61 protein-coding genes and 3 pseudogenes (2 of these 64 cut by a window edge) are annotated in these 57,671 nt (G+C 33.7%); 63 read left to right on the forward strand and 1 reads right to left on the reverse strand.

Translation table 11 applies throughout. The features are described from left to right. The 56 genes and pseudogenes from hemZ to EQM13_RS19005 form a co-directional block, all read left to right on the forward strand. Positions 1–624 carry the end of a coproporphyrinogen dehydrogenase HemZ gene (hemZ, locus tag EQM13_RS07395; RefSeq protein WP_128752346.1) on the forward strand. It extends 888 nt beyond the left edge of the window, so the window shows 624 of its 1,512 coding nt (coding positions 889–1,512); its start codon lies off the left edge, out of view; its stop codon occupies positions 622–624. Next, positions 599–1,120, forward strand: a complete 522-nt coding sequence (locus EQM13_RS07400; protein WP_206172923.1) for a GNAT family N-acetyltransferase — start codon at positions 599–601, stop codon at positions 1,118–1,120. The genes hemZ and EQM13_RS07400 overlap by 26 nt, the downstream gene beginning before the upstream one ends. A 31-nt stretch (positions 1,121–1,151) precedes the next feature. Next, complete coding sequence (locus EQM13_RS07405; RefSeq protein WP_406565241.1) at positions 1,152–1,427, forward strand: hypothetical protein; 276 nt, start codon at positions 1,152–1,154, stop codon at positions 1,425–1,427. A gap of 225 nt (positions 1,428–1,652) precedes the next feature. After that, positions 1,653–3,449: a BglG family transcription antiterminator gene (locus EQM13_RS07410; protein ID WP_128752349.1), complete on the forward strand. Its 1,797-nt coding sequence runs from the start codon at positions 1,653–1,655 to the stop codon at positions 3,447–3,449. A gap of 11 nt (positions 3,450–3,460) precedes the next feature. Next, on the forward strand, positions 3,461–3,922 hold the full coding sequence (locus EQM13_RS07415; RefSeq protein WP_071141188.1) for a PTS sugar transporter subunit IIA: 462 nt from the start codon (positions 3,461–3,463) through the stop codon (positions 3,920–3,922). Positions 3,923–4,009: 87 nt separating this feature from the next. Further along, positions 4,010–4,342, forward strand: a complete 333-nt coding sequence (locus EQM13_RS07420) for a PTS sugar transporter subunit IIB (protein ID WP_071141189.1) — start codon at positions 4,010–4,012, stop codon at positions 4,340–4,342. 2 nt (positions 4,343–4,344) lie between these two features. After that, on the forward strand, positions 4,345–5,682 hold the full coding sequence (locus tag EQM13_RS07425) for a PTS sugar transporter subunit IIC (protein WP_071141190.1): 1,338 nt from the start codon (positions 4,345–4,347) through the stop codon (positions 5,680–5,682). Between the two features lie 33 nt (positions 5,683–5,715). After that, a complete protein-coding gene (locus EQM13_RS07430; protein WP_128752350.1) occupies positions 5,716–6,840 on the forward strand; it encodes a Sapep family Mn(2+)-dependent dipeptidase in 1,125 nt (374 codons plus the stop codon). Between the two features lie 26 nt (positions 6,841–6,866). Then, positions 6,867–7,826, forward strand: a complete 960-nt coding sequence (locus tag EQM13_RS07435; RefSeq protein ID WP_071141192.1) for a N(4)-(beta-N-acetylglucosaminyl)-L-asparaginase — start codon at positions 6,867–6,869, stop codon at positions 7,824–7,826. 46 nt (positions 7,827–7,872) lie between these two features. Continuing rightward, complete coding sequence (locus tag EQM13_RS07440; protein ID WP_206172925.1) at positions 7,873–8,181, forward strand: PTS lactose/cellobiose transporter subunit IIA; 309 nt, start codon at positions 7,873–7,875, stop codon at positions 8,179–8,181. A 153-nt stretch (positions 8,182–8,334) separates the two neighbouring features. Beyond that, positions 8,335–10,044 (forward strand): acyl-CoA dehydrogenase family protein, encoded by a 1,710-nt coding sequence (locus EQM13_RS07445; protein WP_128752351.1) that lies wholly within the window; start codon positions 8,335–8,337, stop codon positions 10,042–10,044. A 176-nt stretch (positions 10,045–10,220) separates the two neighbouring features. Then, the gene (locus tag EQM13_RS07450; RefSeq protein WP_114219529.1) at positions 10,221–10,478 is read left to right on the forward strand and encodes a UPF0175 family protein; all 258 of its coding nucleotides are present in this window, start codon (positions 10,221–10,223) and stop codon (positions 10,476–10,478) included. Positions 10,479–10,571: 93 nt separating this feature from the next. Next, a pseudogene (locus tag EQM13_RS07460) lies at positions 10,572–11,132 on the forward strand (transposase); the annotation flags it as partial. Positions 11,133–11,362: 230 nt separating this feature from the next. Beyond that, positions 11,363–12,067, forward strand: coding sequence for a lantibiotic protection ABC transporter ATP-binding protein (locus tag EQM13_RS07465; protein WP_128752352.1), 705 nt, complete (start codon positions 11,363–11,365; stop codon positions 12,065–12,067). A 2-nt stretch (positions 12,068–12,069) separates the two neighbouring features. Further along, on the forward strand, positions 12,070–12,810 hold the full coding sequence (locus EQM13_RS07470) for a lantibiotic immunity ABC transporter MutE/EpiE family permease subunit (RefSeq protein WP_161567193.1): 741 nt from the start codon (positions 12,070–12,072) through the stop codon (positions 12,808–12,810). Then, positions 12,811–13,560, forward strand: coding sequence for a lantibiotic immunity ABC transporter MutG family permease subunit (locus EQM13_RS07475; protein ID WP_128752354.1), 750 nt, complete (start codon positions 12,811–12,813; stop codon positions 13,558–13,560). 11 nt (positions 13,561–13,571) lie between these two features. Continuing rightward, positions 13,572–14,231 carry a response regulator transcription factor gene (locus EQM13_RS07480; RefSeq protein ID WP_114219540.1) on the forward strand — a complete coding sequence of 220 codons (660 nt, stop codon included), beginning with the start codon at positions 13,572–13,574 and terminating at the stop codon, positions 14,229–14,231. Next, a complete protein-coding gene (locus tag EQM13_RS07485) occupies positions 14,222–15,595 on the forward strand; it encodes a HAMP domain-containing sensor histidine kinase (protein WP_114219533.1) in 1,374 nt (457 codons plus the stop codon). Before EQM13_RS07480 ends, EQM13_RS07485 begins: the two co-directional genes overlap by 10 nt. An 11-nt stretch (positions 15,596–15,606) precedes the next feature. Then, positions 15,607–16,122, forward strand: coding sequence for a ClbS/DfsB family four-helix bundle protein (locus EQM13_RS07490; protein WP_114219534.1), 516 nt, complete (start codon positions 15,607–15,609; stop codon positions 16,120–16,122). Between the two features lie 178 nt (positions 16,123–16,300). Continuing rightward, positions 16,301–16,723: a hypothetical protein gene (locus EQM13_RS07495; protein ID WP_128752355.1), complete on the forward strand. Its 423-nt coding sequence runs from the start codon at positions 16,301–16,303 to the stop codon at positions 16,721–16,723. Positions 16,724–16,947: 224 nt separating this feature from the next. Beyond that, positions 16,948–18,531 (forward strand): IS21 family transposase, encoded by a 1,584-nt coding sequence (gene istA, locus EQM13_RS07500; RefSeq protein ID WP_128751667.1) that lies wholly within the window; start codon positions 16,948–16,950, stop codon positions 18,529–18,531. Position 18,532: 1 nt separating this feature from the next. Next, complete coding sequence (gene istB, locus EQM13_RS07505) at positions 18,533–19,297, forward strand: IS21-like element helper ATPase IstB (RefSeq protein WP_114217624.1); 765 nt, start codon at positions 18,533–18,535, stop codon at positions 19,295–19,297. Between the two features lie 122 nt (positions 19,298–19,419). Continuing rightward, positions 19,420–19,956 carry a GNAT family N-acetyltransferase gene (locus tag EQM13_RS07510; RefSeq protein ID WP_114219536.1) on the forward strand — a complete coding sequence of 179 codons (537 nt, stop codon included), beginning with the start codon at positions 19,420–19,422 and terminating at the stop codon, positions 19,954–19,956. Between the two features lie 225 nt (positions 19,957–20,181). Continuing rightward, positions 20,182–20,619 (forward strand): annotated as a pseudogene (locus EQM13_RS07515) (GNAT family N-acetyltransferase); the annotation flags it as partial. A 144-nt stretch (positions 20,620–20,763) separates the two neighbouring features. Further along, positions 20,764–21,360, forward strand: a complete 597-nt coding sequence (locus EQM13_RS07520) for a type IV toxin-antitoxin system AbiEi family antitoxin domain-containing protein (protein ID WP_114219538.1) — start codon at positions 20,764–20,766, stop codon at positions 21,358–21,360. Further along, entirely contained in the window at positions 21,360–22,256 is an 897-nt protein-coding gene (locus EQM13_RS07525) for a nucleotidyl transferase AbiEii/AbiGii toxin family protein (protein ID WP_128752356.1), read from the forward strand. The genes EQM13_RS07520 and EQM13_RS07525 overlap by 1 nt, the downstream gene beginning before the upstream one ends. 281 nt (positions 22,257–22,537) lie before the next feature. Continuing rightward, complete coding sequence (locus EQM13_RS07530; protein ID WP_206172927.1) at positions 22,538–22,939, forward strand: BlaI/MecI/CopY family transcriptional regulator; 402 nt, start codon at positions 22,538–22,540, stop codon at positions 22,937–22,939. Then, positions 22,932–24,743, forward strand: coding sequence for a M56 family metallopeptidase (locus tag EQM13_RS07535; RefSeq protein WP_161567194.1), 1,812 nt, complete (start codon positions 22,932–22,934; stop codon positions 24,741–24,743). Before EQM13_RS07530 ends, EQM13_RS07535 begins: the two co-directional genes overlap by 8 nt. 689 nt (positions 24,744–25,432) lie before the next feature. Further along, the gene (locus EQM13_RS07540; RefSeq protein ID WP_161567195.1) at positions 25,433–27,622 is read left to right on the forward strand and encodes a radical SAM peptide maturase, CXXX-repeat target family; all 2,190 of its coding nucleotides are present in this window, start codon (positions 25,433–25,435) and stop codon (positions 27,620–27,622) included. An 18-nt stretch (positions 27,623–27,640) separates the two neighbouring features. Beyond that, entirely contained in the window at positions 27,641–27,904 is a 264-nt protein-coding gene (locus tag EQM13_RS07545; RefSeq protein ID WP_128752359.1) for a CXXX repeat peptide modification system protein, read from the forward strand. A 171-nt stretch (positions 27,905–28,075) separates the two neighbouring features. Beyond that, positions 28,076–28,261 (forward strand): hypothetical protein, encoded by a 186-nt coding sequence (locus tag EQM13_RS07550; protein ID WP_114219661.1) that lies wholly within the window; start codon positions 28,076–28,078, stop codon positions 28,259–28,261. A gap of 98 nt (positions 28,262–28,359) precedes the next feature. Next, positions 28,360–30,600 (forward strand): ABC transporter substrate-binding protein, encoded by a 2,241-nt coding sequence (locus tag EQM13_RS07555; RefSeq protein ID WP_128752360.1) that lies wholly within the window; start codon positions 28,360–28,362, stop codon positions 30,598–30,600. 83 nt (positions 30,601–30,683) lie between these two features. Further along, complete coding sequence (locus EQM13_RS07560; protein ID WP_114219658.1) at positions 30,684–30,929, forward strand: hypothetical protein; 246 nt, start codon at positions 30,684–30,686, stop codon at positions 30,927–30,929. Between the two features lie 186 nt (positions 30,930–31,115). Continuing rightward, entirely contained in the window at positions 31,116–33,347 is a 2,232-nt protein-coding gene (locus EQM13_RS07565) for an ABC transporter substrate-binding protein (protein WP_128752361.1), read from the forward strand. 85 nt (positions 33,348–33,432) lie between these two features. Further along, entirely contained in the window at positions 33,433–33,621 is a 189-nt protein-coding gene (locus EQM13_RS07570) for a hypothetical protein (protein WP_128752362.1), read from the forward strand. Between the two features lie 101 nt (positions 33,622–33,722). Beyond that, the gene (locus tag EQM13_RS07575; protein WP_128752363.1) at positions 33,723–35,459 is read left to right on the forward strand and encodes an ABC transporter ATP-binding protein; all 1,737 of its coding nucleotides are present in this window, start codon (positions 33,723–33,725) and stop codon (positions 35,457–35,459) included. 43 nt (positions 35,460–35,502) lie between these two features. Then, on the forward strand, positions 35,503–36,345 hold the full coding sequence (locus EQM13_RS07580) for a carbohydrate ABC transporter permease (RefSeq protein WP_161567196.1): 843 nt from the start codon (positions 35,503–35,505) through the stop codon (positions 36,343–36,345). 22 nt (positions 36,346–36,367) lie between these two features. Further along, positions 36,368–37,612 (forward strand): carbohydrate ABC transporter permease, encoded by a 1,245-nt coding sequence (locus EQM13_RS07585; RefSeq protein WP_128752365.1) that lies wholly within the window; start codon positions 36,368–36,370, stop codon positions 37,610–37,612. After that, a complete protein-coding gene (locus tag EQM13_RS07590) occupies positions 37,605–38,729 on the forward strand; it encodes an ABC transporter permease (RefSeq protein WP_128752366.1) in 1,125 nt (374 codons plus the stop codon). Before EQM13_RS07585 ends, EQM13_RS07590 begins: the two co-directional genes overlap by 8 nt. A 55-nt stretch (positions 38,730–38,784) precedes the next feature. Further along, positions 38,785–39,894 (forward strand): ABC transporter ATP-binding protein, encoded by a 1,110-nt coding sequence (locus EQM13_RS07595; RefSeq protein WP_114219652.1) that lies wholly within the window; start codon positions 38,785–38,787, stop codon positions 39,892–39,894. Positions 39,895–39,979: 85 nt separating this feature from the next. After that, positions 39,980–40,726, forward strand: a complete 747-nt coding sequence (locus tag EQM13_RS07600) for a copper homeostasis protein CutC (RefSeq protein WP_114219651.1) — start codon at positions 39,980–39,982, stop codon at positions 40,724–40,726. 31 nt (positions 40,727–40,757) lie between these two features. Then, positions 40,758–41,756 (forward strand): methyltransferase domain-containing protein, encoded by a 999-nt coding sequence (locus tag EQM13_RS07605; protein WP_128752367.1) that lies wholly within the window; start codon positions 40,758–40,760, stop codon positions 41,754–41,756. Positions 41,757–41,822: 66 nt separating this feature from the next. Continuing rightward, positions 41,823–42,629, forward strand: a complete 807-nt coding sequence (locus EQM13_RS07610; RefSeq protein WP_128752368.1) for a metallophosphoesterase — start codon at positions 41,823–41,825, stop codon at positions 42,627–42,629. Next, on the forward strand, positions 42,620–42,751 hold the full coding sequence (locus EQM13_RS18830) for a hypothetical protein (protein ID WP_255401445.1): 132 nt from the start codon (positions 42,620–42,622) through the stop codon (positions 42,749–42,751). Before EQM13_RS07610 ends, EQM13_RS18830 begins: the two co-directional genes overlap by 10 nt. A gap of 65 nt (positions 42,752–42,816) precedes the next feature. Further along, positions 42,817–42,978, forward strand: coding sequence for a hypothetical protein (locus tag EQM13_RS18215; protein ID WP_161567197.1), 162 nt, complete (start codon positions 42,817–42,819; stop codon positions 42,976–42,978). Continuing rightward, entirely contained in the window at positions 42,959–43,402 is a 444-nt protein-coding gene (locus EQM13_RS07615; protein ID WP_114219648.1) for a hypothetical protein, read from the forward strand. The genes EQM13_RS18215 and EQM13_RS07615 overlap by 20 nt, the downstream gene beginning before the upstream one ends. A 356-nt stretch (positions 43,403–43,758) precedes the next feature. Next, on the forward strand, positions 43,759–44,490 hold the full coding sequence (locus EQM13_RS07620; protein ID WP_128752369.1) for a Type 1 glutamine amidotransferase-like domain-containing protein: 732 nt from the start codon (positions 43,759–43,761) through the stop codon (positions 44,488–44,490). 45 nt (positions 44,491–44,535) lie between these two features. After that, positions 44,536–44,991, forward strand: a complete 456-nt coding sequence (locus EQM13_RS07625) for an NUDIX domain-containing protein (protein WP_083381738.1) — start codon at positions 44,536–44,538, stop codon at positions 44,989–44,991. Between the two features lie 72 nt (positions 44,992–45,063). Continuing rightward, positions 45,064–46,077 carry a nuclear transport factor 2 family protein gene (locus EQM13_RS07630; RefSeq protein ID WP_128752370.1) on the forward strand — a complete coding sequence of 338 codons (1,014 nt, stop codon included), beginning with the start codon at positions 45,064–45,066 and terminating at the stop codon, positions 46,075–46,077. Positions 46,078–46,115: 38 nt separating this feature from the next. Continuing rightward, positions 46,116–46,571 carry a VOC family protein gene (locus tag EQM13_RS07635; RefSeq protein WP_128752371.1) on the forward strand — a complete coding sequence of 152 codons (456 nt, stop codon included), beginning with the start codon at positions 46,116–46,118 and terminating at the stop codon, positions 46,569–46,571. After that, entirely contained in the window at positions 46,564–46,749 is a 186-nt protein-coding gene (locus EQM13_RS07640) for a DNA alkylation repair protein (RefSeq protein ID WP_071138904.1), read from the forward strand. Before EQM13_RS07635 ends, EQM13_RS07640 begins: the two co-directional genes overlap by 8 nt. Positions 46,750–46,822: 73 nt before the next feature. Further along, complete coding sequence (locus EQM13_RS18220) at positions 46,823–46,966, forward strand: hypothetical protein (protein ID WP_161567198.1); 144 nt, start codon at positions 46,823–46,825, stop codon at positions 46,964–46,966. 103 nt (positions 46,967–47,069) lie between these two features. Then, positions 47,070–47,615, forward strand: coding sequence for a GNAT family N-acetyltransferase (locus tag EQM13_RS18465; protein WP_206172929.1), 546 nt, complete (start codon positions 47,070–47,072; stop codon positions 47,613–47,615). Between the two features lie 263 nt (positions 47,616–47,878). After that, complete coding sequence (locus EQM13_RS07650) at positions 47,879–49,108, forward strand: alpha/beta hydrolase-fold protein (protein WP_114219643.1); 1,230 nt, start codon at positions 47,879–47,881, stop codon at positions 49,106–49,108. A gap of 368 nt (positions 49,109–49,476) precedes the next feature. Beyond that, entirely contained in the window at positions 49,477–50,427 is a 951-nt protein-coding gene (locus EQM13_RS07655; RefSeq protein ID WP_128752372.1) for an Rpn family recombination-promoting nuclease/putative transposase, read from the forward strand. A gap of 73 nt (positions 50,428–50,500) precedes the next feature. Beyond that, positions 50,501–50,689, forward strand: a complete 189-nt coding sequence (locus EQM13_RS19005; RefSeq protein WP_406565242.1) for a DUF1848 family protein — start codon at positions 50,501–50,503, stop codon at positions 50,687–50,689. Positions 50,690–51,003: 314 nt separating this feature from the next. On the opposite strand, the gene EQM13_RS07665 is transcribed toward EQM13_RS19005, so the two are convergent. After that, entirely contained in the window at positions 51,004–52,446 is a 1,443-nt protein-coding gene (locus tag EQM13_RS07665; protein ID WP_128752145.1) for a DDE-type integrase/transposase/recombinase, read from the reverse strand. Positions 52,447–52,647: 201 nt separating this feature from the next. Here EQM13_RS07665 and EQM13_RS07670 point away from each other — a divergent pair, with 201 nt between their 5' ends. The 7 genes and pseudogenes from EQM13_RS07670 to EQM13_RS07695 all read left to right on the forward strand — a co-directional run. After that, entirely contained in the window at positions 52,648–53,187 is a 540-nt protein-coding gene (locus EQM13_RS07670) for a hypothetical protein (protein ID WP_128752373.1), read from the forward strand. Positions 53,188–53,393: 206 nt separating this feature from the next. Beyond that, on the forward strand, positions 53,394–53,525 hold the full coding sequence (locus tag EQM13_RS18835; protein ID WP_255417549.1) for a hypothetical protein: 132 nt from the start codon (positions 53,394–53,396) through the stop codon (positions 53,523–53,525). A gap of 523 nt (positions 53,526–54,048) precedes the next feature. Next, on the forward strand, positions 54,049–54,306 hold the full coding sequence (locus EQM13_RS07675; RefSeq protein WP_128752374.1) for a helix-turn-helix domain-containing protein: 258 nt from the start codon (positions 54,049–54,051) through the stop codon (positions 54,304–54,306). An 11-nt stretch (positions 54,307–54,317) separates the two neighbouring features. Continuing rightward, complete coding sequence (locus EQM13_RS07680) at positions 54,318–54,641, forward strand: winged helix-turn-helix domain-containing protein (protein WP_161567199.1); 324 nt, start codon at positions 54,318–54,320, stop codon at positions 54,639–54,641. A 172-nt stretch (positions 54,642–54,813) separates the two neighbouring features. Then, positions 54,814–55,098 (forward strand): annotated as a pseudogene (locus EQM13_RS19010) (transposase); the annotation flags it as partial. 372 nt (positions 55,099–55,470) lie between these two features. Next, on the forward strand, positions 55,471–56,760 hold the full coding sequence (locus EQM13_RS07690) for an IS110 family RNA-guided transposase (protein ID WP_128752303.1): 1,290 nt from the start codon (positions 55,471–55,473) through the stop codon (positions 56,758–56,760). A 727-nt stretch (positions 56,761–57,487) separates the two neighbouring features. Next, on the forward strand, positions 57,488–57,671 hold the 5' portion of the coding sequence (locus EQM13_RS07695) for a histidine phosphatase family protein (protein WP_161567200.1). It continues 407 nt past the right edge of the window; 184 of the gene's 591 nt are visible here — the first part of the coding sequence; the start codon lies at positions 57,488–57,490; its stop codon lies off the right edge, out of view.

Consider the following 57,671-nt stretch of genomic DNA (forward strand, 5'->3'; position numbering starts at 1 on the left):
ATGAATGACAGAACTTTAAGGGCTTTAGGAAGAAATCACAGTTCCGAAGATATAAAGAAAGTTTATTATTTGGCAAGGGAAATTGGTTTTGACGTAATAAATATGGATTTGATTGTGGGGCTTCCCAAAGAAGAAATTAATGATGTTATTCACACCCTTGATGAAATAAAAAAACTGAATCCCGAAAATTTAACAGTTCATACTCTTGCGATAAAAAAAGGCTCTAAGTTTATAGAACACCAAGACTATTTTAAGAAGACAAATCGGGAGAAAATAGAAAAGATGATTGAAATTTCACAAGAATATGCGAAAGAAATGAATATTAAGCCTTATTATTTATACAGACAAAAACAGATGCTGGGGAATTTTGAAAATACGGGATATGCCAAGGAAGGCACGGAATGTATATATAACATAGCTATTATGGAAGAAAAAGAGACCATTATAGGTGCGGGAGCAGGGGCGGTTTCCAAGATATATTATCCCGAAGATAACAAACTTGAAAGAGTTCCCAATGTGAAGGATTTAAGAGAATATCTCACAAGAATTGATGAGATGATAGAGAGAAAATCAAAGGTATTTTTGGGAGAGAATAAAATTGAAAATACGAAAGGCATTGATTAGTGATATTAAACAGATAGCAAGAGTTCATGTGGATTCATGGAGGACTGCATATAAGGGAATTATGTCTGATGAATATTTGGATAATCTAAGCTGTGATAACAGAGAAAGAAACTGGAAGAAAAGATTATTTGAAAATAAGGAGTCAACAGAATTTATGTATGTTGCGGAAAATGAAGAAGAAAAAATTGTAGGCTTTGCATCGGCTGATATAGATAAAGAAGATAAACAATATCAAGGAACTCTCTATACTTTATATATTTTAGAACCTTATCAGAGAATAGGCATTGGAAAAGAATTGGTAAAATCTGTTGTGAAGAAATTAAAAGAAAACGGTATTAATTCGTTAAAGTTGTGGGCTTTTGAAGATAATCCCTCAAGAAAATTTTATGAAAAATTCGGAGGAAAAATAATGGGTAAAAAAGTTTCAAAAGTAGGATATGTACAACTTAACGAATTATTATACGGCTGGAAAGATATAAATGATATCAGATTTTGAATATATTCAAGGGAAGGGTGCAAAATGAAAAATACTCTTTGATATCGGTCATTACCAACTGGGAGTCAGAAAAAATTTGGAGGATTTTATTGACTTTATTATCGGAATTCATATACATGATAATGACGGGGAAAATGACCTTCATTTGGAAGTAGGGAAAGGAATTATTGAATTTAAAGAAATTTTTTCCCAGCTTTATACAAAACTTAATGATTTAATTTTTGTGTTGGAGTACAGAACCATAGATTTTGAAATGATAAATTCAAGCGTTAAGTACATAAATGCAGTCATACCGTGCCACCGATAATCATGTTCCGTTTTTTCCAATTGCTTTTATTTTACCAAGATATTTATACTTATACAAAATTTTTTGTTTAACCTCAATAAATTAATTACTGATGTACTTATAAGAACAGATACATATTTTTTTTGATTCCTGAACATAAATTACTTATCATTAAGGAAGATATATGGTATGGATTTATAAGAGATATATATGTATAATTTTAATTAAGAAAGGGTTTGTATAATTATGAATAAACGGCAGGCAGATTTATTAAAAAAATTAATAGTTCAGGATGGTTATCAGCCGTTAAAGTATTTTTCCGATGCGTTTAACATATCGGTAAAAACAATTTCAAAGGATCTTGACGAAGTTGAAAATATTATTAATCCTATCGGAGTCTACATAGAGAGGAAACAAGGTTCCGGCATAATGCTGTATTATACTCCGTCTCAGCTGGAAAGGCTGAACATTATATTGAATGATGCAAAAGCTTTTGATGGGAATAAGGATTTGGAACATAGAAGAACTGAAATTTTATTGAATTTGCTCATCAATACAAATGAATACACTACAATTCAAAAACTTTCCGATAAATATATGGTAAGCAGGACGTCTATTAATAATGATTTAAATGAGATCCGGAAAAGCTTGGATAAATATAATTTAGAACTTTCAAGGACATTAAAAGGAACAAGGATATTAGGCAGTGAAATAAATATCAGAAAAGCCTGGGTATTTACGATTCAAGAGTACGGAAAAATCAATCCTGATTATATTACGGAATATCAGAACATCCGTCATAAAGAACTTAATATTAATGAAATCAGCGGTATTTTAAATGTCAAATCCATTTCATTTTTTGAAAATTTGTTAAACGAATTGGAAAATAAATTGAAATTGGTGGTATATGAACCTTATTATACGAATTTGTTAAGCCATTTAGTGATCATGACAAAGAGAATAATTGATGGGAATTATATTGATGATAAAACAGGTAATAAGGATTCTATGCTATCAATAAGCAATGAACTATATAATAGCGCTGTTTATTTGATTAAAGAAATAGAAAAGAAATTTGATATCAAAATTAACAAGGAAGAAGTAGCCTATATCTATAAATATTTAATATCAATAGGGCTAAGTTTTGATGATAATAAAAAAGACATTAGAGGATCGGATCCGTCATACATTCATTTTACCAAAGACCTGATAGATATTATATCGCAGATGTCAGAGGTGAACTATAATTTAAGAATTGGGTTATACAATAATTTATCATTACATATAAGATCTATGTTAAATAGAATAAGATATAATATCCAGATTAAAAATCCATTGCTAAAAGATTTTTTAAAGGAATTTAAAGAAGATTTTTTTGTGGTGAAAATTGCTTGTTTCTTAATCTGTAAAAAGTATGGATTTAATATGATAAATGATGATGAAGTGGCATATATTTTATCCTATTTTATATCCGAAGATGAAAAAATTGCCGAGGCTGTGAAAATAAAAACGGTAGTAATCTGTCACAGCGGATACGGGACAAGTCAATTATTGGCTACGCGACTGAAAAATGCCTTTAACAATATTGAAATATCAGGGATAGTTTCATCCAATTCAATTAATAAGATTGATTTGAGTAAAGTAGATTTAATAGTTTCTACGGTGGATTTTGATATAAACCAGTCTTACCTAATGGTGTCTGCATTTTTAAATGAAATAGACAGAGAAAATATAAAAAATTATATAGAAAGTATATTGAGAAATAAAAGGAAATCGTTTTTGAAGGATGATATGAAGGAAATTTCAATAGAAACTATTGGTGAAAAGAATGATATAAAGAGACCTAAGAAGTTCTTCATTGAGGAAAATTTAATTCATATAGAAGACAATACTTATGTATGTCTTACAGGTGACAGAAAAAATTCAATCAGAGAATATTTACCTGAGAAAAATAGAGCGGAAAAGCACATAATCTTTATAAATTATTCTGATTATATTTATCTGTCAAAGGCTGTAAGGCTGTTGATAAGGAAACGGTTATAGGAGAGAAGATAATGGAAGATGAAAATTTAATCAGTGAAGATAATATTCTTTTAAATATTAAACTGAATTCTAAAGAAGAAGTTATCAATAAGCTATCGGATCTTTTAGTGAATTCAAAAGCGGTTTCTGAAAAGGAAGGTTTTATAAAAGATATATATGAAAGGGAAAGCAGGGGTTTTACATATGCCGGAGATTACTTGGCAATTCCTCATGGGTGGTCTGAATATGTAATAAAGCCGGCAATGGCCATTGCCAAAACAGATACTGCCTTTGCTTGGGATAAAGACGGTAATTTGGTTAAATTAGTTATCATGTTTGTTATACCTGAAAATACCGAAATGGAAAACAACCTAAAAAAGATAGGAAAAATATTTTCGGCATTGGGAGATACAAAATTAGTGAAGAAGCTCTTAAAATTAAATACAAAAAAGGAAATAATTGAATTCATTTGTAGTATCACAAAAACAAATTGAAATTAAAATATGGCAGTCAAATAAGCTTCGGGAAATCTATTAAAAGTTAGAAAGATATAAAATTTATAAATATGGAGGTTAACAATAATGAAAAAAATATATTTGTTTTGTGACCAAGGGATGAGTACAAGTATGCTTGCCCAAAAGATGCAGGATATCGGAAGCGAGCATAATTTACCCTTGGAAGTAAAAGCATACTCAATTAAAATTTTAGAAAAGATAATGGATGAAGAAAATCCCGATTGTGTATTGTTAGGTCCTCAGGTCAGGCATTTACTTGAAGATACTAAAAACAGGTTAAAGAATTATGACGTTCCCATTGGAGTTATTGATTCCGCAGATTATGGGATGATGGATGGAGAAAAGATTTTAAAGAAATCAATACTGTTAATGAGAGAATATAAGGAGAAAGGAAAATAATAATGTTTGACAAACTGGGAAAAGTTTTAATGCCTGTCGCGGACAAGTTAGGAAAAAATAAAATTTTAGTTGCCATACATAAGGGGTTTTTAATCTCAACCCCGTTAATTGTTGTCGGCTCTGTATTTTTGTTAATAGCAAACTTTCCGATACCCGGCTGGTCAGAATTTTGGGCAGGAGTTTTCGGAAAAGGATGGGAATCTCATTTTTCTGATATTGCGCGGGCAACTTTTGATATTATATCATTATTAACGGCAGTTGGTATAGGATATTCCTATGCCGGAGAAATAGGAGCGGATAAAATACAAAGTGCAATGGTTTCGCTCGTGTCATTTATAATATTAATGCCTACAACAATTTCCGATAATGGTTTGGCATCCTTAAAGGCTATAAATTTTTCTTATACAGGTCCAAAGGGAATATTTCTTGCGATGATTGTCTCAATTTTATCTGTTCGGATATTTAAATGGGCATACGATAAGGGACATACAATAAAGATGCCTCACGGAGTACCGCCTGCTGTTTTTGACTCTTTTAAAGCTTTAATACCAAGTGGTGTAGTAATATTTGTATTTTTTTTAGTGAGAATTTTATTTGAGTTTACGCCCTATGAATCCGTACATAATTTCATATACACTATATTGCAGGTTCCGCTAACAGGAGCCGTAGATAGTTTGGAAGCACAAATTATTTATATTGTGTCATGTTCTGTTTTTTGGTTATTCGGAATAAATGGTCCTTCAGTTGCAAACTCAGTTTTTTCGCCAATATTCGGGATTCTGTCGGTAGAAAATCTTGCGGCTTTCGAAGCTAAGATGACGCTGCCTCATATATATACGCAGCAATTTGTAGATTTATTTCAGACATTCGGAGGTTCAGGAAGTACTCTTTCTTTAGTTATCCTTATGATGACGGTTTGTAAATCGCAAAGAATTAAGAAGTTGGGAAGGTTATCGATTGTACCAGGAATCTTTGGCATCAATGAGCCCATTATATTTGGACTGCCGATTGTATTGAATCCTATAATGGCTATACCCTTTATAGCGGTACCCTTGATGAATACCGTTTTGTCGGGGGTAGCATTTAAAACCGGGTTTTTACCTTATACAAATGGAGTTGCATTATCATGGACGACACCTTTAGGTTTCTCGGGATACCTTTCAACCGGCAGTTTAAAAGCGGCTGTATTTCAAGTTATATTGTTAATCTTGGGATGTGCGGTATATTATCCCTTTGTAAAGATATTAGACAGGAATTATCTGAAAGAAGAACATTCTCAAACTAAAAAAGATAAAACGGAGGATATTTCCTTTGACGACATATCCTTAGATGATATGTAAGAGAATAAAGTGATTTTTAACGGAGGCTGTATAATGGAACAAATTTTGAACAATAAGATTGACGAATACAAAGAAGAATTATTGAAATCCATCATAGAAGTTATCAATATACCAAGTATTAAAGGAGAAGCAAAAACAGATGCCCCTTTTGGAGAAAATATAAGGAATGCATTGATAAGGGCATTAGAGATAGCTGAAAATTTGGGGTTCAGAACGAAGAATTTGAATAATTGTATCGGATACGCTCAATATGGTGAAGGCGAAGATTATATAGGGATTTTAGGACATTTGGATGTGGTAGATGTAGGGGAAGGATGGAAGTTTCCGCCTTTCAGCGGACATATTGAAAACGGGAAAATATACGGCAGAGGTGTTTTGGACAATAAAGGCCCGATTATATCAGCTCTTTATGCATTATATGCCATTAAAGAATCGGGATTGAAAATTAATAAACCGGTGAGGATAATATTTGGTACCGATGAGGAAAGCGGCTTTAAGGATATTCCATATTATCTGAAAAAAGAAAAGCCGCCTATAATGGGTTTTACTCCGGATTGCAAATATCCCGTTGTCTATGGAGAAAGAGGAAGAGCAAATGTTCAATTTGAGGCGGATTATAACGATGAGAATTACGAGAAGATCGTCGGGAAATTTTTTGACTTTTTAAACGGTTATATTTTATCCGGCAAGAATAATGGGGATAGGCTGGGTATTGATTTTAGTGATGGAGAATTTGGAACCATGGAGATGAGAAACTATAATATCGGAATAAAACCATCTAAGTTATTATTTAAGCTTAGTTTGAGCTATCCGGCGGGAGTCAGTATTGATGAAATATTGAAAAGGATAAAGTCAAAGTTGAATAAAAATATAAAATTAAATCTTTTGGTGAATTATAATCCCGTTAAATTTGACAAAGATTCTTTTTTGGTTAAATCCCTGCAAAAGGCCTATGAGGATATTACTGATTTAGATGGGACTCCCGTTACGACAACGGGAGGAACTTATGCAAAGATAATGCCCAATATAGTTCCTTTCGGACCTTCTTTTCCTGGACAAAAGGGAATTTCTCACAATCCCAATGAATATATGGATATAAGTGATATAGTATTAAACGGAAAGATATTTGCTCAGGCAATTTATAATTTGGCAAAATAAAAACAGATAAAAAGGGAGGGTAAAATATGAGTTGGGCAATTATAGGTACATGGAGAATGGCCTTGGAAGGCATTGAAAAGGCAGCGGAATTGCTGGTGAATAGAGGAAATTCAGGAGATGCTGTTGAAACAGCCATAAAGATGGTAGAGGATTTTCCATATTATAAATCCGTTGGATACGGCGGCCTTCCTAATGAAAATGGGGAAGTAGAATTGGATGCCGCTTTTATGAACGGTGACACTTTGTCTATTGGTGCGGTAGGCGGAATTAAGAATTTTAAAAATCCCATAAGTATAGCCAAAAAATTAAGTAAAGAAGAATTTAACTGTTTTCTGATAGGGCAAGGGGCAGAAGAGTATGCCGATAAAAATGGCTTTGAAAGAAAGAACATGCTTACTGACAGAGCTATTATTCATTATAAGAACAGATTGAAAGAAACAGCAGACAAAAGGTTAACTCCCTATAAGGGACATGATACTGTAGGAATTGTTTCTCTGGATTTAAATGATTCTATGGCCTGCGGAACATCTACAAGTGGTTTGTTCATGAAAAAAAGAGGAAGATTGGGGGATTCCCCCTTGGTAGGTTCAGGTTTTTATGTGGACAGTGAAATAGGAGGAGCAGTGGCTACAGGATTAGGAGAAGATATAATGAAAGGCTGTATTTCTTATGAAATTGTGAGGCTGATGGGGGAAGGCTGCAGTCCTCAAGAGGCTGCAGATAAGGCTGTATTTAAACTTAATAATATACTTGTCGACAGAAGAAAAAAATCTGGAGATATTTCTGTGGTATGTATTAATAATAGAGGAGAATTTGGTGCAGCGACTAATGCTGAAGGATTTTCTTTTGTGGTAGCTACCGAAAAATTGTCGCTGACTGCTTATGTATGTTCAGTTAAGGATAATAAAACAATTTATGAAGTTGCAACCGAAGAATGGATGGATAACTATATGAAAAAAAGGACAGCTCCTTTAAAATTAAAATAAAAATATAATAATAGGATATAGAAAGACGGTGGAATTTATGGAAGGTATGGAATTATTAAATTTTCAAATAATAAGTAATGTCGGAGATGCAAAATCATTTTTATTTGAGGCTTTAAAAGCAGCAAGGGAAGAAAAATTTAAAGAAGCAGAAAAATTTATTGAAAATGCAGATGAATCCTTATTAAAGGCGCACGAGATACATATAAAATTATTAAATCAGGAAACCCAGGGCAAGCCCATTGATATATCTCTCCTGCTGATGCATGCTGAAGATCAAATGATGTCAACTGAACTGTTAAGGGATATTACAAATGAAATGTTATTGGTTCATAAAAAATATTCTAATAAAATTTAAACACGAGATCACCTTGCGATTAGGTTACGTACAAGGTGATTTTTTATCTTAAAGAGCTGAATATGATAAGTACAGATTAACTTAAAAAGATAAGGGGTATAAGAGACATAACAAGAGTAGATATTATAATGATTATGTAGAGGGGATGACTTTATGGATTTTAAATTAACACCAAGACAAGAGAATTTAAAGAATAAAATTCGTAAATTTGCGGAAGAAAAAATCGAACCTATTGCTTTTCAGCTCGATACAGATAATGCTTTTCCAGAGGACATTGTTAAAGAATTAGGTAAAATGTCTGTAATGGGCCTTCCTTATCCGAAAGAATACGGAGGAGCCGGTGAAGATTTTTTGAGTTATATTTTGGCTGTAGAAGAATTGTCCCGTATAGATGCGGGTATGGGAGTAATTTTATCCGCCCATGTATCATTAGGTTCCTGGCCTATTATGGAATTTGGAACGGAAGTTCAAAAGAAAAAGTATTTGAAACCTTTAGCCTCTGGAGAAAAAATAGGTGCTTTCGGGCTGACGGAAACAAATGCAGGCAGCGATGCCGGGGAAACTGAAACAACGGCTGTCTTGAATGGCGATTATTATATATTGAACGGTTCTAAAGTATTTATTACAAATGCGGACTATGCAGACACATATATTGTCTTTGCTTCTACTGCTCCGGAAATGAAAACTAAGGGGATCAGCGCATTTATTGTAGAAAAAGGTTGGGACGGATTTACCTTTGGCGTTCATTATAATAAAATGGGTATCCGATCTTCTGCTACAGCTGAACTGATTTTCAACAATGTAAGGGTACCTAAGGAAAATTTGTTGGGCGAGGAAGGCCAGGGATTTAAAATTGCCATGAAGACTTTGGAAGGAGGACGTATAGGGATTGCTTCCCAAGCCTTGGGCATTGCTCAAGGAGCTTATGAGAAAGCTCTGAATTATTCGAAAGAAAGAGTTCAGTTTGGGAAGCCTATTTGCAGACAGCAGGCAATTGCATTTAAACTTGCGGACATGGCGACTAAAATTCGTGCAGCACGTTTTATGGTATACAGCGCTGCGGAAAGAAAGCAGAATCGTGAATCTTATGGTACGGAAGCCGCAATGGCAAAACAGTATGCATCGGATATTTGCCTTGAAGTAGTAAATGATGCGGTTCAGATTTTCGGCGGCTCCGGATATATAAAGGGCTTTGCCGTGGAGCGTATGTACAGGGATGCAAAGATTTGTACAATATATGAAGGGACTAATGAAATACAGAGGTTAATCATTTCCAATGATATTTTGGGCAAACCTAAAACTTCCGCCGAAAAAACTCCGAATAAAGATGATTCGGTTTCGGTTACCCCAAAGCCTTCTAAACCATTGACGGGAAACCGTAAGGGCATATTAATTCAAAATGGAACTGCGGAAGAAAAAGTTCACGAATTATTGAAAGCCGTCGGGAAAGACAATATGATTTCTAAAAGAGATGATGTTGATTTATACGACAGTATAGGAAGTGCGGACGTAGTGTGCAGCATAGGATTGGGACTGTCATCCGAGAAAGATTTACCTATAATAACTAATTTGACTAAAGCCATGAACGCGGTCATAGGATGTTCAAGACCTTTTGCCGAAGAAAGAAAATGGCTCCCTCTTGATAGATTCGTCGGCATATCAGGTCAGAAATTCCATGGTTCCTTATATATTGCGATAGGTATATCGGGCCAGATTCAACATCTTCGCGGGATTCAAGATGCAGGGACAATCGTCGCGATTAATATTGATCCCAACGCTCCTATTTTTAAAAACGCGGATTACGGCATTGTCGGTGATTTATACGAAATCGTTCCTGCTCTTACAGAAATGCTGAATAAATAAGTATAAAAGAATATTGCCTTCTTTCTTTTATAACCCATAGGAAAGTTAAGCTTTCCTTGATATATACTTTCAATAAATGGATTTTAAAGAAAGCTTCCTTAGAAATTTTTTATAAAATGGATATAATATGGTATAATCAATATATAGAATAAAAGAAAAAAAGGAAGTGAAAATGTATGAATATAAGTACAGTTGTAAATCTTCCGCAGGAAATAGTATTGACATTAAGGCAAAGCAGTGAAGATATTGTTGTTGAAATGAAAAGAGCATTGGCAGTGAAATATTATCAGGAACAGAGGCTGTCTTTAGGGCAATGTGCCGAACTTGCCGAAATGAACAAAGAGGATTTTATAGAGTATCTTTCAAAGCAGCATATATCAATATTCAGATTTGAATCAGAAGATGAAATTTCGGAGGATATGAAAAATGCGTAAAGTTGTAGTAAATTCTACTCCGTTGATATCCTTGTATAAGATAAACAAATTGAATCTTTTAAAGGAGATTTATGGAAGTATATATGTTCCTTAAAATCCGGAATGAAAATAGAGGAGGTTTATGGGGACAAGGCATATTTTAGGAAACCAATTTTAAATAGTATTGAGGAAATTAAAGCTAAAGCTTACATACCTGTAAGTGAATCGGTATATAGAATTGATGAAAGCGAATTTTCATACAATAAAGACTCAGACGAGTGGGAGTGTAGAGAAGGCAATATAACCGTAAAAAAGAAATATTATAAAATAAAGGGGAAATCAAGGCCGGACAGAGAAGGATATAAATATTATTTTGAACCGGAACAATGTAAAAGATGCCCAAAACATGATGAGTGTGCAAAAAAAAGTGCAAGGAAGATACTACAGATAGGATTAAATACTATAGAATTCTATGAAATATCACAATATCAAAAGACGGAAGAATACTTGGAAAAATATAAAAAAAGGGCTTCCATAGAAGGCAAAAATGCAGAACTCAAAAGATTTCACGGACTATATCGTGCAAGAGGATATGGTCTATTAAGTGTGTCCATGCAATCGAAATTAGCAGCAATAGCGGTAAATATAAAGAGGATAGCAGCAATAGCTGCCTCTAAATTTTGTATATTTACCTTAAACATTAAAATTTTTAGTCAGTATTATAAATTTTGTTTGAATTAGAATAATTATTAGTGGAAAAAGCTACTTTTTCACTGGTCCCGAAACGTCCCCATGTCTTTTCCTCTGTCTTTTTTTGGAAAATCCTAATTTCCTTATAAAATCCTTATAATTATCATTTATATTTTAATCATAAGGATATAAAAGAAGATTAGGAGGTAGTCGGTGTGACGGAATATATATTGGAAACAAAAAGATTGACTAAAAAATTTAAAGACCAAATAGCAGTGAATAATGTTTCTTTATCTATAAAAAAGAATTCGGTATTTGGGCTACTGGGACCAAACGGAGCAGGGAAGTCCACTATATTAAAGATGATTACGGGGATTATGAAACCCACATTTGGGGAAATACTATTTGAAAATCATCTGTGGACGAGGAAAGACTTAAAAGATATCGGAGCATTAATTGAAAGCCCTGCGATTTACTCAAATTTAACGGCAATGGAAAATTTAAAAATTGCTTGTACTCTTTATGGACTTCCCCCAAAAAGAGCAGAGGAAGTACTTGATATTATAGGGCTTAATCAGACCGGCAAAAAGAAAGTAAGAAATTTTTCCATGGGAATGAAACAGAGATTGGGCCTCGGTATGGCAATTATCAATAATCCCAAGCTTATTATTCTTGATGAGCCTACTAATGGATTGGACCCCATTGGAATTGAAGAACTAAGGGAATTGATTAAGTCTTTTTCATCTCAAGGAATTACAGTCATCTTATCCAGTCATATTTTATCGGAGGTGGCACAGGTGGCTGATGAAATAGGGATTATATCAAACGGTGTTATCGGATATAGCGGAGAGATAAAAGATAAGGGCAATCTTGAGAAATTATTCATGGAAATTGTAGAAAGAAACAGAGGTGAAAACTAATGATGGCCATACTCAAGGCGGAATTTCAAAAGAGCAAAAGAACGTCAGCAAATAAATTTATTATAGCAACTCCGCTTCTTACAATTTTATTAACCTCTTTGTGGGGAGGAGGTCAAAACGGAGCATATAATTGGTGGTATACTATGTTTCTTCCGGGGATGTTAACCATCATTTCTTCTCAGATAATTACAAAGGAAAAAGACATTTCCTATAAAGGGCTTTTTTTATATCCACAGGATAAAGGCACTTTATGGTTGGGGAAAATAACATATAGCGGTATTTTGCTTGTTATATCTAATTTCATATTCATGACAGGTATTGCAGTAATCGGAGCATGTGGAATCGCTACTATACCGGTATACAGTTTTGCCACTATTCCATTGAGAGCCAATATATTTGCTGCAATTATATTAGTGCTTACATCCTTGTTTCAGATTCCGATTTGTTTGTTTTTAACTGTGAAATTCAATATGTTTGTTACCATCCTTTTTAATATGGCTATGACGATAATCGGAGTAGTAAGCTTCGGAACCGGTTCGGTTTTAAAATTTTCACCTTATGTGACAATATCCAAGTTAATGTGCCCAATCCTTCATATTTTGCCGAACGGACTTCCGGTTCCTCTAAACAGTCCTTTATTAAATGGAGATACTATAATAAAAGATACATCCGTAAGTATTATTACATTTATTATATTGACTGTTTTGACAGCATTATGGTTCAGAAAAAGGGAGGCCGACTGAATGTCACAGTTTAAAAACCTATTGAAAGCTGATATAATAAAGCTAAAATCGACCCAAATGTTATGGATTCATTTGTATATTCCCATTCTGGGACTGATTGCTTTTTTAAGCTATTACTCCTATGCACCCTATAGCAGCTATAGTAAGGTTTCGGCTTATTTAGAGGTATTGTGTATGGTTTTCCCCATATTGATTGGAATAATTACCTCCATGGTGTCGGATCAGGAATATATGGCTGGGGGTTTTCAAAATATTTTAATAAGTTCGGAAACAAAAAGTCTATCATTTATAAGCAAATATACATTGTTTTTGTTATTGGGGATTTTGAGCACTATATTGTCTGTTGCCGGATTTTATTTGGGTTTTTCTTTAATGGGAAAGAATAATTTTCCAGTGAATATGTATTTGGCTGTGGTTGGCATATTAATAGGGGGTAATATGTTTGAATATGTTTTACATTTCTTTTTGAGTTTTAGGTTTTCAAAAGGAATTTCTATTGGAGTGGGAATTGTTGAATCCCTTATATCGGCATTGTTTTTAACAGGTATGGGAGACGGCAGATGGCCCTTTGCCCCATGTGCTTGGAGTATGAGGTTTATCGGTTCCTTACTGGCGAGATATCAAAACGTCAATTTTGTAGATCCGGATTTACATCTTGGTATAAATATATGTATATTCGGAACCGTTTTATCTTTTTTAATAATGCTGATATGGTTTACAAAATGGGAAGGGAAAAAGGCGGAGGAATAGGATGTGTTATTGTGTCTAATATATTGGTTGTAGATGACGACAAGGCTATTTTAGATTTAATTAATAATATATTAAATAAAAGCGGACATTATGTAAAAAGAATAAGCAGGCCGGATGAGGTCTTACAAGAAAATTTAAATTACTATGATTTAATAATTTTGGATATTATGATGCCCGGTATTGACGGATTTGAATTGTGTTCTGATATCAGGGGAAAGGTAGATTGCCCCATATTGTTTCTTACGGCAAAATCAGATGAGGGAGATATAATCAAAGGATTAGGATTGGGAGCGGATGATTACCTGATTAAACCATTTGGGGTTCAGGAGCTTCGTGCAAGGGTGGATGCCCACCTCAGAAGAGAACAGCGAAAAAAGGTGAATTCTTTTAATATAGGGAGTGTCAGATTTTTAATTTCCGGTAAGGAATGTTTCATAGGAGAAAACAAAGTACCTTTTACCAAAAGTGAATATGAAATAAGCGAATTTTTAGCTCTGCATCACGGTCAGGTATTTTCAAAGGAACAGATTTTGGAAGGAGTCTTTGGCTTTGAAAAGGAAAGCAGTTTGAGTTCAATTGTTGAGCATATAAAAAACATTCGGGCTAAATTTCTGCAACTTGGGGAAGAACCGATTAAAACAGTCTGGGGAGTAGGGTATAAATGGGACTAAAAAAAAGTCAAAAACTTCATACAATCTTTATAAAATATATTTTTACTGTTGGCATTTTTGTTATAGTTTTATTAACAGTTAATTACTATCTGTTTTTTAGAACCTCGTTTGGAGCATATCCGGCTAATTATTCGGAAAGGATAATTGAAAATAATTTGAATGAATTAAAAAATTCACCTAAAGTAACAATGGATCTGCTGACCCCAATGTGCAGTTTTGGGGTTTATTCAAATAATGGGGATTATCTGTATGGAAATTTTTCGAATAATGAAAAAAAGGCAATTTGGGATAAATACCGTAAAGGTGTAACATACGTAGGGTTATCGAGCCATATCATGAATGTTCATCGTGAAGAAGGTATTTTGCTGATTAAATATCTGTTAAGTATGCAATATAAAAATGAAAGATTAAGAAATATCTTACCGAATGCGGAAATTACAATGACATTTATGTTTTTTGCAGAACTTATTCTTATAATCATTCTGTTGTCCAATAAATTTGCCCGAAAAGTTAACAGAGAACTGGAATCCCTTTTAAAGGCAACAAAAAAAATAGAAGAACAGGATTTGAATTTTGATGTAGATGTAAGTAATATAGAAGAGATAAACATGATCCTTCAGGGAATTGATAAGATGAAAGGCTCTTTAAAATCTGCTTTGGAAAGGCAATGGACAGCGGAGCAGCAGAAAAAAGAACAGATTTCTGCCTTGGTTCACGATGTAAAAACGCCTCTTACGGTAGTCAAAGGAAATGCAGGATTGCTTGGAGAAACGGATATGACGGAGGAGCAAAAAATATATTGCCGCTATATAGAAGAAAGCAGTAATCAGATGGAGATATACATCCAAAATTTATTTTCTATTATAAAAGAGGAATCGAATCTTGATGCTCCTAAAGAAACTGTTTATATTATGGAAATGCTGAATTCTCTGAAAGAACAGGGAGATGCTTTAGCGAAGACGAAAAACATAGAACTAATCTGGAAGACGGATATTGAAAAGAGTGCGTATATAAAAGGATATAAAGATGAATTGGAACGGGCATTGATGAATATCATAGCCAATGCGGTGGATTTTTCCCCGGCTGATTCGACTATCACTGTTGAGAGCGCAGCAGACAATTTCCAGTTTATTATTCGGATAACGGACCAAGGTAAAGGATTTTCTCAAAAGATGTTAAAGCACGGACAAGAACAGTTTTCAATGGAAAGTGAGAGCAGAACAAAAAATGGACATCATGGACTGGGATTATATGTAGCAGATACCATTATTAAAAAGCATAACGGAAAACTCATATTGTCCAACAACATAAACGGCGGAGGATTGGTTACGGTCAAAATCCCCATGTCCGCTAAAGTAAAGTGAGGTGAAATGATGTGCAAGAATATGCTAATAGACAAGAACTGATAGATGAAATTAAAAAGTGTGCGATGATGTTTATTGGTGAATTTAACTCAATTGATAATACGGATAGAGATTTAATGCTTGAAGGTGTTGAGAGAACTCCATCACAAATGATAGCTTATCAATTGGGCTGGATGAATTTATTGTTATCCTGGGAAAGGGAAGAACAAGCAGGAAAAGTAGTTGTTACTCCTGCACCGGAATATAAGTGGAATAATCTCGGCGGATTATACAAAAGTTTTTATAATGAATATTCGAAATTTTCATTAGGTGAATTAATAAATAAATTTAATGACACTGCTGAGAAAATAATTGTGCTGATTGAAGGATATTCCGATGAAGAATTATTTCAAGCAGGAGGCAGAAAGTGGTCTTCTTCTATGCCATCTAACTGGCCAATATGGAAATGGATTCATATTAACACCGTTGCTCCGTTTAAAACCTTTAGGGCTAAAGTTAGAAAGTGGAAAAAGTTAAGAGCAAATTAATTAAATTTTAGCGTAACAGATAATTATAAATTTTGATATAGTTAAATCATGCAGAGAACATTTAGTATTTAAAGGTTTAATTGACGAAATAGTTTATTGGAATCCCTATTTAAAAAGAATTACATATAATAAAGACAATAAATTTGTTGCGGATGATACTCTGATGTATGCAGGATTTGTGCGAAACGATATATGGTCCCTGGACATAAATAATGCTGTTGAAGTTTTCAAAATTGCAATAGAGGAAATAATTCCGGAACAGTTAACTGTAGATGGAACAAAGATAGATAGAGTAAGTCCATGGATTGAGAAACCAGATGATGTAGTTGTTTGTTGCGTGAAAATAGGTAATAAGATAGTTTGTATAGATGGCTATTCCAGATTGATCGATGCATATAATAAGGGGTTTAACTATGTTTTTGCTTATCTTGAAACTGATAATCATAATATAGAGCTTTATAAGACTTGTATGAAATGGTGTGAAGAAGAGAATATTCTTAGAATTAAAGATTTAGCTGATAGGGTTGTAACACCGGAGGAACACGAACGATTATGGATTAGTAGGTGTCAAGCATACTTAAAGGAAAATAAAAAGAGTTAGTATCAGGCGTTAACTTATTAATATTAATCTATAGTAGAGGAATAAGATTTAAAGGTTATAAAAAAGACTTATTTGTAAACGGCTGTATGCTTTAAAGAAAGATTACATAAATTGTTGTTTATGCTAATCTAAAAATAGGTCAGCTGGCTCATTGAAAATTAGGTCACTTTCTTAAGAAAATATGGTATCCTTTCAGTATAAACTGGGAGGAGGAAGAGAAGGAAGTGATAAAATTGAATCAAAAACAAAAAATCATACTTAAACATATTGACGGTATGAGCAATCGAAGCATTGCCAGTGAGCTTCACATGAGCAAGGATACTGTAAATAAATATGTAAATGAGTATGAAAATCAAAAGCAAGAACTTTTAGCAAAAAATCCTGAAACAGATACAAAAGAATTAATTCAAGCAATTGTTGAAAAACCAAAATACAATTCTGAAAACAGAGGGCCAAACAAGGTAACATCTGAGATGATTGAAGTAATTGAAGAATGCTTAAAGGTTAATGAATGGAAGCGTGCTAACGGTATGTCAAAGCAGCAAATGAGAAAAATTGATATTCATGAATACTTGTTAAAGAAAAATTTTAATATTAGTTATTCATCAGTTAAAAGATTAGTTAAAACAATCGAGGATAGGCATCGTGAAGCTTTCATAAGACAAGAATATGTTCTTGGAGATGTATGTGAATTTGACTGGGGTACGGCAAAATTAGATATAGGGGGAGAAGGATATAAAGCTTATCAAATGGCAGTTTTTACTCCTGCTAAAAGCGGAATCAGATATTCAATGCTTTTTAAATCTCAAGATACTCCAGCATTTCAACAATCACATGCAGAATTTTTCTCATTTTGCAAAGGTAATTTTAGAACAATGGTCTATGATAATATGAGGGTTGCAGTTAAGAAATTTGTTGGATTGTTCGAAAAAGAGCCAACAAAAGCATTGACAGAATTATCAATATACTATGGATTCAACTTTAGGTTCACGAATATTGCAAAAGGCAATGAAAAGGGCCACGTTGAGAGAAGTGTAGAATATGTTAGAAGAAAAGTATTCAGTGAGCCGGGTAATGACAAATTCGACACTCTTGCAGAAGCAAACAAGTTTCTTTTTGAAGAATGTATGAAGCTTAATAATAAAGAAACATCTAACGGATTGGTGCCGATGGAAATCTTTAAAGAAGAGCAAAAACACTTGTTTCCTAACTTACCTAAGTTTGAAAGCAGTATTTATTCAGAAAACCGTGTTGACAAATATTCGACCGTAACGGTAAGTCAAAATCATTATTCTGTGCCGGATACATTAGTTGGTAAAATGGTAAAAGTGAAGATGTTTACAGATAAGATAATTATCTACTACGATAACAGCATTGTAGCTAAACATGACCGCAGTTTTAAACTGCATGACTGGAAAATTGAGATTCATCATTATCTTAGAACTCTACATAAAAAACCAGGTGCCCTCAAAGGAAGCACAGCACTGCTCCAAACGGACACCCAGATCAAATATATCTATGAACAGTATTATACCAAAGATGCCAAGACATTTCTACAAGTTTTAGAAATTATTTATGAAAAAGGAATCCATGCTGTGACAGAAGCTTTAAGGGAACTTGAAAAACTGTCACCAATGGATATGAGTGCTGATAAGGTTAAGGTGATTTGTGAAAGTAGAAAGGAAAAAGAAATTTGTGTTACTGTTCCATTAAATGATCATCTAACTGAAAAATCAAGGAGCACATTATCGATTTATGATAAACTTGCAGCACTCCAATCAAGAAAGCTTAACAAGGAGGCTGTATAGTATGAAGGTTAAATTAAATGAAGAGATTAAAGAATACTGTAATATATTGAAACTTAAAGGAATTAAAACTCACTATGAAGAAGTAATATCTGAAGCGGCTGATTATGAGGATTTTCTTCATAAGCTTTTAACTTATGAGATGGAAGAAAAGGATAAGCGTTCCATTGAATGTCGTATTCGAAATGCACATTTGCCTTACAGGCAATATATTGAAGATATTGAAATTGACTGTCTCCCAGTAGATATGCAGAAAAGACTTCCTGAGTTAGCAACACTTGATTTTATCGAAAAAGGCAAAAATATCATAATGACCGGTAACCCGGGAACCGGAAAAACTATGGTTAGTATTGCTTTAGCATTAAAGGCTTGCATGGCAGGTTATAAGGTTCTGTTCACGACAATTCCACTACTGGTTACTACATTGAAGGAAAGCAATAGCGCTAAGACCTTGAGATATTTTGAGAATAGATTTGAAAAATATGACCTTGTAGTGGCAGATGAACTTGGGTACACCTCGTTTGACCGGGAAGGGACAGATCTGCTGTTTAATAATCTTTCTTTAAGGGCAGCAAGGAAATCAACAATAATTACTTCTAACCTTTCATTTGAGCGTTGGATTGAGGTTTTCGGTGATCCGACAGTTACAAGTGCGATGATAGATAGACTTACTTACAAGGCAATTCTTGTCGACATGGAGGGTGATTCTTATCGGCTAAGAGAAACATTAAGAGAAAATGGTGCATCTATTAAATCTTTAACAGCTTAAAGTATTTGTGCCTTTGTACACAAATTTTAGAGGCACATTTATTTACAAGAAAGTGACCTAAAATTAAATGGTCTTTTGACCTAATTTTCGGTTGACAAATACAATTGTGGGAGGGGTGTTTTATGGTGAAATTAAATGGCAAAAATGTATATCTTGCAACCCTTGAAAGAAAAGACTGTAAAAAGTTATGGGATGATTTCGAATATGATTTTGAGGCAATGACTGAACCCTTGAATATTGGTCATTCTATTGAGAAAGCAGATAAGTGGTTTGACGAAATTCAAGATGTTCAAATGAATAAACATATTCGTTTGGGAGTGTTTTTATCTGACGGAACTGTAATAGGAGATGTTGCGCTGCAGGATATTGACTGGAGAAATCGCTCCTGTACCATTGGATTGGGAATCTCAAAAATTAAGGATCGCTGTAAGGGATACGGAACCGAGGCTGTAAAGTTAATTTTAGAATATGGTTTTAATAATATTGGGTTAGAACGGATTTCTGCGAATACATTAGAACAAAATAAGGCGACGCAACGTGTATTGAAAAAATTAGGTTTTACGTTAGAAGGTACGGAAAGAAAAGCTGTATATTTTGCAGGAAAGAAATGGGACAGGTTAAATTATGCTATATTGAGGGAAGAATTCAAGATTCGGTGAAAAAATGGTGTGAAGTAAAATAGAGGAAAATTTTTAGTGAAATAAGCATACTCCATTATCTAAACGAACTCAGCCAAAACCATACTTGCAAACGGCGGTATATTAGAAAATGAGGTTGTGAAGGTGATAGAAATGCTGTTCAAAATATAAAAAATATCTTTTGGACATTGACTTATTTAATGTTACTTTATATGAATAAGGTGACATTCTTACGCATCAAATGCTGATAATATTGAATATATGATCTGGGGGCCGAATGATGAAAAGGCCACCGTTGATTTTATTGACGAATGTATTGCTTGGGAATCAAAATCACCTCGTCTGCACTATGATTTTGCAATTACACTTAAAGAGAACGGAAAGCTGATCGGCGGATGCGGAATTTATCTGAAAGACAACTTAAGGCAAGGAGTATTAGGCTGGGTACTTCATATGAAATATTGGAAGCAGGGGTACATGCCTGAAGCAGCCAATGCATTATTATCCTTTGGATTTGAAAAATTAAAGCTTCATCGGATTTATGCCACGTGTGACGCCGATAACTACGGTTCCTATAGGGTGATGGAAAAATGCGGCATGCGAAGGGAAGCTCACTTTATAAAAAACAGATTCGGCCGAAACGGTGACAGAGAACATTGGTATGATGAATACCATATGAGATAGTTTAAATAAACAAAGGTTCTTGGACAGGAGTAATGTCTTACCGTTTTTCCATATCATAAAACTCTTGTATTAAAAATAACATTATGATAAGATGCACTTGAAAGACTGCATATAAAAATAAAAGCAGGCTAAGGGGTGCAAAAGATGGATAAAATTTATAAAATAAAGAATGAGTTTATTAAACATGGAGGAGTTTTGAAGACATCAGAACTTAACAATATAGGATTTTCAAGTCGTCAAATAAGAAAGTTGATAGAAGAAGGCATAATTGCTAAAATAAAGTATGGATTTTATGAATTGACAGATTATATTCCAAGAGAAGAAGTTATTATAGCAAGGTTATTTCCTAAGGCTGTAATTTTTCTTGAAAGTGCACTTTTTTATTATGAGTATACAGATAGAATACCTCAAGCTTTGCAAATAGCGGTAGATAGGTATAGCAAAACAACGCAGTATAATATTGATTATCATGTAGTAAAGCCCTATTATTTAGAGCCTAAATTTATAGAAATCGGTGTAGATACAGTAAAAATAGAGGGAATAAAAGTCAGAGTATATAACAGAGATCGTACAATATGTGACGTTCTTAGATACGAAACGAAACTTGAAAATGAAATATTTACCGGTGCAATAAGGCGTTATATTAAAGATTCAAAGAAAAATGTAAGAAATCTATTTGAATATGCTGAAATATTCAATATTAAAAACAAGGTACAAACGTATATAGGAGTGTGGTTGTAATGGTTGATATGGCAGTATCAGTCTTAGCAAAACTAAAGAATAAGGTAAGAAGGCAAGGTGTTCCATTACAACAACTGTTAAATCTATTTTGTCAAGAGGAATTTATAAGAAGACTTTCTGAGTCTTATTATAAAGACAATCTTATTCTTAAAGGCGGTTTTCTATTATATTCTATTAGTGGATTTACTGCAAGAGCAACAGTTGATGCAGACTACCTCTTAAAGAATTATTCAAATGATTTAGATTCTATAGAGAAACTTGTTAATGAAATTATTTCTTTGCCTAATAAAAATGATTTTGTTAGATTTGAAATTAGAGGTATGGAGATAATTAATGAAATTAAAAAATATCATGGTATTAGAGTTAATCTTACTGGTATTATCGGAAGGACAAAGACACCCTTTAACATAGATTTTGGAGTGGGAGATATTATTGTCCCCTCACCGGTAGAAAGAACTCTTCCTGTGCTTCTTCCGGAATTTAAGAAACCTGTAGTTTTAACATATTCTTTGGAATCTACGGTGTCGGAAAAGTTAGATTCAATAATATCTTTAATGGAAGCTACGAGCCGCATGAAAGATTTTTATGATATATATTATTTAGCAACAACGTTTGATTTTGATGGAAGGAAACTTCAAGAAGCAATTTATGAAACGTTATCTAATCGAGGGACACCTCATGAAAAAGATTCTATTGCCGTGATTGCAAGATTAGCTAAAGATGATGAAATTCGAAAAAGGTGGGATAACTTTTGTAGAAAAATATTGAAATATGAACTCGATTTTATTGATGTGGTTAATACAATTATTGAATTTACAATACCACCTTATGCTGCGATGATTAAGGAAGATGAGTTCTTTAAAAACTGGAGCTGTAAAGATGGAAAATATGTTTAATATTTAGACATGTTTTCTTTGGGTGGACGTGGGTGTGGGCGTGGGGACGTCAGGATGCGTAAAAAATCATTAATGAAAAATTCAATATACAATATATGATAGCAATTATAATATTTTATGCAGTATATAGTACATATGATTTATCATACAATAGTTTTTACGCAGTCTGACGTCCCTTTGTCCGCCTTGTAAGTAGACATATGTCTACAAAAAATAGTTGACAATTCCAAATTTTATAAATATACTATAAGTAGACATTTGATTACTATGGAGGTGATACTTTGAATAACGGAAAAAAAGCAAAGCTTACGGACAGTGAATGGAAAATAATGATGCTTTTGTGGGACAAATCCCCTTTAACCTGCCGCCAAATTGAAGATGCTCTGAAAGATGAGACCGGCTGGTCAAGGCATACGATTATTTCTTTTTTAAAACGCATGATGAAGAAAAACTGCGTTCGTATGGAGGAAGCAACTCCTGCCAGACTATACTATCCTTTATTAAATAAAAATGAAACAATATTAAAGGCAACCCGATCCTTTGCAACGAAAATATTTGACGGCAAAATGGGTCTGCTTGTTTCATCTTTGGCCGACAGTGAAGATATCACGAAAGATGAAATCAATTCCATGCTCAAATCGCTTCAGCAGGCTTTAGATGAAAAGGAGGATCAAGATGAGTAAGGTACTGAATATTTTAATGAATACCTCAATCGTATCTTCTTTGCTGATACTGATTATCTTTGTTATTCGGTCTGTTTTTAAAAATAAGATAAACCCTAAACTGCAATATGCGCTGTGGGCAATCGTTGCAGTGAGGCTTCTTATTCCCTTTAACTTTCAATGGACTGTTGAAATCAAAAGTATTTTGCCGCAAAATCACATTTTGAATCTTGCATTTCAGGACAATTCGGGCTTTTATGAAGAAAATGAAAAAGAGAAGGGAGATAAAACTGTTGACAATAAAGTAAATCTTTCCGATTTCTCCGGATCCTATGCAGGAAAGAACAATATTTCACGGCTTTCTTCAGGCGGTATTTATCGGCCTTCGTCTGATACGGATGTCAGCAACTATTCTAAACCGACGAATAATCAATCGGCGGATTATAAGTGGAATTTGTCCGATATTTTGTTCGTAATATGGATTGCCGGAATTTTTTTCATAATGTTTATTTTTGGAACACGCAATATTTCCTTTTACAAAAAGAGTATGAAAGATATGGAACCGTATGACTTCTCGGATAACGTTTATGACGAGGCCTCGAAAATAGTCGGTCTCAAAGGCAGGATTCCCGTTTATCTTTCTCATGAACTGATTTCACCATGTGTAATCGGAATAGTTAATCCGGCAATTATCCTGACGGAAGGTGTCATTCATGATTCCAAGGCAACCAAATTTGCACTTATACATGAGATGATTCATTACAAACAAAAAGACAACTTCATCCGCCTTTTGGAAAATATTCTCTGCGCCTTATATTGGTTTAATCCTCTTGTTTGGCTGTCGGCGGAAGCCGCAAGAAATGATGCCGAGTTGTCCTGTGACAGCAGGGTTCTTGACAGGATAAGCTCAAAGGATCACTTTAATTATTGTTTTACTATTCTCTCCATAAGCGATAACAGCAACCGGATAGTTGCCGCTATGTCCGACGGAGGCAAAAAAATAAAGAGGCGTATCGACATGATAATCAAACCGCCCCCAAAAAGGTCTGCTGCTATTATAGCGGCGGTGATCTGCCTTTCTTTGGGGATATCGTCTTTTGTCAATATAAATGTAAAAGCGGAAAATTTAAGTACAATTCAGACGTCGGATGTTATTTCCCTTGGTAATATATATGAAGTTTATCAGCTTCTAACCAGGCTTCCCAATCCAAACGACAATTATAAAATCAATACGATTACTATAAACACCAAGGATGAGGATGTTCATAATGGAGGACAGAGTCTATATTTGGGATATGAGTTTTCTGAAAAAAATAGTATCGGAGGCCTTAATGATGATGATGTTGAGAAGATAAACGCAAACGCTTTATGTTTGTTTTCCGGCATTTCCGATTTAAAAAATATTACAATTTCTTATATCGATAAGCCTGCCAACTCGATTATAAGAAATATAAAATCACCCGTCACCTATACTTATGACAGGGATAAAATCGAAAAACACGGGGATTCCGTAAGCATTGTACCCGAAGTTGACGTCAGCTTCTGGCAAAGCTGGGGAGGCAATAACGTTATTATCGTAAAAGGCTATTCGGATATATACTCCAAAATCGGAATCAAAGAAGAGGAATACAAAGAAAATCCGGCAATGGTAGGTAAATTGTTTTCAAAATTGGGAGATTACAGCGATTCGTGGAAGAGCCATAAAAGTACCATATATAGGTTTTCACCCAATCCCGTATATCCGGATTGGAAAGACCTTATGATTACGACTGACGAATTCGGCAATCTTGAAAGCCACGGAATTATTTTATCGGATTTAGAGTGAAAGTATCTACTCTCGTTTTGCAGGTAAATTATGTACTTTGAAAATTTAATATTTAAAATCAAATATCTTGCTATTATGCTCATAATTGAAGCTTTTTTCTTTAATCTTTTCTTAGTACGGCCGTAAAATTTTCCATTAGTTGTACTGAGAATCCCTGCACAAGCAGACAAATCATCTGCTTGTGCGGGTAAAATGAAAATTTGACATACGAATAATACTGAAATAAAAAAATATTAATTATTTTTAAAATATTTCAATAATAAATATCTTTACTTTTAAAAATACCGGTGTTATAATTTGAATTAAGTAGAAATATATGTTTTTATCAAAGTAAAAAGTAAATGTTGGTATTTGATGGCATACGGCAAGAAAGTGCCTTTGAGTCATCTCATAACTAATATAAAAAGTAACATATGGATTGTTAAAAAATAAGAAATTAAATATTAAATCTTACATAAAAGAACTTTGTCATAAGAACCCTTATAAGACATTTATAGATTCAGTCACAAGTATTTCAACAGTTTTGACTCTTCTGAAATTATCCGAAAACGAATCATAAATATTCCATAGTCCAGCTTATATTTATAAAATAAATAACAAGAACCCAAAAAAGGCATTGAGTGATTACATTGCAGTTTTTGGGTTTTATTTGTTTACAGAAAAACAATAAATTACAGGGGGTGAATCAAGTGAATAAAAAGAGTTACTCCGTAGGTACGACGGATAAAAGCTGGAAAGGTAATAACGTACAGAGCATCACATTTATTGTCACAAATGACTGCAATCTTCGCTGTAAATACTGTTATATCACTCACAAATCCTCGAATAAAAGAATGAACTTTTCCGTGGCTAAAGATTTTATAGACTATTTGCTGGCATCCGGCAACGAAAGATTTTCCGAAGCGGTAATATTGGAATTTATCGGCGGAGAACCGTTTCTTGAAGTTGAATTAATAGACAGGATATGTGATTATTTTAAACTGTCAGCATATAAGCTGGATCATCCGTGGTATTGGAATTATCGAATCAGTATTTGTACCAACGGAGTCAATTATTCAAGCGAGTCGGTTCAAAAATTTATTGCCAAGAATTTTAACAAAATATCCGTGTCGATTACTTTGGACGGGACGAAGGAGAAACATGACCTTCAGCGGGTTTTCCCCGATGGTACAGGTTCCTATGACATCATCAACAAAAATGTTGATTTATGGCTAAGCCAGTTCAGCGGTTCCACAAAAGTAACATTTGCCAGTGACGACCTTCCGTTTCTCAAGGACAGCATCATTTCCTTATGGAATAGGGGAATCAAGACGGTCAACTCCAATGTGGTATTTGAAAATGTATGGAAAGAAGGGGACGACAAAGTTTTGGAAGATCAATTGGTGGAGCTTGCAGACTATGTACTGGACAACGAATTGTACAACAAGGATTTGATTTGTTCCTTCTTTGATGACAACATAGGATATCCCTATACCGAAAAAGACTTTGATTCCACATACTGCGGTGCGGGGAAGATGATGGCATTGAGTCCCGACGGGAAAATATATCCCTGTTTGAGGTATTACGGTTATTCTTTGAACAATCATGAAGAATGGCCTGTCGGGAACATAAAAGAGGGGGTGGATATGGAAAAGGTCAGGCCATTTATGCTTGCATCCAACAGACTGCAGAGCGATGAGGAATGTCTCAACTGTGAAATTGCAACGGGCTGTGCGTTCTGTCAGGGGTTTGACTATGATGTGGCAAAGACGCCCACAAACTTTTACAGAGCAAAATATATATGCAAGATGCACAAAGCAAGGGTAAGGGCAAATGAATATTATTTTGCCAGATTGTTTAACAGATACGGCATAGAGCGTCCGGAAAGGCCGGGATACAGTAAAAAATTGTATTTCATGCTGTCCGATGATTACGTAAGCTATTGTACTTATGACAATAAAAACGGTTTCACACACCGGATGGACAAGGATTCCGTCCTCAACGGGCTGAAATTTGCCCGCCACAATTTTTACAAACCGGTGTTCGTTCATTCCAACAGCAGGTTTGATTTTGAGAACAGCAAAGATTGTGAAGGATATGATATTCTCCATATAATTCCCGCTCGGTATGTGGGAGAAGGGAAAAAACAGGGGTTGAAGAGAATCATTCCCGTATATAATAAGGAAAACTTGACTTGGGACAACTTCGGTTTTGACAATGTAATATTAAATATAGCGGAGACGGAAATAAATTCCTTATATGATTGTGTGAAATCTTTGCTTCCCAAGGTATCCCGTATAAATTTGAATATAACGGATATCAGCAAGAATTTTGATGAGAAAATGTACGCCGCTCAGATGAAACGTCTCAAGGAGCTTGTAATGGATATGGTAAAAAAGCAGGGGATATTTAAGGAAATAAGCCTGCTTACGGACATACTGTTTATAAATTCTCACGATAATTGCATGGCTGGTGATAAAACCTTCGTGTTGTCTCCGGAAGAAAATATATATACCTGCTGCGGGGTATATTCCAATGAATCGGAAAACAATATCGGGAATATAGAAGAGGGAATAACGGTAGACTATGATTTCCGCCTTTACAAGACCAAAAACAGCAATATTTGCAGATTGTGCGATGCGTATCAATGCAGAGACTGTATATATGTCAACAAATTATATACAAAAGAAGTCAATGTATCCCCGTCTTTTCAGTGCAGAAAAAGCTACATCGAAAGATCGGTTTCTTCGGCCCTGTTAAATGACTTAAAAGATTTATCGGTATTTCATAACTATATCAACGGAAAAGAAATAAAGGATTTGGGTTTTTTAGATCCTATTGCGGCATTTTTAGAGATTAACGGACAAGGCCAAAGCTATTACAGATATAAAAAAGCATAACCGGAAAGGAGGATAATTATGGATCAAAAAGTTGTTTGGGAACTTTCGGAGGAAGACAGTAATGAGATTCAGGATTTGTTTGAAAGAAAAATTGCCCTTGAGAATTTGGTAAAGATAGTTGATTTAAAGGATTCCGATATTTATGAAAAGCTCTTGAAGGACTACGGAAAAACAATAAGGGAGTTTGAGGACTGGTGGAAAACAAAAAGTTCGGAATACAAATGGGAGGGCAGTAATTGGTGGGTGGATTTCACCAAAAATCAGGTTTTAACCAAGGTTTAATTTTAAAGCGGAATACAAGCAGGCAGTTTGCTGCTTAGTATTATAGCTGCAGCTGATATTTTAAAAGAAAGGAGGGGTGTGGCATGTCGTATAAGAGCAAGATTGTTAAAAACGTTTTAGCTAATCCTATATCAGTTCAAGGGTGTACTACTTGTTCAGGAAGCTGTCAAGGTGACTGCGATACTGGATGTAAAAGAAGTTGTGGGGATGATTGTGATTACACATGTGAGGGTTCATGTAGCGGAGATTGCAGTGGAGGTTGTTCAGATACATGTGAAAATACCTGTACATTTGTGTGTGCAGCAACTTGCAGTCATCGTGCCGGTGCTGGTTCTTAAATCTTTGGTTAATTATTGACAATTATGATTTTCCCGGCAGTTTTACTGTCGGGGAAATCATAACTACATATTAAATATTTATTTTTATACAAATATAAATAAAAGGAGATGGAATAATTGAATTTATCAAAGAAGACAAAGCAGATACTCTTAGGAGTCATACTCCTTGTGGTAATTACAGTTGGAATTATTGGGTTGAAACTAAGCAATAATCGAAATAAAGATGTACAGAAGGCAGAAAAAACAGCTACGGTAAATACTGATGATAAACTATTCTATTATGTTGAAAAGAAACTCTATGAAGAACATAATATACATGAAAAATTAACACCCTACTTTGTAAATTATAAAGGAAATACTGCAAAAGCGATAGAAACAGAGAACGGTATGAAACTTGTAAACATGAAAAACATGAAGAATATAGCAGATGTGCCTCATGAAGTGATTGTGAACAGTACCGGTTATTGGATTGACGAAGATTCCAATTTTGTCACGGTAAAATATAACAAAGAAAAAAAGGCGGTTTTGGTGAGAACATTTGATAAAGACGGAAAGGAAATCGAGGAACCTGTGGCTCTTAAAGAATTCGGAGGAAGAATTAATGACGACAGCTATATAAATGTTATGGAATTTAGAATAGATACTAAATATATATATTTAGTAAGCGCAGCTGATCCACGTCCTATTTTACAAATTTTTAATAAGAACGGCAGCCTTCATAAAAATTATGCTGACATAGGCAACTTTGAAACAGATAATAATGGAAGTATTTACATTACTTTTGGAGTATCCGGCGAACATAAATACAATGGATTCGAAAAAATAAATGTTGAAAGCGGAGAAGTGGAATACTCCGTAGATACAAAAATTCTTCCAAACCATATCCGTTACAATAAGGAAAAAGATGCGGTATATGTAATGGATGATAATGGAGTCACGAGATATAATGCTTCCGACGGTAAGAATGAAAAGAATATATTTACCTTTGGAAAGGATTCCACCTATGTCCTTGATTCGCTTCAAGTTGAGGATTTTTTTGTGGGAAATGAAGAGGAGTTATATATTTCTTTGTTCTACTTTGAAGGTGATGAATATATTTGCCTATACTACGGCTATGAACCTAAGGAAGGAATAAGGCCCGAAAGAACCGTTACTTTGACTGTTACTGCTCCCTACAGGCAGGATTTCTTGTCGGATGCCATAACAAGATATGAAATGAAGTATCCGGATCAAAAAGTGAAATATGATTATAAGTACAACAGTGAAGAGGAATTTGTCGCCAACACGGAACAGTACGGCCAGCAGCTTTCCTTAAGTATTCTCGGGGGAGATGTGGGAGACGTGGTGATGACCGGAGGCTCGGGCCTTAATTATGAGGAGGTATTTAAAACAGATGCCTTTATGGATTTGTCATCTCTTATAGAGAAGGACAAAAACTATGACGTACTCAATAAAGATGTCATTGAAGGTTTGAGGATAAAGGGTGCCGTAAGGGGATTGCCTATAAGTATTACACGTTCATATTATGAGGTAAATACCAAACTTTTGGATTCAATTGGAGTTAAACTGGACTACAATAATTTGTCATGGAAAGATGTTATTTTTCTTACAAAGGTCATAGAGGAAAAAGCACCTGATGTTCATGTGTTTACGGGAAACGAATATGTGGGGGATTATCTCATTCCTATGATTGGAGCCAATATATCTCAGCTTGTGGATTTTGAAAATAAGAAGATAAATTTAAATCAGGAATGGTTTGTTGATTTGCTGAAAGATCTTAAGGAGGCAATGAAAAGCAAGAATTTTGTCAAGACGCATACCGGATCTGATGTAATAGACAAACTCCAAGGTTCTTTGTTTGTTCACCGCAGTACTGAACGTAAATATTACCGTGACATGGTATATAATTATTTGCATTATAACGAAGAAGGAAAAGAAAGTTTATATATCCCTATCTTTGTGGGAGAGAAATCAAATAAACGTGGGGTACAGGTCAATAATATGTATTCCATAAACAACAAATCAAAGAACAAGGAAGATGCATGGAAATTTTTAAGTTTCCTCTTGGGAGACAATATTCAAAAGTTAAGGACATTGAGAGCAGAACCTGTTAACACCAAGGCAAACAAGGAAATTCTTGAAGCTGCGGCCGAAGAGTTTAGCAGAACTTACGGTGATGATGCCCTTAAGGTTGTTGATATGATGATGAATATTTTTGACCGTACAGATTATGTTGATATGTATTACGATAAGCAGGATATTTATGATCCTTTAATGAGTTATATAAACGATGAAATGTCATTGGAAGATGCTCTCAAAAAAGCGGAGGAAAATGTATGGATAAGGCTCAATGAGTAGAGATAAAGGAGAATACAAGCAGTTGATTTTCTGTTTTGTATTATAAGCTGCGGCCGATATTTTTAAAAGAAAGGGGGATAAAGATGTCTTATAAGAGTAAAGTTGTTAAAAATATCTTGACTAATCCTATATCAACTCAAGGATGCGCTGATTGTTCGGGAAATTGTCAAGGAGAGTGTGGGAAACTATGTGAATCAAATTGTGGTTCAAATTGTTATACTACGTGTTCGGGATCATGTGAGGATGATTGTGTTAATAGCTGTAAAGGAGACTGTGAAAATACCTGTACGTTTGTATGTGCCGCAACTTGCAGCCATCAAGTAGGATAATCTTTTAATTAGTCACTGATGAATCGTGATTTTCTCGGTAACAAAACTATCGAGAAAATCATGATTACATATTACATATTTAAAGAGCATATTGAATCAGTACATATGAAAAGCGTGCGAAAAACGATGTTTAAGGAGAATTATTTAAATATGTATGTTTTATTCGAATAAAAGGAGATGGAATAATTGAATTTATCAAAGAAGACAAAGCAGGTAATTTTGGGAGTCGTACTCCTTGCGGTAATTACAGTTGGAATTATTGCGCTGAAAGTAAGCAATAATCGAAATAAAGATGTACAGAAGGTGGAAAAGACAGCTGCGGTAAACAGTAATGAGAAGCTCTTTTATTATGTTGAAAAGAAACTCTATGAAGAACATAACGTATTTGAAGATATAGCATGTCGGTTTGTAAATTATAAAGGAAATGTGGCAAAAGCCATATACAGTATAGAAGGTAAACCGACAAAACTTGAAAGTATGAAAAATACGAGCTATATAACAACTATACCTGATGAAGTATCTATGAGTAGTGGTTATTGGATTGATGAAAATTCCAATTTTGTTACAGTAAAATATAACAAGGAAAAGAAAGCAGTTTTGGTAAGAACACTTGACAAGGATGGAAATGAAGTCGAGAAACCTGTAGCCCTTAAAGAATTTGGGGGAATGATTAATGACGACAGCTATATAAATGTTATGGAATTTAGAATAGATACTAAATATATATATTTAGTAAGCGCAGCTAATCCACGTCCTATTTTACAAATTTTTAATAAGGACGGTAGCCTTCATAAAAATTATGCCGACATAGACAGCTTTGAAATAGATAATATGGGAAAAATATATATTCCGTTTAATGATAAATACAACGGGTTTGAGAAAATAAATGTTGAAAGCGGAGAAGTGGAATACTCAATAAGAACAAAGATTCTTCCAAATCATATCCGTTACAATAAGGGAAAAGATGCAGTATATGTAATGGATGATAATGGAGTCACGAGATATAACGCTTCCGACGGTAAAAATGAAAAGAATATATTTACCTTTGGCAAAGACTCCACCTATGTACTTGACTCGCTTCAAGTCAGGGATTTCTTTGTTGGAAATGAAGAGGATTTATATATTTCTTTGTTCTACTTTGAAGGGGAGGAATATATTTGTCTCTACTATGGATATGAACCTAAGGAAGGCACAAGGCCTGAAAGAACCGTTACCTTGACTGTTACCGCTCCCTACAGGCAGGATTTCTTGTCGGATGCCATAACAAGATATGAAATGAAGTATCCGGATCAAAAAGTGAAATATGATTATAAGTACAACAGCGAAGAGGAATTTGTCGCCAACACGGAACAGTACGGCCAGCAGCTTTCCTTAAGTATTCTCGGGGGGGATGTGGGAGATGTTGTGATGACGGGAGGTTCGGGCCTTAATTATGAGGAGGTATTTAAAACAGATGCCTTTATGGATTTGTCGTCTCTTATAGAGAAGGATAAAAACTATGACGTACTCAATAAAGATGTCATTGAAGGTTTGAGGATAAAAGGCGCCGTAAGAGGGCTTCCCATAAGTATCAAGCGTTCATATTATGAGGTGAATACCAAACTTTTGGATTCAATGGGAGTTAAACTGGACTGCAACAATTTGTCATGGAAGGATGTTATTTCTCTTACAAAGGTTATAGAGGAAAAAGCACCTGATTCTCATGTGTTTACGGGAAACGAATATGTGGGGGATTATCTCATTCCTATGATCGGAGCCAATATATCTCAGCTTGTGGATTTTGAAAATAAGAAGATAAATTTAAATCAGGAATGGTTTGTTGATTTGCTGAAAGATCTGAAGACGGCAATGAAAAGCGAGAATTTTGTCAAAACGCATACCGGATCTGATATAAAAGATATGCTCCAGGGTTCTTTGTTTGTTCACCGTAGTACTGAACGCACATATTATCGTGATATGGTAGGACGTTATTTGGGATATAACAAAGAAGTAGGAGAAAGCTTGTATATTCCTATTTTTGTGGGAGAGAAATCAAATAAACGTGGGGTACAGGTCAATAATATGTATTCCATAAACAACAAATCAAAGAACAAGGAAGATGCATGGAAATTTTTAAGTTTCCTTTTGGAAGACGATATTCAAAAATTAAGGACATTGAGAGCAGAACCTGTTAACACCAAGGCAAACAAGGAAATTCTTGAAGCTGCGGCCGAAGAGTTTAGCAGAACTTACGGTGATGATGCCCTTAAGGTTGTTGATATGATGATGAATATTTTTGACCGCATCGATTATGTTGATATGTATTACAATAAGCAGGATATTTATGATCCTTTAATGAGTTATATAAATGATGAGATGTCATTGGAAGATGCTCTCAAAAAAGCGGAGGAAAATGTATGGATAAGGCTCAATGAGTAGAGATAAAGGAGAATACAAGCAGTTGATTTTCTGTTTTGTATTTATAAACCGCATCTTATATTTTAAAAGGAAGGGAGGAATAAGAATGTCATATAAGAGTAAAGTTACTAAAAATATTTTAACTAATCCCATATTATCATCAACTATATGCAGTGATTGCACAGGAACCTGTGCAGGTTCCTGTAGCGGTTTTTGTGGTCAGTTGTGCAGTGGTAGCTGTGAAGATACCTGTACATTTGTATGTTCCGCAACATGTAGTCATCATACAGGATAATCTTTTAATTGATTACTGACAAATTATGATTTTCCCGGCAGCCTGACTGCCGGAGAAATCATGACTACATATTAAAAAAGGAAAATACTATGGAGGCATAAATGAGAAAAGATAAGGATTTTGAAAAATTCAACTGGTTCTTAAAAAAATATATTTATCCTCAGCGGGTTAAAATAGCATTTATTGTTCTTTTAATTTTGGCCGGTTCGTCCATAGGGAATCTGAGCCCTTTTCTGTACGGCAAAATGTTGGACAGCATCGTCGCTTTTGATATAAATCATTTGATGCGTCTGATAATAATTTATTTTATTGTTACCGTAGGTACTACTATTCTCAGCATTTTTGAGGGTTATATGGGAAAGATGGTGTCTTTTAAAATCGTTAAGAGCTCTCAGAGGGATTTGTTCAATAAAATCGTCAGACTGAAGGCATCGGCTTTTGAAAAGTATACAACAGGTGAACTTATTTCACGATTAAACGGTGACTCCGAAGGGGTCGTAAGTTTTTTGCTGGATGTTATAACAAGCATTTTAAACATATTCATTAACATGTCAATATCGTTGTATTTTGTATTAAAGATTTCAATAAGGCTTTCTTCCGTTTCAATATTTTATATACCCGCATCTCTTATTGTAACCATTACGGCACGGAAGAGCTTTAAAAAACTGGCGGAAAAGAGAAAAGTTTTTAACGATAAATATTTCGGATATATAAATGAAGCTTTTTCCAACAACATAGGTATAAAATGTTTCAGACTTGAAAAAAAGGCATGTAAGAAGTATGACAATTTTATATCGAAGGAACTTGATATTGAAAAACATTCCATGGTTTTGAGCGGAATAATTCAGATGCTAAATACGCTGATTTCCGTAATTTCCTCCTTATATATTATTTATTTATCGGGGATTCTGATCAAGGGCGGTTTACTGACAATCGGTACCATGGTTTCCTTTAACACGTATATAAATAAGCTTTTTGCTTCAATTTCCCAAATTTTAGGTTTAAATATAAGCAAACAGACGGTTTCGGTTTCATTGGACAGGCTTATATCTTTGATTTCGGAAAAAAGTGAGGATATGGAGGAATCTGAAAAGAAATTGAAGGATGAACCGGAGTATGTTCATGTATGTAATGTCTCTTTTAAATACAAAGAGGATAGTGATGCGGTCATAAACAACCTTTCTTTCAGTTTGGATTCTCCGGGGTTTTACAGCTTTGTAGGGAAAAACGGATGTGGCAAAAGTACTCTTGCGAAATTGCTTGTAAAGTTATATGATGTTGATAGCGGTTATATGGAAATAAACGGTATTGATTATAAAAACTGTTCTATTGACAGTTTGAGAGAGAATATCACATATATTCAGAAGGAAGACTTCTTTTTAAATGATACCGTATATAATAATTTATCTTTGGCAAACGAAAGGGCTTCTTCAGATGATATATACGGGGCATGCCGGATGGCGGGGCTTGACGGGTTCATAGATTCCCTGCCCGACAAATATGATACCATAGTGGGAGAGGGAGGTTCGACTCTCTCCAGCGGCCAAAGGCAGAAGCTGAATATAGCACGGGCACTTTTAAAAAAATCTAAAATTTTAATATTTGACGAAACAACGGCCAACTTGGACGGTAAATCAGAAAAAAATGTAATTTCCATATTAAAGGAAATAAGCAGGCATTCCATAGTCATTTTTATCAGCCATAAAGTTTCGTCAATAGTCCAAAGCGACAGGATTTTTTTGATGGAAAACGGAAGTATCGTTGACAGCGGTACTCATGAACAACTTTCGGAAGACAATTATACTTACAGGGAACTTTTCAAATATTCAAACACTTAAATATGGATAAGGCTCAATGAATGATGTACGAGGAGGGGGTTTTGTGAAAAGACGTAAATGGTACGGTTTGATGTTTGTTTTGCCGGGTTTGTTGGGAGTCGGCCTGTTTTATTTAATACCTTTTCTTTTAAGCTTTTATTATACTTTTACCCAAGGCGTTTCGGAAGTGAAATTTGTGGGATTTGATAATTTTACAGACCTTCTGCAAAATCCCGCTTTTAAACTTGCGGCAAAAAATACTCTTATTTTTATGGCAATAGGAGTACCTTTATTGACACTGGCAGCTTTGTTTTTAAGCCTGTTAATGTCGGGAAAACTTTATTCCTTTCCGAGGTGGGCCATGCTGTCTCCCATTATCGTGCCTGTTGCTTCGGCACTGATGGGATGGAGCGCAATATTCGGCGAAGGAGGTATTGCAAATACCATAATCGGTTTTTTCGGAGGCGGACATGTGGATTTTTTCGGAGAAGCCAATGGGATGGCCACATTTATTTTAATTTTTTTAATCAAGAATTTGGGGTATATGATAGTGATATTTACAAGTTCTATTTCCGCCCTTTCACGGGAATACAGGGAAGTATTCCTGCTTGATTCTAAATCGGAAATTAAATATGCTTTTAAAGTGGTTATACCGCTGATTTCACCCATAATTTTCTTTGCCGTGATTCTCGGCGTGATAAACAGTTTTCAGATTTTCAGGGAGATATACGGCCTTTACGGTGATTATCCGCCGAATACACTGTATATGCTCCAGCATTTTATGAATAATAATTTCTTTAAGCTGAATTACCAACGGCTCAGTACGGCGGCATTTATTATTGTACTCTCCCTTTCCGTACTGATTTCCGTATTTTTGAAATATCAAAACAAGTCTTTTGAAAAATAAACGTAAAGAGGTGGCAACGACTATGAAGATGCCCAAAGTGAAGAACATATTTATTTTTTTGCTGTCAATATTTTGCCTCCTTCCTTTGATTGTGATGATCATAAAATCCTTTCAGGGAATGAGCGGCGGCTTTACGATGGAACAATACGGACGGGCTTTATTTCAGACGGAGGATTTCTTTATCGGATTTTGGAATTCCGTAATCTATACGGTTGTAATAATTGCAATCAATCTTCCCTTAAGCCTTCTTGCGGCCTACGGATTCAGCCGCTTTACCTTTCCGGGCAGGGATATTCTGTTTTGGGTCTATATTGTTCTGATGCTTATGCCTTTTCAGGCAACGATTGTCCCTCAATACCTGGCTCTCAAGGCCCTCGGCATTTTGGATACGCCGGAAGCGGTGATTTTGCCTAACGCTTTTTCCACTTTCGGGACATTCCTTATAGCCCAATATATGAGAGGGCTGGATAATGAGGTTTTTGATGCGGGGCGAATAGACGGGCTCAATGAATTCAGCCTGATGATGAAAATAGTCATGCCTATTTGTAAGCCCATAGTTTCTGCTTTGACAGTACTTCTTTTTATTAACTATTGGTCTATGGTGGAACAGCCAATTATATTTATTTCTGACAAGCGGTTTATGCCTCTTTCGGTCTTGCTCAGCGGTTCAGGAAAATTTTTAAATATATCCTTTGCCTGCGGGGTGATTTTTACCGTACTCCCCCTTCTTTTATATTTGTTTTCCTATGGGGACTTGATGCAGGGGATTGCTTTGTCTGCAGCGGTGGAGACCGGCGGAGGAGGGGAGCCGGCAAATAAAAGGAATGGTAAATCCTACGGAAAGAGGATCGGAAGGCTGATGGTTTCTTTTCTGATAGCCATGATTTCATTTACCCTTATAACTCAGAAGGTGACTTATATCATGACTGCCGAGGTAGAAACGGTATCACCGTTAAGCGGAGATTTAAGGGAGGACCCTAAGAGGGAGGACAGCAAATCCTTAGGGTATTTTCGGACGATTCTTCCTGCCGCATGTGTTAAATCCCAAGGTTCCAAAGGTTACGTTTATGTTATACAGGAAGAAAAATCGAAACGGAGAAGGACTCAGGTATCTAAGGTAATGGTGGAGATAACTGCTCAGAACGGATCGGATTATGCCGTTTCGGGGCCGGTAATGGATGATGCGCAGGTCGTGCTGTATACATCAAGGCCTCTTGGGGACGGGAGTTATGTAAGAGTGCTGGATAGAGGTGATATATATGATTAAAAAGATTGGGGCGGTTTCGTGTATTGTTCTGCTTATTCTGCTGATAGTTTTTCAGATTCATGTTATAAATTCTTTTGAATCTCTTCCTGAAAGAGCGGAGATCTTTTTGATAGATGATGATGGACGGAAGTTTTCTACGGAGGATATAGAGCCTCTTAACCAAGATTTTCTAATAAGCCGGATAAAAGAAAGGAATATATCCGTTGGTAAAAATAAAATTTCCGTAATATTGACGGACGAAAATTATCCTAATTTTTGGAATTTTGATATGGCAAGGGGAAAATGGTTTTCTGAAAATAAAGATGAAGCCGTAATCAGCAATAATCTTGCGGAGAAATTATTTCATACGGAAGATGCGGTCGGAAAGGAAATTGACCTTGGGGATGTTTCCTATACGGTCAGCGGGGTATATGAAGAAAAGGATTTGTATAAAAAAGCGGCTTCCGAAAGAGAAAGGATTTATGTGCCTTTGAACAGCAACTTTGATGAGGGAAATACGGACGTAAGCGTTTTTTTTGCTACGGGTAAAAAGGGAGAATGCGAAAAATTTTTTGCGGAAAGATTTGCGGAGAAATTCTCCTTATATACGGGGGCCGAGAACTATAAAGATTACGAAATCAAAGATATGACAAGAAACAAAGATATTATATCTCAGTTTTTAACGGGATATGTTTTTATTGTTCAATTGCTGCTCTTTATATTTATATGCCGTTTGTTTATACGGGATTTCGGATTGTGTTTTGACAAATACAGAAAGGCATCTGAAAAACAGTATTTAGGAGAAATTGTATCGGAAAATACCACGGAGATTTTAATTACCGCAATAAAATGGACAGTCATGGTATTTGCAAGTATTTTTTTAGTAAGAAAGATAATCGGCTTTCAATTTTATGTGCCCGGGAAATATCTGCCCCCGGATTATGTTTTTGATTTTAAGTTCTATTCCGGTATTTTTTCACAAAAGTCTGAAATTTCTTCTATGTTCCTTTCCGACTATAAAAATCTATACATAAATGTATTTCACCTTTGTACCGTAATTTCGGCTTCGGAAATATTTTTATCTTTGGTACTGTATTTGGTTTTATGGAAAAAAATTTTCTCAAGGCGCGCTGCCTAAGAGTATAGAAATTGATAAAGTAAAATAAAGAATTTTGGTTGAAAGGGTGGTTTGTATGGGTAGTTTGGTATTTAAAAATATATCTAAAATATATCCGGGCGGAGTTACGGCGGTAAGAAATTTTAATTTGGAAATAAAGGATAAGGAATTCATCATATTGGTAGGGCCTTCGGGATGCGGTAAATCAACTATGCTCAGAATGGTGGCGGGACTGGAGGATATTTCGGAAGGAGAATTGTATATAGATGACAGGATTGTAAATGATATACCTCCGAAGGACAGGGATATTGCAATGGTGTTCCAGAGTTATGCGTTATATCCTCATATGACGGTATATGAAAATATGGCTTTCGGATTAAAGCTCAGGAAGGCTCCCAAAGATGATATTGATAAAAAGGTAAGGACCGCGGCAAAATCTTTGGGAATAGAAGGACTTTTGGACAGAAAGCCAAAGGCTATGTCGGGAGGGCAAAAGCAGAGGGTGGCTTTGGGAAGGGCGATAGTGAGAAACCCCAAGGTATTTCTTATGGACGAACCACTTTCCAATTTGGATGCAAAGCTCAGGGTACAGACGAGGGCGGAGATAATAAAGCTCCATAATGAGCTGAAGACTACTTTTATATATGTAACCCATGACCAATTGGAGGCCATGACAATGGCAGACAGGATAGTTGTAATGAAGGACGGGATCATCCAGCAGGTAGCCGTTCCCCAGGAGTTATACGAAAATCCCGTAAATTTATTTGTAGCCGGATTTATAGGAAGCCCACAGATGAATTTTATAGATGTAAAGGCAGAGGAGAACGAGAGGGAATGTATGCTGGTATTCGGAAATACGAGGATTAATCTGCCTTTCGAAAAAGCGGAGATATTAAGAAAAGGAGGGTATTTAGGGGAAAAAGTTATTATGGGAATAAGGCCGGAAGATATCCATGATGAGCCGGAATTTTTAAAAGGGTCTGAAGACAGTACGGTAGAGGCAAGAATAGATGTGGTGGAGATGGTAGGTTCGGAGGCGTATCTGCATTTTATAACGGAAGGGGTCAAAGCGGTTGCAAGGGTAGGTTCGGGAAGCAAAGCCAGGACAGGCGATATTGTAAAATTAGCCTTTGATAAGAATAAAATCTATTTATTTGATGCAAAAACGGAAGAGTCCATATTATAAAATGAAAAGTTATTACACAAAAATATTAAATGATATGATAAAATATATAGTTAGTTAAATAAAAATAGGGAGGGGAAGGAATACAATGAAGAGAATTGCTGAAATATGCTGCGGTAGTTTGGAAGATGCTCTGATTGCACAGAAAGCAGGTGCCGATAGGATAGAGCTGAATAATGCCGTCTATTTGGGAGGATTGACTCCTTCCATGGGGACTATAAAGCTGACTGCCGAAAACTGCAATATTCCTATTGTAGTAATGGTAAGACCACGCCCGGGTGGCTTTTGCTACAATGACTATGAATTTAAAACTATGATATCAGACATAGAAGCTATGGGTAATTATAATATAGAAGGTTTTGCCTTTGGTTGTTTAGATGAAAACAGAAATATAGATAAAGAAAAAAATAAAACAATAATAAGTACTATTCATAAGTACCACAAAGATGCCATATTTCACAGAGCATTTGACTGTGTTAAAGATCCGTATGAAACAATGAAGATCTTGATTGATTTAGGAGTCAAAAGAGTTTTAACAAGCGGATTAAAGCCTAAAGCAGCAGAAGGAGCAAATTTATTATCTGAACTTCAATATATGTACGGAGATAAAATTGAAATATTGGCAGGCGGTGGTGTTAATGCATCAAACTGCTCTTATTTAATCAACAAAACCGGAATTTCTCAATATCATAGCTCATGCAGAATATGGAGGGCAGATCCAACTACAGTAAGTAATGTGTCATATGCTTATACTCAATCTGCTCATGAAGAATGTTATGAAATAGTAAGTTATGATAAAGCCCTTGAATTTATAAAGGCAGTAAGGGAAGGATAGAATATTTTATTATTACGTGGAGGAATGGGAAATGCATAAACGTTATATTGACATGCTTATATGCCCATCGTGTCATAACGAATTGATATGGAATATAGAAGATGAAGATGAGGATAGAATAATTAATGGGAATGCGGTTTGCCCGTCTTGTAAATCGGTATATGAAATTAGGAATGAAATTGCAGTATTTTTGACTAACGATTTATCGAGAAATGACCTTTGGAAGCATGGTGAAAGTGAGTTGGAAAGATATTTAGGAGAAAACCCTGATATTTATGATAAGCTGATGAATATACCGGAAGGAGAAATGAATGGAGCTGATTACTGGTTTAAGGCTTCATATTTTGAATCAAAAAATGACTTCAAGACAAGCTCTGGGATGTTTAAAAATGCCTATAAAAAAATATATACCCAAGATTATATTGATGGTTGGAAAAGTCAAATTGACTTTATAGTTAACAATATTAAGTCTGATAGACCTATAATAGACATAGCAAGCGGCAAAGGCTATCTTGTTGAAAAGCTGTTAAAGGAAAGGAAGAACTATGTTGTTGCTACGGATTTTAGTCCTACGGTTCTCGAAAGAAACAAGGAATATTATAAATACAAAGGCTTATATGATAAATTGAGCTTGATATCATTTGATGCAAGAAAAACTCCTTTTAAAGATAATTCAATTGAAATATTGACCAGCAATATGGGACTTCAAAACATTGAATGTCCCGGTGAAGTAATAAAAGAGATGAACAGAATAACAAAAGGTACGTTTATGTCTGTTATGTTTTTTATAGACAAAGAAGATAAGATTCATATGGATTTATTTAATAAATATGGAAATGCAGCTTATGTTACAAGAAGTAATGCCGTTGATACATTTAAGAAAGCAGGCTGGAATGTTAATATCGCTAATTCGTTTTTAGCAAATATCATGCCTACGCCTGAAGGCAAAATTTTAAAGGGTGCAAGTATTGACGGATTTCCGATAGCCGATACAAAAATTGAGTTTTGTGTAATTCAGGCAACAAAATAATGGATTAGCAACAATTGTTAACCGGCGGCATGAAATTAAGCACATAGGATAGAAAGGAAGTAATTCATGGTTTTTATAGTTTTTCTTCTATTAGTTGTTTTTGTTTTAATTATAAAAGGTACGAATTTTGTAGATGTGAAGGAAGTGAAGATACGTGACAATAAGATAAAGGGATGTATCAGAATAGTCCATATATCGGATATCCATGGAAAAACCCGGTATTTAAACGGCAGTATCAGCAGTATTATTAATAAATACTGTGTCGATTATGTAATTTTAACAGGGGATTTATGTAATAATTCCGCCCAATTGGAAAATGTTATGGAAGAATTAAAAAAGATAAAAGTGAATAAAAGAATCCTTATAATATTAGGAAACTATGAAAGGACGGAAGTAAGCTATCTAAGGAAAAAAGAAACCGATATTATCAAAAAATTAGTTGGTTATAACAGCAATAAAATAAAAATTCTTATAAATCAATACGAAGTTATGGAAGATTCGCATAACAAAATACTTTTCTATGGTTTTGATAATTCCGTTTACGGCAATGAATCCTATAATAATGCTTTAAATGAAGAAAAATTTACATACAGAATCCTCTTTGCTCATTCCCCAAATATTATTGACTATGTTGAAAAAAGGGGCATACCTTTTGATATTATTTTGGCCGGACATACTCACGGAAACCAATGGAACATTCCTTTTGTCTGTAGGATATGGAATAAATATCCCCGATTTCCCAGCGGAGTGAATGAATATGACGGAAAGCATATAATTATATCGCGAGGTTTGGGCACTTCCAGGATACCTATACGTATAAACAGCAATCCCGATATTTCAATATATGATCTCTGCGGAAAAGAATGCAGATAGGGGGACGTTACTATAGTGATGATAAATTAAGAAAGATAATAAAAGAAAAATATAATATTGCTAACTTGACGGAAATGATTCCGGATAAAAGAAACGTAATTATTAAATATGTTACAGCGTGAAAGGTACAATGTCAGACAGTTAAGCAGGATATCGGGGTTAGGCAAGACAAAACGTCCCTGTGTCCATGGAAAATCTGAAGATTATTGAATATGATCCGTCCTACGCAAAAGAGGTTGCAAGGATAAAGATGTCATTTCAGTTAAAGCAGACCTTGGACTTGCCTCATTTGAGAGAAAGGCTTTGGTTTTTAAAATGGGGGATGCGGATTGTATTCTTTAAAATATAAAGGTCATCAATGGCTTAAATCCACGTTTCCAAATATAGAAATCAGTTCCGATTATAATCCTTGGTTTGGCGGAATACAGACTTTGCCCGAAGATTGGGATTTTAACTCAAAACCTGTATTGAAAGAGAAAATCAAAACGGATTTTATTGAAATCTCTGATAGCTGCGGTAACATATGGCATGGAATAAATTCAAGGCTTTTAATTAAAGAGTATAACGAATTCAAAGGGCTTGAAATAAATGAATACTTTTTAATGCTTCCCAAAGTTCCCGTATTATGCCACGTTATTGAGGTATCTCAAGATATGAAGATATTTATGAAAAATAGAGCATTTATCACGAAAACATTTTTTAATCTGAATAATGACCTTACCAAAAGCTATGTCGTGGCGGAGAATGAAGAACATGATTTTATAAAATATTAGAGGCGGAATGGGGGAATGCTTGGTATTGTTTAACCCATCAGCCATTTTTGAAGGAGAAAATTTAAATAATAAGCTTCAATTTTACTCAAACTCCCCATGGGATAATAAATACTGCAACATTAATAATGACGGAGTTGTACTTAAACATAGTTACAGGTTGAGTCTGGAAAACGGTTCGAAGGTTTTTCTGAACCCAAGGTTTTATATTATGATCGATGAGCATATATCGGATAAACTTCTTAGGTGTTTGGGTAATATAATGTTCTTTTGATCTAACTTTCAGTTAATAAATATTTCACGGCAACCGCACTAATAAAAAAGAACAACAGTATTTTTCTCATTGGGAGGATTCTTTTATGGGTAAATTTGTATTAATAGGAGGTGTAACCCCTCCTTTGTCTTTGGATATAATTGATGAAGAGATAATCAGATTAACAGACAATAAAAAGCCAAAGGTACTTTACGTTCCGACAGCAGGAGGGGATGACCCGGATTATTGTGATTTTTTTAGGGGGATATATGAAAAAAGGTTTGGATGTGATCTTGACATACTGTATTTGGTAAGAGAAAACCCCACAGAGTATGAGATTAAAGAAAAGATTTTTTTATCAGATGTCATTTATGTTGAGGGTGGGGAGACCCAAAGGCTCATGGGCTATTTCAAGAAATATAAAATGGATGAAATTCTTCTAAAAGCATATAAGAATGGAATAGTTTTGGCAGGGAAAAGTGCAGGTGCTCTTTGCTGGGGAAGTTATTATTTTGAAGATGAAGAAATAAATGATTTCAAGAATTATATTGACATTGAATGTCTAAAATTTTTAAATTTTATTATCTGTCCACATTATAATATGGAAGGTTACAGCGAGAAAATGGATGCCATGATAAATATGCATGGCGGCGTTGGAATCGGAATTGAAAATAATTGCGCTCTGGAAATAATTAATGACAAATATCGCATAATCGCAACAAATTGTGATTCTAACGCTTATAAGGTATACCAAAGCGGGACAAAGATATGCCTGGAAATCATTATTAAAGATAGTAATTTCAGGAATATGAAAGAGTTGATTCAGATACCGAGTTAACAGAGAATTACATCTGATGATAGAAATTTTTAAAAAGGTGATTATATGAAATTTATAATAAAATTCATTCATATCATTTCAAAGATTAAGTGGAAAATCATTAAGCCTATTACAATAGGAGTAAGAATAATATTAATTGATAATAACAAAATTCTTTTAGTCAAACATACTTATGACAACTACTGGTATTTGCCGGGAGGCGGAGTAAAAAAAGGGGAATCCTTTGAAGAAGCAATTTGTAGGGAATTAAAAGAAGAGTTAGGGATAGAAATTGATGATATGAATTTATTCGGAGTTTATAACAATTTCAGTGAAGGTAAAAATGATAATATTATTATATTTGAATCTGAAAATTTTCAAATGAATAATAAAAAGAGTATAGAAATTGAAGAGTTTAAGTTTTGTGAGATTGATGATACATTAAAAGGATTATCTCCGGGAACAAAAAGAAGATTAAAAGAATATTTGGAAGGCAATAAACCGTATTTTGGTATGTGGTAGGGATAGATTGGTAAAAACAAAGTACTTGTTCTCTTTTCAATAACAAGATTATCACTGGGGGATTAATAAATAATGAATAAATTTGGTGTTCAATATTTAAATGAAGCATTAGAAAAAGAATTAAGGAAAAAAGTTTGCATTAGTGATTTAAGAGCTGAAAATAAGGAAATCAGAAAAACCCTAAAAAAATTTCAGCAAGGCTACACTAAAAGAAATTTGGAAGAAATAGACTCTTTTATGAAAAAAATTTTTATAGATTCACACGAAACATCTATATTAGGTACCGGAACCGGTGAGTTAGCTTTAGGGATTGATGAAGTAAGAAATTTAATCGAAGATGATTGGAAATATTGGGGAGATATAAATATAGACTGTGAAAATGCAAATATATCACGTTTTGAAGATGTTGCGTGGGTTTCGACTAAGGGATCAGTTAAATATATTTTTGAAGATACATTGGAGAGATATGATAATTATCTTAGTTTTATCAAGGACAAGGTTCACGATGATACACTTACACCCAAACAGAAAGTTACTTATATTAATTGGATTCTAGCATTAACTTATCATCAGCGTTTACAAGGAAAAAGAGAATATTTATGGCCTTTAGGTTTAAGCGGAGTTCTATTAAGAGATAAAGACAGATGGAAATTTAAGCATATTAAATTTTCTATTCCAAGGGCTAATTTTCCGGATGAACGTTTTGAAAATTCTAAACAATATACAGATAGTTATAACGAACAAAATAATAAAGCTAATGAATACAAATACAATCAAATCACGCCCCAAATAAAGGAGCTTTTAAAAAGTTTTCAAGTAGATATTTTAGGAATTGAAGATATTACAAAAGAGATGATAGAAAAATATTTTGTAAAATCAAAAATACCATATATTATTGGCCATGAAAATCAATGGTATTATGGAATTGATCAGATCAATGAATTTTTTAATAAAAGCGATAAATTTAACGTAAATTTAGATATAGAACATTCAATTGCATCCACATCAGGCGAAATTACTTGGCAAGAAAACATAAAAATGGGGCCCTATCATATAACCATGCAAACGTTATTCATAGCAACATAGAGGAAATGAAATAACTATTATTATAAGGAGGTAAATATATGCACTTAGGTTCGATTTATTTAATAGTACAAGATTTTAATAAGTCAATTCAATTCTATGAAAAATTATTAGAAATGCCAGTAAGTGCTCAAAATATGCAAAGATTTGCTCAGTTTGAGTTTGAAGGAAATAATATTTCCATTATGAATGGTTATTTTGATGCCATGAATCCGAATTTAACTGTGTGTAAAGGAGAATATATAGAGGAATTCGATAATTTGGTTGCAATGGCAGAAGCTGAAAATACACATAAATTTGTATTAAATTTCTGGGCTGAAAACCTGGAAAAAGAAAGAGAAAGAATAGTGCAGTTAGGTATTAGCGATAAATTGGCCAAAATCAAATATGTTAATAATGTAAAACCATATTATTATTTTCAATTTACAGACCCAGATGGAAATATTATCGAAATAACAGGTCAATATTCTCCAAAGAAAGGAGAATTTGATGAATGATAAAAACGAATTGGTACTCAAAGGATACGGTTGGATGCTAAAGTCATTTTCACAAGTAAATAAAGGGGAAGTAATTGATTACCTAATTAAAAATCACAAGAGTATGCCGAGAATTTCTTTTAGATATGCAATAGAAAAAATGGATAAAGAAAGCCATTTATATCTTATGGAGTTATAACATTATTTTAATATATAAATTGGAAGTTATAAATGGATATCTTTTATATTTATTAAAATGGGGGATTTACAAAATGTTAATATCAAGAAAAACAGGAGAAAAATATATACAGAATAAATATGAACGTATAATAGAACGGTATAATCCAAGTATGAAAAGCGATATCATTTCATTCCATTATCAAAATCCAAGAATTATTGACGGGTTAATTGAATGACTTGAAGAAAGTCCTGAGAGTGCATTAATTTTAAGAGAAGATAATATAAATAAGGGCAGTTGCTATATATGAACAAGGGGATTGTGCAGAAAGAGATATATGGATGTTTGTAGGAGAACAATATAGGAACCATGGTATAGGTTCGGAACTATTGTTTGCAATTCTTGAAGAAATGAAATTTGCAGGAACACAAACAGCTTTTTGTGATTTTGCGAGGAATGATATAATACATAATTTTTTATTCAAAAATGGGTTTGAGCATTATTGTTATTCTGTTTATATGACTAATGAAACAATTTTAAGTAAAGAAGAATTTACTGGTATTCGTCATTATGAGGATAAGGACTATATTGAAACTTTTGAACTTGTTTCAAGAGCGTTTCATAATATGCGGTTATCAGTTGGTTTAAATTCAAAATGTGATGAATCAACTGATAAATCACGAAACCAATATGCAGATAACAGCAATGATTTATTTGTATTAGAAAGTGATGGTAAAATTGTTGCCAGCTTGCTTTTAAATAAAAATTGCATTGAAAATGTTGCAGTTAAGATAGATTGTCAGAGGCATGGTTATGGTCGGAAAATGATTAAATTTGCATTAAGTGAATTATATAGGAGAAGATATTCTAAATGTTTACTTTGGTGATTAGTAGGAAATCCTGCTGAGTACCTATATAAAACAGAAGGTTTTGTAGCAGAAGATTGTTATGAGATTATGAATATGTTATTAAGTAATTGTAATTATATATAGGCTATATATGTGATTGGAAGTATCGGGAGGCCAAAGATGAATATTACTTTTAAAAAAGTTGACAAGGAAAATTGGGAAGAGTGTGCTGACTTAAGTGTTGAGGCCGTTGGGATGGAATAATTAAGTGTATTGCCGGTAGTAGAGGAGGAAAAGTTAATATGAAAAAATCTTTATTAAAAAGTAGAACTATTCTTCAGTTAGAAGAGAGTATTAAATGTCATGGTGATAGTGCAGTAGAAGAATTTTTATGTTATCTAAAAGAGAATGGAACTCCAATAATAGAAGAATTAGAAAATGATACGGAAAACGATTTGGTTACTTTTATATACAAAGGGGACAAGAGATGCAAAAGTGTCTTGTTTGTACCTGATATAGGAGTAGACAGATATAAAGATAATTATAAGGACTTTCGGATGGAAAGGATAATGGGGACGGATTTATGGTATATTACTTATGAAATAGAAAATAATATACGGTTAATGTACTATTTTTCGCCTAACGATCCCCTTGACAATAATTGGTATGATAGGTACATTAATAGAGTTGTATATGATAAATTCTGTAAGAACATATTAATTGAATATGATGATGGAAAAGAAGTAAAATGTTCCTATATAGTAATGCCGGAGGCACCAAAGCATGTTTGGGCTAAAAAAATAGATGGGATACCGGAAGGTAATATAGATGAATATAAATTTAAAAGTAAAAATATAGAGGACAAGCGCAGGATTAGAGTTTATACACCTTATGAATATGATAAGAAAGGAAAACCATATGGATTCATAGTTTTGACCGATGGACAGGACTATATTGATACTCTTATGGCTGTAGAAACTTTGAATAACCTCATAGCTTCCAAAAAAATACCCCCAATAATTGGAGTATTTATTGATTCGATAGAACAAACAAGGGAAACAGAGCTTAATTGTAGTGATGTATTCCGCGGATTAATTGCTGATGAGATAATTCCATGGATTAAAAACAATTATGATATCTCTGGAAATCCTCGGGAAGCAATAATCGGGGGACTTAGTTCAGGAGGTTTAGCAGCATCATACATAGCTTTAAGTCATTCCGAAATTTTTGGAAATGTTCTTTCTCAATCAGGATGGTATTGCTATAAACCGGAAGGGTTTATCACCATTAATGAGGATTGTTTTATGAGTACAAAGTTTAAAGAAAGAGATAAACTTCCTATTAAATTTTATTTAGATGTAGGTATATTAGAAAATAGAGAGACAATGATTGGCACAAACATAAATCTGAGAGATACCTTAATATCTAAAGGATATCATGTTGATTTCCAATGGTTTAACAGCTCTCATGACTATTTATCATGGGGAGAAACTTTAGCACATGGTTTGATATCTCTTATCGGAATAAAATAGATTTGGTATTTAACAATTAGTAAATTGACAATTAAAGAAAAGAGGGTTTAAGTAATGACGGGCATGGGGACGTTTGAGATCAGTGATAAAGTTGTTATTTTTAAAAATTACTCCAGCAAAAATGCGGATTTGTAGATATAAAAAATTAAAAAATCGGACTTTTTCACTGGTCCCGGACGTTTCAATTGTCTTTTTTGCAAAATATTAAAAAATGGTTTAATGAAATTTGATGTTAATTGCGGAAAGTTAAGCAGTTTTATTCTAACATCTACTTAATTATATTGAGAATAAAAGTTCGTTAAAATAGTGGAAAATAATTTTTACCGATGTTATAATAAATGTAACAAGACCAAAAAGTTGGTGAAAAGGTGAAAAATGAAATAGTTAATAAACATGATGCCGTGTTTAAGGAAGTATTCAGTCAAAAAAGAATAGCAAAGGACTTTATAGAAAATAATATACCTAAAGAAGCATTGGATATAATAGATACAAACAGTATGGAGCTAATAAAAGATACATTTATAAACAAAGAATTACAGGGAAGTTTTTCTGATTTAATATATGAGGTAAAAATAAATAACAGGGATGCATATATATGTTTTCTGTTAGAGCACAAATCCTATAGAGATAAACTCACCATATTTCAATTAAATAAATATATACTTGAAGCATGGACGGCAGTGATACAAAAAGAAAACAGAGAGGAATTACCGATAATTTTACCTATAGTAGTTTATCATGGGGAGAAAGAATGGAGTATAAAGACGGATTTGAGAGATATGATACCTGAATTTTACGAACTGCCGGAATACTTTAAAGACAGGATACCGGTATTTGGATATGATTTAATAAATATAGGGAAGAGCGGAAGAATTGATTTTAAAAAGTTCAACAAATTAACGGCTCTGATGTTAACTGCATTCAGAGATGCCTTTGAAAAGGATTTAAAGACTGTATTAAGAGAATTTCTGTTAGCAGTGGAAGAAGCGGAAAAAGAAGAAGGAGAAGAAGCAATAAGGTATTATGTTGAAATATATATAAGATATATAGAGAATATTCACAGAGATTTAACAGAAGAAGACATAGAGGGAGAAATTGAAAAATTAGGAGGAAAGGGGGCTGTTACTATGAGTATATTACAAAAAAGAGAAGAAAAAGGGAAACAAGAAGGAAAAAGAGAAGGGAAAAGAGAAGGAAGACAAGAAGGAATAAAGGAAATAGCTAAGAATTTGTTAAAAGAAGGAATAGAAATAGCCTTTGTAGCGAAGACTACAGGTCTTTCAAAGAGTGAAGTAGAAAAATTAAAAGAAGAGATTTAGGGGACGGTAGGGACAGATTTTACCGTCCCATGCTTTATTTTGAGGCCGAAACCCTGATATATGCAAAGCTTCGATAGAAACCCTTGCCGAAGCAATCGGGCCAACTGCACGGAAATATGGCATCGAATTTCAAAGCTGTTGCGAAAACTATGATTTGACCGCATTTGGCATTCATCAAGGAGGGTGTATTGACCTGTCAATGATTGAAAAGGTTCGACATCAAAATATCTTTATCTTTCAACATATTGATGTTATAATCTGATTTAAATAGAAATATATGTTTTTTATAATAATATTGATAGTGTAAAGTAGCCTATGAAAAACAAGAATAAAAAATCAGGCTGAATAGAACCTAGAAAATTGCAAAAATATATTTTCATGGCAGTCACCGCCACCCTTGACAGTATGCCAAAACAATGCTGCGCAATATTTACCGACGGCAAAGAAACTCAAGAACAGATAATTTTTCGTGCCGTCTTTACAGTATTGTAGCATTGTATTTGTCCTACTATCAAGGGCAAGCCCTAAAGGGTGGCTGGGTTACCTCAGGCTCTGAAATCTAAGAACAGATAGAAATCAAGATGCAGGATTTTCTTGCATATTAAGAATGACTTGCTGTCCTAAAAAGATAAGAAGCTGCCATTTACCGGGCATATTGCCGGCATTCTTAAGCATATCAACCTCATTTAAAGGACGTTTCCAACTATAAAGTTCATGAGGACGCAGGAAGTTATAGTAAGCAACCCAAAGGTTTACACCATAATAAGCACCATCATCGGTACCATAACCACAAGTAACACGATAAGAAGCTTTGAGAGTACGGTTAAGGCGTTCAATCTTTTGTTTAAAGGGACGATACTCTTTAGTTACAGCATCATCATTAGTCAAACCAATAACTTGAGTAACATTAAAGTCCCAGTCCTTTTCAATTTTAAACTGTTGAGTAGCTAAAGGATAAGCACTGTAACCATCAGATATAAATTTTAAAGCTTTACCGGGGAATTTTCTAAATTTATCAAAAGCCATTCTCATGGTAAGTATACAAGGGCCGACGTCACGACTTTTAGAGACTTGATAACCAAGAATAGAGCGAGAAACAGTATCCATAATGAGCCAAACATAACCCTTGAGTCCTTTAATTTTGATATAGGTTTCATCAGCAGCTAAGTTATTTGAAGGACTGTAATCGAATGTATCTACAAAAGGCTTAATTAATACGGCAGCAGTTCTTGCATAGCTTGCAACCATAGTGTGAGAGATATTAATATTATGGATTTCACGCATAGCTTCAGCAGTTTTACGGAGAGATAAACCAAGATTAACATGGTAAGTAAGACAAAGTCCCATAATATGAGCATTGTTCTTTCTAAACTTAAAACTAGTAGCCCATGACGGAAGCTGATGTAAATCCATAGAAAAGAAATCCAGCGTAAATTCACGATAGATATAATGGAGCTTGTATTTATACTTCTCACTAGGATCTGAGTCTTTGGGAAGCAGCTTTAAATTGTTCTTGTAGTAAGAACAATTCTTATTGACACATTTATGCACAATAAAGTGTTTACGATCTTTTTTAGCAGCTAAAGCATGTCCGCAATAAGGGCAAATAAGAACCAAAGGAGAAGCTGCTTGTTTACCTGTAATAAAAGTTTGACCACAGACTTTACATTGATATTGGCCTTTACCACCATTATTATCGTAAATGTATTGATGAGGAGCACCACAGAGAGGGCAAAATATATCTTCAGGAATAGATTTACCATTACGACGTTGAACCGGTTTTACAGGTTTACCATATTTCCAAAGATAGTATTCAAGTAAAAAACTGTAATCCTGTTTAAAGAATTTTTTAATTATTGGAAGCTTATCTATTTTAAATTTCTGATAATAAGGACTTTTAGAATCATCAAAGGCCCATTGTTTAAGAGGAATATATTTTGCGATAAATAAAGTTAATTCATAAATTCGATTAAGTAAGTATTGATTATATAGTAGTAAATAAGTTATAATTTGAGACATAACAATGACCAACCTTTCTATTTAAATTTGGTGCATGATAACTCAAATTATAACAGAAAATGGGGGGTCATTGTTTTTTATTTTATAAAAACTCTGTAACCCTTGATAATATAAGGCTTTAATAAAAAAAGAGTGGTGTCTTATTGACACTACCAAATAAACGCTAATGTAAAACAATTATTAGACTATGTAAGAGGTTTTTTGTCAGAGATGAAAATTATGACTTCGGGAAAATTTGATCCTTTAAAAAACAAGCATCAGAGAATAAAGATATCTACCCATCTCTTAAATTCAGAAGATACTATGTTAGAGGCTAAAAAAATTGGCATAAAGCGATATATATATCCTATAGAAGCTTTTAATTCTGATGTTAGAAAGAATCTTATGACTAATTCTAAATTAATTGAAAATAAGGGAGATGTAACATTCGATGATATTATGAAAATTTTAGAAAAAGCATCGAATATATTCGGAAAAGAAAATATCGAACCTGTAATTGTGATAGGTTTGGATACTTATGAAGATACAATAAATAATGTGAGACGATTGAAAAATGAAGGATATACTTTATTAACAAGAAATATATTTAGGATTTATGATAATGATCAATTTGATATATATAAGATGAATTTAGAAGAAATTATTGCAGCTAATGAGGAAATAAATATATTATTTCCATTAGGTTATAAACAGGTTGTAGATCTTAATGATAATAAAATTAACATGAACTATAAAATATAAAATTGAGTTTATATAATTCGTAAATAATATATTAAAATATTAGTAAAGTTAAATTTATTAATATTATTTAATTTACAGTATAAATAAACAATATAAATATTATATAATCAAATTATGATAGTAATCGTAGATGAAAATAATATTAAAAGATATAAGTTATATTGAAGGACTTAAAGATTCTGTACTAAAAAAGTTTAGCATTGTTCATGAGTAATATTGGTACAACTCTTTTAGAAAAATTAGTTATTGTTCTTGAAATTATTGAATTGAGCAGGTCTACCTATTATTACAACATTGAAAAAAGGACTAAAACTGAAAATATGGGAAAATATGAATAGAAATATAAAAATAAATAAAGGTGGTAGACCAATTTTTTACTATCTATTTTAATAAATATGGCAATCATATTTGGGATAAACAAATAAAAAAATATATTAGAAATCATTGAAACAGAAGTGTTATACTACGGTTGCTATAAAATAACGGTATTGTTAAGAACATAAGTAGGGAAATGGTATATAGATTATGTAAAGGTTTAGGAGTTTCGAGATCTCAAAGAAAGATTAAACCTGATTATTATCCTAGGAGATTGCTCAGAAACATTTTATTTGTGTATAAGTATGTAAAAATCGACTAAAAGCATACATAAATATTAGCTTTATAAAGTTTTTTGTATAGTAATACATTTAAAATGATTTTCCGAGCGGTCTCATAGATAAAGGTAAAATAAAATTTGTTGATTTTTTAAAAATTATAATAAAAAACCAGCTATATAAATTTTATTAACAAACAGCTGTGAAGACTGCTTAAAAATCTCCAAAATGAGTATACTAAAGAAAATACAGTTTTGGAGATGATATCATGAGAAAAAAACTTGAGGTTAATCCTAAATATGCTTCATATGATATGTTGAAGCAACTATATCAAACTGAAAAAGATGTAAGGCTTAAAATCAGGTTACTTGCAATTTTACACTTCTTTGAAGGATATACAAGCCTTCAAGTAGCTAAGTTGTTACATCAATCCGATTCTACAGTCAGAAGATATCTTCATAGATATAATAAAGCCGGATTGGCGGGCCTGAAAGAAATACCCCACCCGCCTAAAAAAACATACTAACTAATGATGAATTGAAAAAAATTGATAAAGCCTTATCGTCAAGCCCAAGAAATACAGGTTTAAATTTTAGTAACTGGACGGGGCAGCTTATTGTTTTATTTGTTAAGAACAAATTTAATAAAACTATAGCCCTTGGAACTGCCTACAACATTCTTCACCGGTTAAACTACTCCAAGACTCGTCCAAAGAAAACAGATAAAAGAGTAAAAAAAAAAACCTTAGAAAATTTTTGGAGTGAACTTAACGGCTTACTTGAATCTAAAGATGAAGACACCGTAATTGTATACAAAGATGAAGCAATAATTACATCTGAACCTACAATTTCTTCGGTTTAGTCTAAAAAAGGTACTCAAACAGTAGTTAAAACAAATACCGGCGGCTTAAGAAAAAGAAACGTAATATTTGGGGCAGTAAATCCTGAAACCGGAGAATTATCACAGCAATTTAGTGATAAGGGAAATACTGAAAACTTCAAGTCTTTTTTAAAATAAGGTATCTAAAGATTACAGCGGTAAGAAAGTAATAATAATTGCAGATAACGTAAAATATCATCACTTTAAAGGTATAAACGAATACTTGAAGGAATTAAAGAATATAGAGTTTCTATATTTGCCTTCATATTGCTCGGAACTTAATGCAATAGAACACTTGTGGGAAAACATACGTGCTGCTGTTACACACAATACACTTTTTGATCAATTTACAGAATTATTAAATCAGGTTCAATCTTATCTTTGTTCTATAAATAAAAACAAGAGTAAGTTAAAAAAACTATGTGCATATATATGTTAAGCCTTTCACTAAGAGGATTTAGCTATTTGCCATTGTGATTTATATAGGTTCCTTGGAGGAATCCATCTATCCTCTATTCAGGAGATATTATATAATGTTTTATCAAAAAGGTTAAGTTTCCTTTTAGGTATTTGATAGAAAAAGTAAAAAATAAATGACTAAAAAATAGATAAGAATATTTAATTTGCGGTTAATAATTAAAAGATTATTAATAGAGACAGGTAGAAAATATTAAGATGTTTTCTATCAAATGTTACAACTATATTATACGAGCTTCCTGTGGTACGATAAAAATAGAAAATCCTCACAAATAAATTAAGGTATAATTGTAATTGAGAGAAAACAATTTCTTAATTTAAAGGAGGATTCACTATGAATTATAAACAAAATGATAGATTAAATCAATTGACATATGAAACACTAATTGTTGGAGTTGACATAGCAAAAGAATTTCATGTAGCAAGAGCACAAGATATTAGAGGCATAGAGTTTGGAAAATCAATTAAATTCAATAATTCCCTTTCAGGATATTTAGAGTTTGAGAATTGGATTAATGAAATTAAAGTGGTTGAGGAGAAGGAACAAGTAATTATAGGTATGGAACCAACAGGACATTACTGGTTAAATATAGCAAGATATCTTAAAGCTAATGACTATACAGTGGTTACAGTAAATCCAATGCATGTAAAAAAGATAAAAGAGTTAGATGATAACCTTCAAACAAAAACAGATAAAAAAGATGCAAAGATTATTGCACAGCTAGTAAAAGATGCAAGATATTCTACCCCGAATTTGCTTGAAGGTGAGTATGAAGAGCTAAGGAATGCTAAGAACTTAAGGCAAGTTGTAATAAAGGATTTAAATCGTACTAAAAATCAGATTCACAATTGGTTAGACAGATACTTTCCAGAATACAAAGAAGCATATGCCAGCTGGGAATCGAAATCATTTATAAAGATAATTAAAAAGTATATCTTTCCGTCTGTAATTGAAAGAATACCACCAAATGAAATCTATGAGATGCTACCTCCAAAGATGAGAAGAGGTGTAGGCCTTGGGAAGATAGAAAGACTTGTAACAGCTAGTAAAAATAGCATAGGGATAAAAGAAGGACTTTCATTTGCAAAATTAGAAATAAAATTTCTTTTAGACAAATATGAAAGCTTTTTAGAGCAAATTGAAGAAATAGATGATTATGTAACCAAGATTTGCAATCAACTAGATGAAACAAAGAAGATAATGCAAATTAAGGGTGTTGGGCTCGTAACGGCAAGTGGCATAGTTGCTGAATTAGGAGATATAAGAAAGTACAAGACTCCGAAACAAATGATAAAAATGGCAGGGCTTTCTTTAACAGAAAATAGTTCTGGTAAGGTAAAAGGTGCAACATCTATAAGCAGAAGAGGACGTAAAGATCTCCGCCGATTATTGTACCAGGTAATACTTGGGATGATACGGACAAATACTGCATTTAAAGAAATGTACATTTATTATACTACAAGGCGAAAAAATCAGCTTACTGGGAAACAAGCTATAATAGCATTATGCAGAAAACTATTAAGAATAATCCATACAATAATTTTGAAAGATGTCGATTATGATGAAAGTAAAATGATGTCACAAATAAAATATCCAGATGAGTTTTTAAATTCAGTTGCTTAATTCTATCTATTTCAGAGATTAAATTACGTATGAATTAATAGTTTTAAAAGATTCTATTTAAATATGGTAGCTAAAATAGAATTTAAATTTACAAACTAGAATAATTAAAAACAACAAAAGTGGCGATCCTGTAATTCCTCCATTAGGATATAATCCTGCATACGAGCATGACGGGACTCACATATAGATTAAGTTGGACGAAGGAAGTTTGGGAGATAGATCCTGCTAGAAAGAGGTTCTACTACTATATAAAGTGAGCAAAAGCCACTGTTCATAAAAATATATAAGTGCTACTTTTATTAAGTGAGGATTAAAATGGACATTTCATGTAAAATGTAATTATTTCGTTGCAAATGATCCATTAAAATAATATAAAATTAATCAGAAGTATTGGAAAATACTACTTGATTTAAAGAGGAGGAAGGAAAGAATCCTTGGCTTATGATTGTAAGATATCATGATAAACACTTAAATTATAAAGAAATTATTTAAGTGTCAAAAATATGTTTATAGAATTATAGCTATAATATATTAAAATCAAAAATATTTAATTGTTGTAAGAATATTACAAGCAACTAATAATTATCTTGATTTTGTTGAATTTATTGTAATAAAAAATATTATATAGTTTAAATATTCAACTTTATGGTTTTAATCCTGCAAATATTAATCTAAGCAATTGAATTTTATAATGTTGTGTATTTATAGTATAACAATCATAATGCCATTGGATAAAACTAAATTTAAAATGATAACTATATGCTTAGTTAGGCATGGTGAAACGGCTTGGAATATCCAAGGTAGATTACAAGGAAGAAAAGATGTTGAACTTAATAACAATGGGCGCAATCAGGCTATGGCTTGTGCCGAATATTTAAAAAAAGAGCCATGGGATACAATAGTTACTAGTC

The organism is Acidilutibacter cellobiosedens, assembly GCF_004103715.1.
Classification (GTDB): Bacteria; Bacillota; Clostridia; order Tissierellales; family Acidilutibacteraceae; genus Acidilutibacter; species Acidilutibacter cellobiosedens.

Excerpts from the sequence above, each read along its gene's own strand:
- EQM13_RS07410 (WP_128752349.1), top strand. The coding sequence starts at position 1,653 with ATGAATAAACGGCAGGCAGATTTATTAAAAAAATTAATAGTTCAGGAT.
- EQM13_RS07415 (WP_071141188.1), top strand. The coding sequence starts at position 3,461 with ATGGAAGATGAAAATTTAATCAGTGAAGATAATATTCTTTTAAATATT.
- EQM13_RS07420 (WP_071141189.1), top strand. The coding sequence starts at position 4,010 with ATGAAAAAAATATATTTGTTTTGTGACCAAGGGATGAGTACAAGTATG.
- EQM13_RS07425 (WP_071141190.1), top strand. The coding sequence starts at position 4,345 with ATGTTTGACAAACTGGGAAAAGTTTTAATGCCTGTCGCGGACAAGTTA.
- EQM13_RS07430 (WP_128752350.1), top strand. The coding sequence starts at position 5,716 with ATGGAACAAATTTTGAACAATAAGATTGACGAATACAAAGAAGAATTA.
- EQM13_RS07435 (WP_071141192.1), top strand. The coding sequence starts at position 6,867 with ATGAGTTGGGCAATTATAGGTACATGGAGAATGGCCTTGGAAGGCATT.
- EQM13_RS07440 (WP_206172925.1), top strand. The coding sequence starts at position 7,873 with ATGGAATTATTAAATTTTCAAATAATAAGTAATGTCGGAGATGCAAAA.
- EQM13_RS07445 (WP_128752351.1), top strand. The coding sequence starts at position 8,335 with ATGGATTTTAAATTAACACCAAGACAAGAGAATTTAAAGAATAAAATT.
- EQM13_RS07450 (WP_114219529.1), top strand. The coding sequence starts at position 10,221 with ATGAATATAAGTACAGTTGTAAATCTTCCGCAGGAAATAGTATTGACA.
- EQM13_RS07470 (WP_161567193.1), top strand. The coding sequence starts at position 12,070 with ATGGCCATACTCAAGGCGGAATTTCAAAAGAGCAAAAGAACGTCAGCA.
- EQM13_RS07475 (WP_128752354.1), top strand. The coding sequence starts at position 12,811 with ATGTCACAGTTTAAAAACCTATTGAAAGCTGATATAATAAAGCTAAAA.
- EQM13_RS07485 (WP_114219533.1), top strand. The coding sequence starts at position 14,222 with ATGGGACTAAAAAAAAGTCAAAAACTTCATACAATCTTTATAAAATAT.
- istB (WP_114217624.1), top strand. The coding sequence starts at position 18,533 with ATGAAGGTTAAATTAAATGAAGAGATTAAAGAATACTGTAATATATTG.
- EQM13_RS07510 (WP_114219536.1), top strand. The coding sequence starts at position 19,420 with ATGGTGAAATTAAATGGCAAAAATGTATATCTTGCAACCCTTGAAAGA.
- EQM13_RS07520 (WP_114219538.1), top strand. The coding sequence starts at position 20,764 with ATGGATAAAATTTATAAAATAAAGAATGAGTTTATTAAACATGGAGGA.
- EQM13_RS07525 (WP_128752356.1), top strand. The coding sequence starts at position 21,360 with ATGGTTGATATGGCAGTATCAGTCTTAGCAAAACTAAAGAATAAGGTA.
- EQM13_RS07535 (WP_161567194.1), top strand. The coding sequence starts at position 22,932 with ATGAGTAAGGTACTGAATATTTTAATGAATACCTCAATCGTATCTTCT.
- EQM13_RS07545 (WP_128752359.1), top strand. The coding sequence starts at position 27,641 with ATGGATCAAAAAGTTGTTTGGGAACTTTCGGAGGAAGACAGTAATGAG.
- EQM13_RS07560 (WP_114219658.1), top strand. The coding sequence starts at position 30,684 with ATGTCTTATAAGAGTAAAGTTGTTAAAAATATCTTGACTAATCCTATA.
- EQM13_RS07570 (WP_128752362.1), top strand. The coding sequence starts at position 33,433 with ATGTCATATAAGAGTAAAGTTACTAAAAATATTTTAACTAATCCCATA.
- EQM13_RS07575 (WP_128752363.1), top strand. The coding sequence starts at position 33,723 with ATGAGAAAAGATAAGGATTTTGAAAAATTCAACTGGTTCTTAAAAAAA.
- EQM13_RS07585 (WP_128752365.1), top strand. The coding sequence starts at position 36,368 with ATGAAGATGCCCAAAGTGAAGAACATATTTATTTTTTTGCTGTCAATA.
- EQM13_RS07590 (WP_128752366.1), top strand. The coding sequence starts at position 37,605 with ATGATTAAAAAGATTGGGGCGGTTTCGTGTATTGTTCTGCTTATTCTG.
- EQM13_RS07595 (WP_114219652.1), top strand. The coding sequence starts at position 38,785 with ATGGGTAGTTTGGTATTTAAAAATATATCTAAAATATATCCGGGCGGA.
- EQM13_RS07600 (WP_114219651.1), top strand. The coding sequence starts at position 39,980 with ATGAAGAGAATTGCTGAAATATGCTGCGGTAGTTTGGAAGATGCTCTG.
- EQM13_RS07605 (WP_128752367.1), top strand. The coding sequence starts at position 40,758 with ATGCATAAACGTTATATTGACATGCTTATATGCCCATCGTGTCATAAC.
- EQM13_RS07610 (WP_128752368.1), top strand. The coding sequence starts at position 41,823 with ATGGTTTTTATAGTTTTTCTTCTATTAGTTGTTTTTGTTTTAATTATA.
- EQM13_RS18830 (WP_255401445.1), top strand. The coding sequence starts at position 42,620 with ATGCAGATAGGGGGACGTTACTATAGTGATGATAAATTAAGAAAGATA.
- EQM13_RS18215 (WP_161567197.1), top strand. The coding sequence starts at position 42,817 with ATGGAAAATCTGAAGATTATTGAATATGATCCGTCCTACGCAAAAGAG.
- EQM13_RS07620 (WP_128752369.1), top strand. The coding sequence starts at position 43,759 with ATGGGTAAATTTGTATTAATAGGAGGTGTAACCCCTCCTTTGTCTTTG.
- EQM13_RS07625 (WP_083381738.1), top strand. The coding sequence starts at position 44,536 with ATGAAATTTATAATAAAATTCATTCATATCATTTCAAAGATTAAGTGG.
- EQM13_RS07630 (WP_128752370.1), top strand. The coding sequence starts at position 45,064 with ATGAATAAATTTGGTGTTCAATATTTAAATGAAGCATTAGAAAAAGAA.
- EQM13_RS07635 (WP_128752371.1), top strand. The coding sequence starts at position 46,116 with ATGCACTTAGGTTCGATTTATTTAATAGTACAAGATTTTAATAAGTCA.
- EQM13_RS07640 (WP_071138904.1), top strand. The coding sequence starts at position 46,564 with ATGAATGATAAAAACGAATTGGTACTCAAAGGATACGGTTGGATGCTA.
- EQM13_RS18220 (WP_161567198.1), top strand. The coding sequence starts at position 46,823 with ATGTTAATATCAAGAAAAACAGGAGAAAAATATATACAGAATAAATAT.
- EQM13_RS18465 (WP_206172929.1), top strand. The coding sequence starts at position 47,070 with ATGTTTGTAGGAGAACAATATAGGAACCATGGTATAGGTTCGGAACTA.
- EQM13_RS07650 (WP_114219643.1), top strand. The coding sequence starts at position 47,879 with ATGAAAAAATCTTTATTAAAAAGTAGAACTATTCTTCAGTTAGAAGAG.
- EQM13_RS07665 (WP_128752145.1), bottom strand. The coding sequence starts at position 52,446 with ATGTCTCAAATTATAACTTATTTACTACTATATAATCAATACTTACTT.
- EQM13_RS18835 (WP_255417549.1), top strand. The coding sequence starts at position 53,394 with ATGAGTAATATTGGTACAACTCTTTTAGAAAAATTAGTTATTGTTCTT.
- EQM13_RS07675 (WP_128752374.1), top strand. The coding sequence starts at position 54,049 with ATGAGAAAAAAACTTGAGGTTAATCCTAAATATGCTTCATATGATATG.
- EQM13_RS07690 (WP_128752303.1), top strand. The coding sequence starts at position 55,471 with ATGAATTATAAACAAAATGATAGATTAAATCAATTGACATATGAAACA.